Raw genomic sequence first — 43,808 nt, 5'->3', positions numbered from 1 at the left:
GAGGTGATTAAATGGGCGCGCACATATCCATACCCATGTACCAGAGGGCGGTTCCCCAGCGCTACAGGCTGGCGGGGCAGAAATGCAAAAGCTGCGGCAAAGTGAATTTCCCGCCCAAGGCCGTCTGCAAATACTGTCAAAGCGGGGCTGAATTTGAAAATATACAGCTGAGCGGCAGGGGTACGGTTTATTCCCATACCGTAATAGCCGGCGGCGGCGCCCCGCCGGAATTTTCCGAAGAGGCCCGCTGCAAGGGCAGCTATCCCGTGGCGGTGGTGGAACTGGAGGAAGGCCCCAGGATCATAGCCCAGCTGATAAATCCCCCGGAAGAGGGAATCACCGTGGGAATGAAGGTGGAGGCCGTCTTCAGAAGGATTTACCAGGAAGAGGGCGTGGTCCGCTACGGGTTTAAATTCAGGCCGGTTTAAGGATTGAGATTATATTTATGATATTTATGTTTATCTGCCATCCATTTATTTGCTCCTTTTAAGGGGCGATATTTTTTATGAAGCCAATGCGGGCAGCCGGCTCCACCGTATCATTATTTGAAAACCGGGGTATCCGGGCTGAGGAATTTGGTGTAGAGTATATATTATTCGGTTGCACCAGCGCTAATGGGGGTGGATATCTATGGTTCGCATCAATGATCTGGCCGGCGGGGCCTTCTGGCGCCTGCTGGGAATGGAAGCGGAACAGGATGATAATGGGGAAACAGTGCTAAAAATACCGGTGGAGGATAAACTGCTTCAGTTTTATGGCAAAGTGCATGGCGGGGTTATTGCCAGCCTGATTGATGCCGCTTCAGCGGTGGCCATTAATCTGAAGCTGGGTCCTGACCGGGGGGCCAATACGGTGGAGATGAAAATCAATTACCTGCGCCCTGTGGAAAAAGGTATTCTCTATGCCAGGGGTGAGGTTATTCATTTGGGGCGGACACTGGCGGTGGGCAAGGCTGATGTCTGGGACGATCAGGGCCGTCAAATCGCCCACGGCACGGGGACATTTTATCTGATTTCACTTTCCGGCGAGCATTCCGGCCGGGATTAGTTTCAGGTAAAAATGCCGGCCGGGGAAAAGGGGGTCGAGGATTAAATAAATTAAATTTGAGAAAATGGACTCAAAACAGCTGTTTGTTGTCCACAAAAAACGACAAAATGTGCATAACTCTGTGGATAACTCTCAATTTTCCTTGCCGTAGTATCCCGGCAGCAAATGGGGATGAAAGACAACCTTATAACATAACGGCAATTATACTGTATTTATGAAAAGGGCTGGGAGCAATTAACAAAAAAACCGCTCACGTTGAACGGTTTTTCGTTATCGCGCATATAATATACAAAGCAGGTCTGGCGACACATCCACCGGAATTGCCGGGGGAGGGAAACGGGGGCCTGCTGAATTTTTATTGTATCAGCTTTTCTGCCAATTCATTTAAATCTTTAGACATTACTGTAATTTCATTAATAGATGCGGCAATTTCCTCAACAGAGGCGGATTGTTCCTCGGAAACTGATGCTATTTGATATATTTGCTCACTCAGATCATTTATAGCGCCGGTTATTAACATTAAGGTATCGGTTATTTCCTTGGTGGAACCGGCTGTCTTTGCCGCCAGCTTTCGTATTTCCCCGGCCACCACATTAAAGCCCCTTCCTTGATCCCCCGCCCTGGCAGCTTCAATCGCGGCATTTAATCCCAATAAGTGAGTCTGGCCCGCAATATCTTTAATCAGATTTAAAACCGTGTCAGTTCTCAGTACGTTGTTTTTAATAGTGTCGGCCTGGGTGGATAGATTGCCGGCAGTAGCGGCCAGTTGCTGGGAACCGGCGGACAGGTTGGAGGTTGTCTGATTAATTATTTCAATTGACTTTTCCAGCCTGGTGGCGCTTTCAACAAGGGCGTCCTGATTTTCGGTGGGCTGAAAAATTCCCAATGTCCCTATCAGCTCTTCTTTAGAATTGTAAAGAGGTGAGCACATGGACAGATAGGCAACACCATATATGGAGAGGTCTGTTATTTTTGTGACAACCCTGTTATGGGTAGTTAAAACCTGATAAGTTGTTGATCCCTTTTTGATCGGATCACCTTTATTAACGTTGTGATTTATATTACTTCCCGGTTCGTAATAATGAAATTTTTCAAGGTCGGTTAAAGACACTGCCACGCCGGAGCCTATTAAACTTTTTACGCATTTTGCCATGCCTACAAGTTCATCCCATATGCTTCCGGAAATTGTGAGCACCCCCAATAAATTTTTGTCTACTAATATTTACATGTTGTTTTATCGAATCCTTCAATTAAAAAAAATTTAAAAATCGGGTTGCGGGTAAAATTTTTTAAAACTACATTAAAAACCAATTGCCATCATATTATTCCAATATATGATGGCAATTCAACCGGCGGCTATTTGTATAACGGGATTTATAACGGGGTTACCGGTATATATCCTAATTTATGTATTTAAGGCTGCTTATTTTTATAATTCCAGAAGCTCCAGTTCCATTTCCTCCAGCGGTGTGTCTTTTTTGCCCTTGTCTTTAAAGCTATTCACCGTAATAATTTCTGTTTCTTTAACTTCTTTAAACCTGCCCTGGAAATCTTCTAAATTGATTTTATGCTCCGAGTTAATAAAAGAGTTGTTGGCCACGCCGTTTTGGTTGATGTTTTTGCACCATACTCCTGATTTTGAGGCTGTGGCAGCCAGGGCGGCGGAGAAGGCCGCCATAAGCCCGGCGGTGAGTGCCGGTTTATCCGGTATTTCCTGCGGACCGCAGCCTGACGTATTAAAAAGGTCATTGATCTGGATTACCAGTTTTGTTAACTCTTCGAGAAAATCGCTGTTTTTAAGATCCTCAGCCATCACACCGACCTCCGGTAAAGAATATTGCAACCCCGCAGAGGCCGGGGTTGCTCCTTCCTATTATTGACCCGCTTCAACGCTGACATTATTCTGATTGCTGGAACCGTTCTGATTTACGCATTTGCATTTGGCCCTTGATTTTGAAGCCGCGACGGCTATCGCCGCCACCAGGGCCAGCTCCAGTCCGATGGGCGCGTCGCCGGTTTTGCCGTAGTCCCTGAGCAACTGGAGCAGTTCGGATAATTCGCCGGTCTTTTCCGTCATTTAGTGAGGCCTCCTTTTTGTCTTTATGCCCGGTAAGTTCATACCTGCCACATACTATGCTGGAAAATATGTTTTCTGATACAATATATTGCTATATTTTATGGCAGCTGTGAATTGTCGGTTTTGGGGAGACCGTCATCGCAGGACACTTTTGCCGTGTTGTTTACACCGTTCTGGTTGCAGTTATAAATGAGCAGTATGAGGCGTATATTCATGTCGGGCAGGGTAATTTCCTTGGCCGTGGAAATGCTCTCCAGGAATTCCGACAACTTATCCCGGGACATATCCTTGATCAGCGTATTACCGTTCCGCCCCGGGGTAAAATACCGGCTCATATCCTCGCAAAAGGTGTTGGCGGCTCCATTCTGGTTGATGTTATAAATCCACAACACAATGGTTTTCATATCGTCGGTTAGTGTGTTTAGGAGAGTCTTTTCCACAGGATTTTGCTCTTTTACAGGAGCCGTGACGGAGTTATGGTTTTGCACTATTAAATTCGCACCTCCATTAACCGATAATGAGGTAGATTATGTATTATATGAAATGATAGTAATATTGTGCCGGCAGCCGCCGGAATTAGGACCGGGTATGTAATGTGTTTAAATTATAAAAAATATTTTTTATTGACATAATAAAAATAAAAACATAAACTAATTAAAGAGACTGGTACGTACGTCATTATCTCGCTTACAGCCTGTTTATCCCCGTCCCCGAAGGCCGGGGATAAACAGGCAATTAAGGAAAGGGGACACACCTCTATTAAAAGCTTGACCTTGGGGTGAGGAATGTCCCCAACTTATTCGAACTAAGTTCGCTCTAGGGGTTCGTAAGGGGAATAGCCCCTTACGAACCCAAGGCTCACTTATATATGATAATTTTACTACTACTGTAAAAACGTGATAATGAAATGCGTTGGGGACATTCCTTCGGAGAAGGTGTGTCCCCTGACATTAAAAGGAGGTATTGTATATCGCTTTAGACATTTACAGTCCCATTCCGTTGCACGTTCAGTTGAAAGAAGTATTAAGGGAAGAGATAGAGAAGGGGAATTATAACGAGAAGATTCCCAGCGAAAGAGAACTGATGGATCGGTTCTCCGTTAGCCGGACCACAGTGCGGGAAGCGGTATCCGCTCTGGTTCGGGATGGATTTTTAGAGAAAATCCACGGCAAGGGCACTTTTATTACCTCCCATCCGGTTAATGAATGGCTGAGTAATTTAAGAAGCTTTACCGAGACAATTGAAGGTATGGGTATGAAGCCGGGCATTCGTCTGCTGTCTCAAAAAGTTAAGAACAACCCGAAAATTGCGGAAACCCTGGGTGTTAAGGAATATTACGCCATTAAGAGACTCCGTTTTGCCAATGATGAGCCCATTGCCATAGAGAGAACTTATTACCCGGTGAAGATTGGCCTCAAATTGGCGGAATATGACCTGAATAAGGTAACTTTATACACCTTGCTGGAATCCATCGGTATAATACTTTATGAGGCCGAGCAAAAGATTACAGGAACAATGCCCGGCGAAGAAGATGCCAAATTGCTGGGAATTTCTCCTGCCACAAATGTACTGGCGGCTGAGCGATTGACATCGGATCCCCGGGGAAACCCACTGGAGTATTATTACAGCGTCTTCCGGGCCGACAAATATGCCTTTTGCATTAAGATGTTCAGAAAGAACAGACAGATTTTGCTCAGGTAGATTATTCCCTGCTCTGTAGACTTTAAGGCCCGCTAAATATTTTGTCGACTGGCTGATAAAATTAATGTCAGCTAGTTGACAAGATAAGGACAGAAGCATAGAATAAGTTTAAACCAACTGGTACGGACGTCGTTATGTTACAATGTGTTTTATTGTTAGAGTCTTTGATTTTAAACGGGTCAATGGCGTGATATTTATAAATGGTTTAAATAAGGCGAAAAAAATTGAAGGAACGACACATTGAATTTTTTGTTTTTTATGCCTGCTAATGTGAAAAATACCACAAATTTTTAAGTAAACCTTTAACATCAGGCCTTAACCGGAGTCCGGACTACTGGGTTATGCGACTTATTATGCCGGGAGGTGGTAATTGAAATTTATTAAAAGCATGATCAAAAAAGTACGAGCAAATTAAAAAGCATGCGAAGGAGGATGGCTATGGCCGAGATTTCTGATAAATATCATGAAGAGGCGAATCTGCTGTCAAGGCTTGACCGGATGCCGATAACCAGGTCTAGTATCGGAATTATGTTGTTATTAGCTTTAGTATGGATCATTGAAGCTTTTGATATTGGTGTTGTGGGTCAAGTGGTGCTGGTATTGAAAAAAATATGGAACCTGAGCCCTGGTGATGTCGGTCTCCTGGGAATATCTTCAACTATAGGAATAGTTATTGGAGTTTGTTGCGCCGGCCGGTTGATTGATAAATTTGGCCGTAAGAAAATTCTAATCTGTGGGGTTGTCTGGTTCACTTTTTTTACCTTAATAGGTGCCGTTTTTCCTAACCTGTATTGGATAGTTACCATGCGATTCGTGGCAGGACTGGGAGAAGGAGCGGTATTCCCGCTTCCTTACCTGCTGATTTCGGAATTTGTCGGGGCAAAGCGGCGGGGAGCTTTGGCAAGCACCGCAAATGCCATATTATGCGCGGCATATGTGCTGCCCAGTATTATAGGCGCCTGGGCACTGGCCAAGTTTCCTCTGGAAGTTGCCTGGCGTATTCCTTTTATCGCCGGCGGCATCCCTATTATAGTGGCATTTGCAATCGCCAAATGGCTGCCGGAGTCTCCGCGCTGGCTTCTTCAGCAAGGCCGTACGGAAGAAGTGCATAAGCTGGTGAATAGGCTGGAAGACGAAGCAGGGATAGAACACGACCTTAACTTTACAAATATCAGTATTCTTAAATCGTTAAAAGCACAGGAACAGGAAAAGAAGCATGTGGGTATAGCTACGCTGTTTAAAAGCCCTTATTTGTCCCGCAGTCTGATCGCCTGGGGGTTATATACGGGCACAATGATTTTCTGGTACGCGATGCTGGTTTATGCCCCTACCATTTTTGCGAACAAGGGATTTAATTTAGGGAGTGCGGTTCTGTTTACGGGAGCGATGATGGTCATCGGCGGTATCGGAGAAGTTGGTATCGGTTACCTGTCGGATACCTATGGGAGGAAACCCGTCTACTTAATTTATAGCGTCCTTGCTGCTGTTGGATGTATTCTGCTGGCTCAGGTAACGGCTTTGCCAGGCCTGATTATTGGAGGGATCATAGCTGCTTTCTTTGGTTTTGGCACCCTGCCTTGTGCAAAAGTTTACATTGCCGAGCAATATCCAACCTCTCTACGCGGAGCCGGCAGTGGTGTCGGAGAAGCTGTGGCAAGATTGCTGGGAGGAGTTTTGGCAACTTATTATATCTCCTTCATCCTTGCCGCAGGCGGTGTGAAGGCTGTCTTCTGGTTTGTGGCGGCTGCCTTTATCTTCTTTGTAATACCGTTTATGCTCTGGGGGCAGGAAACCGCAGGGCTGAGCGTTGAGGAGACCGGTTCCTCATCGGAAAATGAACCAGTGCAGACAGAACCCCAGTTAAAGGGGATTAACTCTTAGAAAAAAATTTTCGGAGAGGAGATTAAGTGATGAAACTTAAAGACAGGGTTGCTCTGGTTACCGGGGGAAGTGCCGGACTGGGCAGAGGAATTGCACTGGCATTTGCCCGGGAAGGAGCCGGGGTGGCTGTTTGCGGAAGAAATGAGGAAAGATTGGATGAGGTTGTGCGGGAAATTGAAAAGGCCGGAGCCCCGGGGCTGGCAGTCCGTGCGGATGTTTCCTCCAGCCGGGAAGTAAAAAGAATGTTCTCCCAGGTCCTGGCAAGGTTTGGGACGTTGGACATTCTTGTTAACAACGCAGGAATCTTCAGGTCGGACGAAGCAGGCGTGAAGGACAGGATGAAACATCTGGATCTGCTAACCACCCCGGTACCCAGGCATTCCTTACAGATAACAAGGAATATGAGTGACGATATTTGGCAAAGGATGTTTGAAGTAAATGTAAACGGGGTTTTCTACTGCACCCGGGAGGCGCTCAACATTATGGAGGACAAGGGATACGGCAAAATCATCAACATCGCGTCCATCTCCGGAATATCGGCTATCAGTTCCCACAGCCCCAATTATTCGGCAGCAAAGGGGGCCGTGGTTGCCTTTACCAGATCCGTGGCGCAGGAGGTGGCCGGCGCCGGGGTGTGCGTTAATTGCATCGCCCCCGGTTATATAGATACGCCTGAATTTATGAGGGGTATAGAGCAAATGAGTCCGGAAAGAAAGGCGCGGCTTATGCAGCTGATCCCTTTGGGGAGGATTGGGAAAATTGACGAGTACGCTTCCCTGGCCGTTCATCTTGCTTCCGAAGACGCAAATTACATGGTGGGTCAAATCATAAGTCCCAACGGAGGCCTTGTTATTTAGGCCGGGGTAACGCAGATATACTTTATTTTATTATCCAAAGGGGGTAGAATAATGGGTTGCTGCACGGTATTAACACCGCAGGAACAGAGAATTTTAAATGAGGAAGCGGGACAGCTGAATTCCCGGTACAGCCAAAAGGGCAGGGAAAGAGTTAATAACATATTGAACAGTTTTAAAAGAACCGCTCCCCGGATCAGTTTGGACAGGGCCCGCTTTATGACGGATTCTTTTAAGGAAACCCAGGGCCAGCCCCTGGTATTAAGATGGGCTAAAGCTTTAAAACATATCGTCGAAAACATACCTGTCCATATAGGGGAATATGATCTCGTGGTGGGGCGGGCGGACGGTCACCCGGGAAGGCACGGCTTGATTTATCCTGAACTGGACGGCGGCTTTTTGGACCAGGCCCTGGAGCGGCTTACCCAGGGCAAGACCCCTTATATTATAACGGATGAGGATATCAGGGCGGCGAAGGAAGAAATCGTGCCCTATTGGAAGGGCAAGACCTTTCACGAAATACTGGCCGCGGCCTTACCTGAAGATACCAGAAAATTGATCTTTGACCCTGATGATATGTTCTACCAAAGATATGTGGTTACCCAGACAGCCAGCATCCGCAGTTCATTGCAGTGGGTTCATGATTATGAGAAGGTATTAAAAAGAGGTTTCGGGGATTTAAAAAGAGAAGCGGAAGAAAAACTGGCCGCCCTTGATCCCCTTAACCCGAAGGACATTGTGGAAAAGAGGCCCTTTCTGGAGGCCGCCGTTCTGGCCTGTGAGTCGGTTATTATTTTTGCTAAAAGATATGCCCGGCTGGCAGCCGAAATGGCCGCCCAGGAAAGTGACGGGCGGAGAAGAAAGGAACTTTTGGAAATCGCCGGAATCTGCCAATGGGTACCGGAAAATCCGGCCCGGACTTTCCAGGAAGCCGTACAATCCGTATGGCTAACCCAGGTGGTCTCCAGGCTGGAACAAAATATCGGCGCCGTGGTGGGCAACGGCCGGATGGATCAATATTTTTACCCGTATTACAAAAAAGATATTGAAGAAGGCAGGATCACGGAGGAATCCGCGCTGGAACTGCTGGAGTCCCTGTGGATAAATATGGCCCAGTTCGTCAATTTAAAGGTTTCCCCGGCCGGGGCTGATTTTACGGAGGGTTATTCCCACTGGGAAGCTTTGACCATTGGCGGAAAAACCCGTGACGGGAAAGATGCCACAAACGGGTTGTCGTACTTGATTCTAAGGTCCAAAAGGGAGTTTCCGTTAAATTACCCCGACCTTGCGGCAAGGATACATGTCCAAAGTCCTGAACAATTCATCCACCAGGTGAGTGAAACAATCAAAGAAGGCTCCGGTTTTCCCAAGCTCCTAAATGACGAGGAAATCATTCCCCTGCTGCTGGCCAAGGGAGCGGCCATAGAAGAGGCGAATGATTATTGCGCCTCGGGTTGCAGTGAAGTTCGAATGGTTAACAGGGAAACCTATACCAGTCCGTGCGCCTGGCTAAACCTGGGCTCCGCGCTGGAGATGGCCTTGAATGACGGTAAAATAAAAGCGTTCAATAATGAGCGGGTGGGTGCCGGAACAGGAGATCCCAGGAATTTTGCCACCTTTGACCATTTTTGGAAAGCGTATCTCGCTCAACAGGAGTTTATCCTAAAACATGCTTTTATTCAGCAGTATGTGGTGGATATTTTAAGACCCAAAAATTTTGCCGCGCCCATGGCCTCGGTGCTTCACGATCTTTGCATGAAGGAATGCAAAGACCTGCACGCAGGTGATATTCCAGACAGCATCAATTTAGGTTTTTATGATCTGCTTGGTTTTGGAACAGTGGTAGATTCCCTGGCGGCCATCAAAAAACTGGTCTATGATGATAAAAGAATAACCATGGATGAACTGCTGGAGGCTTTGGATAGCAATTTTGAAGGCAGGGAGGTAATCAGGCAGCTATGCCTGAACGCCCCAAAATACGGGAACAACGATATGTATGCCGACTCCATCGGACGGGATATTGAAGCTCATGCCATCAGTTTCTCCAAGAGGTATCCCACCGCATCCGGTGGGGAGCTGGACGTAAGGTATGTTCCCGTCACCTCTCATATTCCCCTGGGGAAAATCGTTGGCGCCACCCCAAATGGCAGAAAAGCCGGAATGCCACTGTCCGACGGGGGCGGACCGTCGCACGGCGCTGATACAAGGGGGCCCAGCGCAAACTTAAACTCCATCGCCAATACAAAATGCATGGGGGCAAAGGAACGCGCCGCCAGGCTGGTCAACCTGAAGCTCAGTCCCTCCGCAGTTGCCGGAAACGAGGGAACCGGAAAGTTAATGTCTATAATCCGGACCTTTTGTGATTTAAAGCTGTGGCATCTCCAGTTTAATGTAATTAACCGTGAAACACTGCTTGCCGCCCAGGAGGATCCTGAAAAATACCGGAATTTGCTGGTGCGGGTTGCCGGTTACAGCGCTTACTTCGTGGACCTTTCAACGGAACTTCAAAATGAAATTATCGCCAGAACCGAACATGTCTTTTGAAGCTGTCCGGACGCGACAAAAGCCGCTGCGGATAATTGATTGGAATTCCAAAGTCCTGCTCCATGTGGGGGCAGGACTTACTTTGCAAATTTTTAATCAATTGGGGACTTTCCTGCGGGAATTTGGTTTACAGGCAAGCGGCAGTCAACCAGTAAAGGTGTGTGTCTGCTTGCCTTACAAGGGGGAAGTAACTTGAATAATTTTGGCCTTGTTTTCAACATTCAACAATTCTCGCTTCACGACGGGCCCGGAATAAGAACCATTGTCTTTTTTAAAGGATGTCCTTTAAGGTGCCGATGGTGTGCCAACCCTGAATCACAGTACGATCAGCCTGAACTGGTGTACAATAAAAATAAATGCATCGGAACCCATGAGTGCCGGGAATGTTTGCAGGCCTGCGGGGCCGGCGCCATTGAACAGGAAGAGAGACACAATAAAGTAGTATTGAACAGGAAGCTGTGCCTGAATTGCGGTGAATGCGCCAAAGTATGTCCTTCAAAAGCTTTGGAGATCCTGGGGAAGACCATGAGTGTGAATGAGGTATTGAAAATTGCCCAGGAAGACGGCGTTTTTTACTCCAGGTCCGGCGGCGGATTGACTCTAAGCGGGGGAGAGCCTTTACTCCAGGCTGAATTTGCCTGCGGGCTTCTCAGGGAAGCGAAGAACAAGGGCATGGATACCGCTATTGAAACCTGTGGTTACACCCGGTGGCAAAATATTGAGAAGGCCTGCCAATATGTGAATACTGTTTTTTATGATATCAAATGCATTAATTCAGATAAGCATAAAAGATTCACCAATGTTTCAAACAAAAGAATACTGCAGAATTTTAAAGATTTATGCGGATGTTTTCCCCAAACACCGGTCATAGTCAGAACACCGGTGGTTCCGGGGTTTAATGACAGGGAGGAGGATATACTGGAGATTATCAATTTTATCAAAGGGAATCCAAATGTTAAATATGAGCTATTGCCCTACCATCGATTTGGTGAATCCAAATATGCTTACCTGGGAAAAAATTATTTGTTAAGAGGGGTTCCAACGCTAACAGAGGAGCATATAAAATTCTTGCGAAATATTGTGAACAGGTATATGGGGGAGCGATAAAGCTGAACGTTTAAATAATTTCCCATAAACAACCGGGTTAACCACCCGGTTTTATTTATTGCAAATCCGGGCAGGATTATGCGGGAATTAAACGTCAATTTGCTGCTTTTAGACAAAAGTTATAGACAAGGGTCTTTAATATTGTTAATTTAATATCTGCCCCATCTTTTCTTATTTTCTTTTTTAAAGGGGTTGGATTTTTTTTGAGGATAGAAGTAAAAAATGAGTTTACATTCGTACTACTTTTTTCTGTTATTCTGGCGGCATTAATTGTTTGGGATGTGAGCGGCACCGTGCGGGTTGCCCTGGGATTGCCCTTTGTCCTGTTTTTTTCCGGATATGCCTTAATAGCAGCTCTGTTTCCAGCCAGGGACGCTCTTGACGGTATTGAAAGGGTTGCCTTGAGCTTTGGTCTGAGTGTAGCCGTGGGACCGCTTCCGGGTCTCATCCTGAACTACACCCCGTGGGGAATAAGGCTTTACCCCATACTGTTGACGCTTTTGGTTTTCACTATGCTGCTGTCCGTTATCGCAATCCACAGAAGAAATAAACTCTCTTTTGAAAAACGATTTGTGGTCTCTTTAAATTTAGAAGCAATTGAATGGGGCAAACTTTCGAGGCTGGACAAAATTCTTTCGGTGGCGCTGGTGGTAAGCATTGTTTTTGCGGCGGGAAGCCTTTATTATGTGGCAACCACACCAAAAACCGGTGAGGAGTTCACGGAGTTTTACATTTTGGGCCCGGGCGGGAAGGCGGAGGGTTATCCCGGGGATATGGGAACTGGTGAAGAAAAGAAAGTTATACTGGGAATCGTTAACCACGAATACCGTCCGGTTTACTATACCGCCGAGGTGAGAATGAACGGATATGTGAAGAGTCGGCTGGGTCCTTTTAAATTAAACCATGAAGAAAAGAAGGAAGAGCCCGTTGGCTTCAGCGCTTACGAGCCACATGACAATATGAAGGTGGAGTTTTTGCTGTTTAAAAACGGGGGGAGCAATCCCTATCGCTCTTTGCATTTATGGGTGAACGTCCATGAGTAGAATACAAATATATAATGAAAAATCGGATGCTGTTACCGATGGTATTGTGTCAAGCAAAGATTACTTATTTATCTGGTTGTATGCGGCCGCAATCACCATGGCGGAAATTTTTACAGCTTATTACAACCCTCTGTTCGGGATCATTTGCCACGTGGTTTTGCTGGCGGCCCTGCTGGCACATGCTTCCCTGGCTTATAAGCAATCAATAAACCTGGTCTATCTGTCTTTGTCCCTGGCCCCGCTGATCCGAATCATGAGCCTTTCCATGCCGCTGGTTGACGTTCCATTCATGTATTGGTACCTGATCATCAGTCTTCCGCTTTTTGCCGCCTCATTTTCGGTGATGCGGTTTGCCGGCTTTAAACCCAGGGAGGTTGGGCTGACTGTGGGTAACCTGCCCCTTCAGTTGCTGGTGGCCTTGCTTGGGGTGCCGCTGGGCCTGGTGGAGTACCTGATTTTAAAACCAACGCCCCTGGTGCCGGAACTTACCTTCCAGCAGGTGTGGCTTCCGGCGCTAATCCTGCTTGTCAGCACCGGTTTCCTGGAAGAATTTATCTTCCGCGGGGTTATGTATCGTGCGGCCGTGGAGACATTAGGCAGCCGGCACAGTATTATCTATATCAGTTTCATATTCGGGGTGCTGCACATCACCCACCGTTCACCAGTGGACCTGATTTTCGTTTTTGCCGTTGCGCTGCTATTTTCCATGGCCGTCGGCTTTCTTAGATCTCTTTTGGGTGTCTCATTAGCGCACGGATTAACAAATATCGGCTTATATATCATATGGCCGTATCTTTTGAAGTAAAAAAAATGCTTCCTTCTACCAGGACTTTCTTCTCAATTTTTTTGCAGCAGGTTTCAGCCCTGCCCGAGAGCAGCCTTACCTTGTGTGCCCATTCAATTTCATCCCTTCCCCTGGCAATGAAAATAAGTCTTTCATTTAGCAGCTTGTCTGCTCACCGACGTGACCTGCCTGGCAGAGCTATCTTTAAAACCGGCCGACATACTATGTTTTAAAGGACAGATGAATAAGCGCCACTTGGAAATATGTAAAATTTTTTGGAAGGTAAAAAAAATTTTTCCCGCGGCCCCCTAAAACCGAAGGATATTAGCGTATTATATTATAGGCTTTTGATCCAAATTGCGAGAAAGCTTAAATATAGTTTTCTAGATATAATAGCTGATTGGGGAAACGTGTTAAATAGTTTATAAGCAAAGAATTAAAAGTTTGAAATATTCTTTAGCTGAAAAAGGCAAACTTACCGAAAGGTAAGGGCGCAAAGCTACGGATCTAAAGCCGGCCGCTTATTTGAAAGTGGCGGGTCATGACCGCCGGGCCGCCGAAGGGAAGGGACGCTTATTTTTTTATGTTAGCAAAGTTCCGCTGCCGGTGATCTGGGAGCGGCTTTTTATTGCTTAATGTTCCATGCAATTTCAGGCAAGAAAATGTAACATTTAGGCAAGAAAATGTAACATTTAAACATGGCTGGCAGGAACCCGGCTTTTTTAAAATAAGAAATGTAATGTAAGGAAGGTTACCTTTTGAATACGATGACTCTTTTATCACTGTTAATGGTTTCGTTCCCTGAAGCGATTATGGTGGCTACCCTGGGTTTTTTGCTGGTAGGACTTAAACCCTGGTGGCGCGACTTGCTTATCATCGGCTCTTTACAGGCGGTTTTTGCTTATATCATCCGGCTCCTGCCGGTACCTTTCGGGCTGCACTCAATCTTTGAAATATTTTTATTCATTTTAAATATTCGACTGGTTACCCGGCTGCCATACAGGATAGTCATACTGGCATCTTTATTTGGCCTGATCTTTTACGGCTCGGTAGAAACGGTGGCAATACAGTTCATGTTGCACATCAAGGGCTTTTCACTGACTGATATTTGGAATTATACCTTTTTAAGAATTTTTTACTTCCTCCCTCAGGCCCTGGTGATGCTGATATTTATAGCAGCCTGTAAAATTTTTAATATTTCTTTAATCGGTTATTCCCAAGAATATAGTCGTTCAGGAAACCTATCAAGAAAAGAAATTCAAGATAATTTGAAGGCGGACATTGTTAACAATCACAATCTTGTTATCTTTGTGGTGGTTCTGCTGCCCGTACTTTTACTTGCGATATTAAACATGGCTTTTGAGGCTGCCAGGTTGAATATTTTTCCGGGAGAGCATTTCAATATCTTTAACGGGCTCATCGGCATTCTAATTATTGTTTTAACGGTACTGTCCACTATCGCCTTTAAAAAAATAGGACAGTACGTAGAGAAGGAATACGAGGCTAAAAGAGCGGAGGAAAACTTAAAACAGATCAAACAATTGATTGATTCTTCCAGAAAGCAGAGACATGATTTCCACCACCAGCTGCAGACCATTTACGGGCTGCTGGAGTGCGGTTCCTATGAGAGAGCCCGGGATTATATTGGCAGAGCGTTCGGCGACATTTCCAAAACCGGGGAATTGATAAGAACTGACAATTTTAGCATTAGCGCCCTTCTTTACACCAAAATAGGACTGGCTGAAGCAAGAAACATAGAAATGGAGATTGCTGTTGAATGCAGTCTCAGAGATATGCCTTTAACTCCTCATGAAGCAAGTTCTTTGCTTGGAAATATGATTGATAACGCCCTTGAAGCCGTGGAGGACAAAAACGGTGAATACAGGCTGGTAAAAGTAAAAATAGCCCGTGAGCATGGGACATACGTAATTATGATAAGCAATTTCGGGGACACCATCGTCCCCGAAATCAGAGAAAATATATTCAAAACCGATTTTACCACAAAAAAAGACCACTCCGGTTTGGGCCTGTCAATTGTTAAAGATATAGTAACAAAACACCGGGGCAGCATCGAAATCAGCAGCGACACTGAAGAAACGACTTTTACCGTTACAATACCTTTTAAAAAATGAGGTGAAATTGAATGAATATAAACCAGCTGGCTGTGGGAACTGCAAATTATCTGTCCAAGGAACTGGCGCTGGATACCAGTAAAATCGATACCCTGCGCTTTGGCCTGGAAATTATCTTTGCCGCTCTCATCAAAGGGATTACCCTTGTCACTTTGGCCCACCTCCTCGGAATACTTCCCGAGGTGATGTTTGCAATGGCCTGCGGAGCTGTTTACCGGCTCTTAAGCGGCGGAGCCCACTGCAATGGGTACTGGAGATGTCTTACCCTGGGAGTTGTGATGTATCTTGGAGCCGGAGAGTTGGGAGTGTTCCTGAAGCGTTATTTGTCAACGGATTTCCTGGTATATTCATTGCTGGCCGGATATTTTCTTTCCTTACTCTGTGTCATGGCCTGGGTGCCGGGGGAAGTGCCTTTTAAAAAGATTACAAATATCTCCGAAAGAATTAAGTTTAAAATTCTTTCACTGATCTATCTCAGTTTATGGTTGGGGGTGAGTATAATTGTTGTCCACTATGCCAGTCCATCCCTTGCCATTGCCGGTCTTGCCGCTGTCATTAACCAAACAATTAGTTTTTCTCCACCAGGTTACAAAACAATTCACCAAATAGACAGACTTTTAGCAGGATTGTTTAAGGAAAGGAGGTGCCCAGCCAATGGAGCTGACTGTTAAAAAGATAGTGTTTACACCCGCCGTTATGTTGGCCCTTTTTGTAGCCGCTATCGGTATCAGGCCCGTTTGTTTCTTCTGGTTTTACCAACCCGCTCCCCCCGTGAAATCTGAATAAGGACGGGGAAATATCACAGGAAAATAACTGTATTGATTGTTTAAGACGACCCGGACATGTGTTAAATGAGCAGAAAAGTAGTTTAACGGCTTGAAGGTGCAAAGAGGCATTGACGAAGCCGGAGGATGGGCTGTGGCGGCGTTTGCCACAGTTCTCCCCCCGCAAAATATGAGTATGGACGGGGAAATATCGCATGAAAATAACTGTCTTGATTGCAGAAGACGATTCGGATATGCGTCATGTGATCAAAAAAGTGGTTGAAGAGGTTGAAGGTGTCAGGGTCATCGGTGAGGCCGGGAACGGGCTGGAGGCAATAAAGTTGATTAAAGAATTATCGCCTCAGGTGGCTTTTTTAGATATCGATCTTCCGGGGAAAAATGGTGTGGAACTGGCCCGGGAAATATTCGATATCAACCCCTGGACCTTTATTGTATTTGCCACAGCTTTCAGCGAGTTCAGGGGTGAAGCCTTTGATGTCTATGCTTTTGACTATATCGTCAAACCCTTTAAAATGAACCGGGTCCGGCAGACAATTGATAGGATCAAAATGGTTTTGTCCGGAAAGGTTACTGATAAGACAAAGTCATATATAAAAAATACTAATAAAAAAGTAAGCAGGAAACAATTTTTTAAAAACGATAACAAACTTGTTTATTTGAATCTTGATGACATCATCTACGTCACCAAAGAAGGTCGCAAATCCACTATCTATTTTATCGGCGGCCAAATTAGAACAAATGAAAAACTCTCCATTCTTGAAGAACAATTGGCAGGGTATCCATTCTTCAGAAGCCATAGCGGTTTCATTGTAAATTTAAAGATGGTCAAGGAACTTATCCCGGCGGGTAGGAGCAGCTATGAACTGGTTATGGAAAACACAAAGAACAGACCTTTAATAACAGTTGAAAAATTTAAGGAACTTGAAGAGTTGTCAAATTATAGAGCTTCAAAGAGCAGTTGAAGGGTTCCAAGCGAACCCTTTTTTATTGGTGTAAATCCAGACAAAATTACGTAAGAATTAAGCGCGATATTGTTACATTTATACAGTAGATATAGACAACCGGTTTTAATATTGCTAACTTTAAAGTGAGCTAATTTGAAAAAATATTTCTGGGGGTGAAACCAAAATTATTAACAAAAGGATTAATAGAATTAAAAGGGGGTTAGAAAGATTAGAATGATAATGTGCAGGCGGATAACTACTCTAATATTATGCACGCTAATGGTTTTCTGCGTAACGTTTATCCCGGCGCCTCTCCAGGCCCGGGCCGATACCGTTAAAGATGTGGTAAAACAATTAGATAAGGTTTACGATCAACTGGTGCTTGACCCTGAAGGCCTGAACGATGTGGCCGCGGCCAAAGCAAAGCTTGCCAGTCTGAGCAGGGACCCTGATAGCGCTCCATGGCCGGATGTTTTTGCTGTATTATTGACTGACCAGGTAATTACCAAGCTGGGCGGAGAGGATGCGGCAAAGGGCAAAATAATCGATTTTGTTTGCGATCTGGCGGCTATTCAGTATTCCACCCATGCAGGCGAGCTAAGGGATAATATGGAGTCTTTTAGGGAAAAACATGCCTCCACAATCACGGCGCTGTTTGGAAGCGATTTCAACATTGACGACCTGTATGATTATTTGCTGGCGGCCAAAGGGGAGGTTCCCAACGTTATTACCGGTAACGTGTCAGATTTGATTGCCCTTGCCTCCGGGGACTACGGGCAGATACGCACCACCATGGAAAGATGGGCCGGCGATGCCTTTAATAGAGCCGCCACAGGCCAGTACAGCCTTTTCCTGAACAAACTCGGCACTATAGGATGGAGTATCGACAAACTGATTTATGCCAAGGACATTATCAGCGCCAAAGTGGATCCGGGCTATGCCGGTGAGATTGCCATGTTGAAAGCGACAGTCCGGTCAGAAACCCATTTCCTGAAAAACGGGAAAGAGTGGGATCAAAACATTAATCTGAAAGCCGGCGACACCTTGCCATTAAAACTGTCGGTTCTGGACTTCTCCATGGCGGGATACATTTTACACTGGAAAGTAGATGATGCCAGTATTGCAACAGTGGATGATTCAACAAAAACTTTGACAGGTGCGGCAAAGGGCAAAACAATCCTCCGGGCATATATTAATAACCCCGAGACTGATTGGGTTTATCAGGGAACTGTCCATGTAACCGGAGGCGGCGGTCATAAGGAATAACCTCATTTTTCAGAGATGCGCCTGCGTTTGTCGATTGCAGTAAGAGGGCCATGGTTTTAATAAATCAACCATTCTATTTGTCAATGTAAATACAGACAAGATTATGTATAAATTAAACACGATATTGTAGGTTTTAGACAAAAACATAGCAATGGGACTAGATGTTGTCAGCTATGACTATATGTTGGCAAATGTCGAAGTTTAGGGGATAATTGAAGGGTTTTGGATGAACCCTTCTTTATTTTTGTTTGGCACAAATCCAGACAGGGTTTTGCAGGAATTAGACAAGATATTGTTACATTCGCACAATAAATATAGACAATTTGCTTTAATGCTGCTAATTTTATATTGTCCAATATGTAGAAATTCTGGAAGGGAGGATTAAATGGTTTTAGTTGGTTGATTAACAATTGAGGGGCAGTAAATTCTTGTGTGAAGTAATTTAAAAAAGTATTACCAATAATTAAAAATTCACAACTGGTATTCGCTGTAATTATGCATGTTTAAATGTTTTTGTAATTAACTAAACTTATTTGTGGTCATTGCATATTTAACTTGCTAAGTAATGACTGAATGACATAAGCGTTTATAGGTAAGGATGCCATTATCATGCAAGGAAAAGTAATTGTAACAATAATGTTCTAATGTGCCAAATGAATCATGTTGAACGATGTGCAGTATAAGGGGGGAGAAAGTCATGATTTCCACAGTAACCGCCGTAACCGCGGCTGCCGTGAGCACGGTTACCACAGCCACATCCTTAGTAGCCGGGTTCGGCCTGATTGCCACGATAACCTTGATAACGCTGCTTATCGCAAAGGAGCTGGCGGGGGCGGCCTCGGAGAATTCATCTGCTCCTGAGTTTACCCTGCCTGGTGCGCTGGATAGGGCCTTGAATGTCGGTATTATCCCGCTGTCGATGGTTTTTGTGTCCGTCGTGTTCGTCAAAATCGTAAATATCCTTTAAAAAGCCTGCTTAAAAAAGCCGGTGTAGAAAGGAAACTGGTCCTGTATGAATTATGACGTCCTAGTGGTTGGTGGAGGCCCGGCGGGCTGTGAGACAGCCCGGCTTATTGCTGAAAAAGGTTATAAGGTACTGGTAGCCGAGGAGCATCGGAAAATAGGCGAGCCCATGCAGTGTGCAGGGCTCGTCAGTCCCAGAACCTTGAAAACTGCAGCCATGCCGGACGCCATAATAATCAACCAAATCCACGGCGCTTTTGTCCACTCCCCCGGTGGGGAAGTGCTTTTAATCAGGGACCAAAAGGCATACGCCCTTGTGATTGACCGCTCGGAATTTGACCGTAATTTATCGGAAAGAGCTCAATGCGCCGGCGCGGAGATACTGACCGGGGTAAGGGCCAGTATAGGCGAATTTTTTCCCGATGAGACCAGCGTAAAGTTAAAGTCTAACAGCGGAGAGTATACAGCCAGAACACGTTTGCTGATCGGGGCAGACGGGTCCAATTCCAGTGTGGCCCGCCGGATCAATGCTTCCAAAGCCGAGGAAGTGATCCGCATGTGCGCAGCCGAAGTAGAGCTGGAGTGCCCGGAAAAAGATATGGTTCACATCTTCCTAGGCAGGGAAATCGCGCCGGGCTGGTTCGGATGGGTTATCCCGGTGGACGAAAAGCGCGCAAGGGTAGGAATTGGCGTAAGCCGGAGGGACAAGCACCCCAGATATTATTTTAATAGGATGGTGGAGGCCAATCCGGGGATTTTTAAGGGTATGAAAATTATCCGCGGCACCGGTGGCGTTGTTCCCGTCGGTATGTTATCCAGAATTTACGGAGAGAGAACATTGCTGGTTGGGGATGCTGCCTGCCAGACCAAACCCATTTCAGGGGGAGGGCTGTATCTTGGGTTGTTGGGTGCGGAGCTTTGCGCCAGAGTGGCGGCTAAAGCGCTTTCCAAAGGAAATCTATCCCCGGAGTTCCTTTCAGAATATCAATGGTTATGGGAGGAGGCGATGGCAGAGGAAATACAGACAGCCCTCGGTCACAGGAATATTTTCCTTACAATGTCCGACAAGGAAATGGACACATTGATCCGTTTTTTCAGACGTCCCTTATGGCGAAGTATCATATCCAGATACGGCGATATCGATTACCCATCGTGGTTGGCGGGAAGATTGACTTTTGCCAGGCCCTGGGCGCAGAGATTTTTCATGGCCGGTTTCAAAAGGATACTGAACTACTGCTAGGCTGCTCAGGTTAGGAATATTACCTGATCCCCCGGGAATGAAGACTGCTTGATTTAATTCCGAGGTCCGTCGGTGGCGATTGATATTTTGAGGGAGAGTGAGTTTGCGTGAATAACGAAAAAGCAAAAAATTTTCCCGGAGAAATAAAATATAGCTTGATTATACCCGCCTACAACGAAGAGGAAGGATTGCCTGTAGTTCTAAATGATGTCTTTAGGTTGATTAACGATAGTTTTGAAATAATTGTTGTGGATGACGGCTCTAAAGACAGAACCAGAGAGGTGGCTAAAAGGTTTCCCTGCCGGGTCATTTCCCATGAGCACAACTCTGGTAAAGGCGCTGCCATGAAAACCGGCATCAAAGAAGCCAGGGGTGAAAACATTATATTCATTGATGCCGACAACACCTACCCTCCAGATGGGATATTAAAAGTTGCAAAAGCTTTGGAAAGCTTTGACATGGCGCTGGCTTCGCGGAAGACAGGCCAGATGAATATTCCCGCCTTTAATAGAATTGGCAATGCCATTTTTAGAAACAGCATTCGATACATATATGGTTTTAAAGGATATGACCCGCTGACAGGTTTATATGGCCTTAAGAAAGCCTATATTGAGAGTATGAAGCTGGAATCCAAAGGTTTTGGAATAGAGTCGGAAATATGCATCAAGGCTGCCAGAATGGGTTTGAGAGTCAAAGACATCCATATCATGTATAGAGACAGGATTGGCAAAGCAAAGCTCAATGGGTTAAAAGACGGCTATAGGATTTTCATGACCATATTGAGGCATTTCCCGCTGGTTTTTCAACGCATCGAAAAACCAGCCCTGCCGGGCTAGGCACAATTTATTTTTCCCTGAAGTTAAATTATCTTTATTGGTGATGATGAGTTGATGAGAATAGCATACGTTTATGATAATGCTTATCCTTACTATGTTGGCGGAGTTGAAAAAAGAATATGGGAAATTAGTAGACGCCTTAGTCAAAAGGGTCATGAAGTTCATATGTATTGTATGAAATATTGGACAGGTAATGACATTATAAATCAAGATGGCATATATCTACACGGTGTGTGCAAACCAATGTCATTATTCTCCAATAACCGTCGCTCTATACGTGAGGCTATTTATTTTGCATGTAAAGTGCTATCACCATTGTTAAAAGAGAAGTACGATATCATTGATGTGCAAAATTTTCCATACTTCTCCACATTTCCCTCAAAATATTGTGTGGTTTACCGCCGAAGCAAAATAGTTATTACCTGGCATGAAGTTTGGGGTAAATACTGGTTTGAGTATCTTGGCATTATTGGAAGTATGGGGTTGCTTGTTGAAAGACTTGTAGCGTTAATGTCAAATGAAATGATTGCAGTTTCAGAGTCAACTGCAAGTAGTTTAAAAATGATAAATCAGAAAGCCAATATTTCCATTGTTCCTAATGGAATAGATTTTAAACAAATTCATAAAGTTAAGCCAAATGGGCACTATTACGATATAGTGTTTGCTGGTAGATTAATTAAGGAAAAAGGATTAGAGCTTTTGTTGGATTCGGTAAATTTGATAAAAAATAGCAGGCCCAATATAAAGTGTTTAATTATTGGTAATGGGCCTATGAAAGAGGAACTAGAAAAATTAATTACAAATTATAAATTACAAAATAATGTCTTTTTAAAAGGTTTTATAGGTGAATATGAAGATTTGATAGCGCAAATAAAAAATTCAAGTACATTTGTTTTGCCCTCCACCCGGGAAGGCTTTGGTATTGTTGTATTAGAAGCAAATGCTGCCGGTGTTCCGGTAGTTACAATTGAACATGCTAGAAATGCTGCAAAAGAGTTGGTTACCGATGGGAAGAATGGGTATGTAAGTAAACCCAATCCCAACTACTTGGCTAGTGCAATAATGATGGCGATTGATAATAGTAAGGATTTAGAACAGGAATGCACTAATTTTGCTGAAAAGTATGATTGGGACAATATTGTTAATTATTTGGAGAATTATTATAAGAACTTAGCATAGATTGTTATGGTAACATATTTTTCTTAAATAGGTGTTTAATTATGCTTAATTTAGCTATAATTACATGTGTCTCCTCTCTGAATAGATGTAGGGGAGGCAACGAGGAGTCCATAAGACTTCTAATAGGGGAGTTAATAAAAAGAAATGTAACTATTGCTTTGTATTCCTATCCAAATAATCTTGTTAATATGGAAGGTTTGAATAATATTAAAAAAAATAACCAAGTTAACTTAAAACCGTTGGAATTATTTGCTCCTCCACTTACCCTGCTTCCTAGATTGTTATTTGAATTAAAGAAAGCCGAAAAAAATATTGATATGTTTCATATTTATAATGTATTCCCCATGGCAGCAGCTGGTTTGTACAAAGTATTGGGTGGCAAAAAAACAGTCGTTGCTACCTTAAATAATTACGCAGGTGTTTGCCCCACTGGAGGTTATTTGTGTAACGGGCGAGAGATATGCAGTTGGTACAAACGCACAAAATGTCTGGCAAGGGGTAGAGGCTTTTTTAGTAAAATACTAGCGCCTTTTTATTCTTTGGTATATCCTGCCCTAATTTGTTTAATGAAGAAAATTGATGGATACATTGCTATTAGTAATTCTGTTAAAACTATTTATTCTCAACATGGATATAACAGTGAAATAATTCAAATTATACCAAACTTTATGGAAGACAATATAAAGCCAATAAATTGTGGCATTAAACTATTAGAAAAACATGAATATCAAAGTGAAAAGAACTTTAAAATTTTATTTGTAGGTGGTCTGAGTGAGCATAAAGGGGTAGATGTACTTATACGGGCTTTTGCACTCTTTATAAAGGAAAGACCTAATAGTGAGTTAATAATTGTTGGGAATGGACCACAAAAAACAATGTTAATGGAATTAAGCTCCAATCTTGGGATAACAAAGAATGTTATCTTTCCAGGTGGAGTTAAACATAAAGATATATGGTCTTTTTATCAGGCATCTGATATCTTTGTTCATCCAGGAGTTTGGCCAGAACCATTTGGGAGGACAATATTAGAGGCAATGACTTATGGTTTGCCTTGCATAGTTTCGGATCTAGGTGCTCCTCCGGATATCGTAGAGAATGCAGGGCTGGTTTTCCCAGCCGGCAATGTTAAATCATTGTTTAAATGCTTGATCGAACTACATGATAATGAGGATACAAGGAATGAAATGGCGAGTAATATAAAACTAATTTTGAATAAGTATAAATCTGAAAAGGTTTTAAAAAATATACTGCAATTTTATGAGAAACATGTTTGCTGAAAACATATTTTGTAAAATTGCTTTAATTTTATTTTAATAAACAATTTAATGATGCAGAAAGCAGGTGACATTTTTGAGAATAATGGTAATTGGTTTAGGGTATGTTGGTTTGGTTGCAGTTGCCGGATTGGCAAAGGCTGGTTATCAAATTACAGGTGTTGATATAAATATAAAAAAAATTAATTCCCTGAATAATGGTAAGATAGATATCTATGAGCCCGGTCTAAAAGAAGTAATTGACGAAGCAAGACTAAATCAAAGAATTTCCTTCAAAAATATTGCAGAAATAAAGAATATTGATTGCGGTATTGTGATAATTTGTGTGGGTACCCCCTCCAGGCCCGATGGAGCTGCTGATCTTTCACAAGTTGAATACACAATTGAATGGATTAAAGAGAGAACAATTAATTCACTAACAATAATAATGAAAAGTACAGTTCCGCCTGGTACCGGAGAACTATTGTATAAAAAGTACCTAGCTGGTTTTTCATATAAAATAAATTATATTTCCAATCCTGAGTTCCTACGTGAGGGACAAGCATTAAAAGATTGGTTCTATCCGGACAGAATAGTTATTGGAGGGAACAATAACAAAGCAATTGAAGAGGTTAGTGCTTTATATGATTCCTTAAACGCAAGAATTGTTAAACTTGATATTACCAGCGCGGAGTTAATAAAATACGCTGCTAATGCATTTTTAGCAACAAAAATAAGTTTTATAAATGAGATAGCTTGCTTGTGCGACTGCCTGGGGGCCGACATAAACTCAGTAGCAACCGGGATTGGTCTTGATAATAGAATTGGTGAGGGGTTTTTAAAAGCAGGTATTGGCTATGGGGGATCATGTTTTCCCAAAGATGTACGTGCATTAAATTTTCTATCAACTATAAATGGACATAATTTTGAACTACTGAGAGCAACAATCATTGTTAATAGTCGGCAAAGGTTATTACCGGTTCAGAAATTGCGATCGTATCTTGGTAATTTAGTTAATAAAAATATTGCTGTGCTCGGGCTGACCTTCAAACCAGGTACAGACGATATTAGAGAATCACCTTCTCTGGATATAATACGTTTATTGCTGGATGAAGGCGCTAATGTTAGTATATATGACCCTATACGTAAGAATTTGAATATCAATTTGTTCCGGAAAGATCAGATACGATTTGGTAAAAATATATTAGATACAGTTAAAGGCACAGAAGCAGTTGTAGTTGCAACTGAATGGGACCAATTTATAGATACAAATTGGTCAGAAATAAAGATAGTCATGAATGAACCGTTTTTAATTGTTGATGGGCGAAACTGCCTTGATCCTTGCATAATAAATAATTGCGGCTTTATTTATTCGGGGATAGGAAGGGCGAAAGCACATGAAAGGTAGTTGATTTAAATGGCATTTCCACCGGAAGTATATTTAATTGGGGCACAAAAAGCTGGAACAACTTCATTAAGTTATATATTAGATCAACATCCTAAAATAAATGTATCAACACCAAAAGAATCGCATTATTTTACGCACAACTACGATAAAGGATTAAATTGGTATTTGTCTTGTTTTAATAATTATGAAGATGGCTTTTGTCTGGATGCCTCCACAAGCTATGCAATGGCTCCATTAAGTGGATTAGATGTTAATCTTTCACAGCATAAATTTAATGAAGTTCCAAATCGAATATATTCTTTAAATCCTAATGCAAAAATTATTTATATTTTAAGAAATCCAATTGAAAGAACATATTCAGGTTATTGGCACAATGTTAGAACTGGAAGAGAAAAAAGAACTTTTGAAGAAGCAATAAAAAATACTACTTTTTATTTAGATGTAAGTAATTATATAGGACAAATAAAGATATGGCTAAAATATTACTCTTTTGATCATTTTTTATTTGTTATTTTTGAGGATTTAAAAAAGAATCCTCAATGGGTGGCAGATGAATGTTTTAAATTTTTAGGAATTAATAGCGTTTTGGTGGAGCTAGACAGTCCTAAAAATAAGTCGTACGAATTATCATGGATGGGTAAAAGAATAAACAATATTGTTAGTAAAATATGTATTTATCAACCCAAAGTTGTTAAATTTAAAAAATATTCAGTGTTACTAAATAAAATAATTAAAGTTAATAAAGAAAAAACTATGCCTCAAATGGACCCCAAGGAGAAATTGTTTTTACAAAATTATTTTTATGAAAAAAATATTGAGCTGGAAAAATTGATTGGAAAAAAATTAAGATGGCAATAAATTAAGGGGATTATTAATGTTTGAATTTAATAAAAGTAATTTTAATCCAATTAATTGGAACAAAAAGAACTTCTTGGCCTTTGTATTTATATTGCAAATAGCGGCATTAATAGAGATTTTTCTCAACTCGACAATTTTTGGTATTAATTACCTTGTTGTATTTATATATCTTTTATTTTTACCTGGAATAATTTTTCTAAGAGCTATCAATGCAAAAATACGTGATTTAATATGTGTTATAGCAGTATCTCTGGCAATAAGTATATCTATTTTAATGTTTTTGGGTTTCTTGGTTAATTTATTTTTGCCATACTTTGGTGTAAAAGACCCCATCAGTAAAATTCCTTTAACTGTCTCAATTGAATTAATGTTAATAGTTTTAAGTTTGATGGTTTTCAAGTTTGAGAAAGAGGAGCCGAATAAAAATTCTAATCCGGAGAATAAGGATTGCTATGAAATAAAACACATTTTAATTGGCCTGTTTCTAATATGTTTACCGGTTTTAAGTGTTACCGGAAGTTATTGCGTTAATTATTTTAGTAATAATATGATTTTGTTAATATTGATAACGCTCATAGTATTTACATTTATAATGGCAGCAGTAGGATTTATAAATAAAGAACTATATCCTTTTGTGGTGTTTAATATTTCACTCGCTTTACTTTTGCATACGTCATTAATATCTCCCGGTCTTATGGGGTGGGATATTCATAAGGAATTTTTCTTGCAAAATCAAGTGCTGCTGAATGGTGTATGGGATTATCAACAATATTATAATTATGCCTCGATGCTGAGTGTAATGATGTTGCCCCCAATACTCAGTATAATGATAAATATTGATTCATTATGGGTGCTAAAAATAATATACCCTATAATTTATTCTTTTGTGCCTTTAATATTGTTTAAAATTTATCAGTCACAAACAAATAAAGATTATGCCGTAGTGTCAGTTTTTATATTTACTTCTTTATGGGTCTTTTTCATGGAAATGATTCAATTGGCCAGGCAGCAGATTGCTGAATTGTTTTTGGTATGTTTGGTCTTTATGATTTTTTTTAAGGAAATAAAAAGTTTACAGAAGAAAGTTATTATGTTAATATTAGTCTTTTCTCTGGTTGTATCTCATTATGGTTTGTCATATTTGATGTTAATAGTCCTTGTGGCTTCATATTTTTTCTACAATATTTTATGTAGGGTAAATAATAAAAAGAAAGAGAAAGAATTTATAAACTTAACATATATAATAACATTTATTGTGTTTTGTTTGTCCTGGTATATTTATATTGGCTCATCCTCCTCATTTACTTCAATTATTAATTTAGCAAATCATATGCTGATAAATATTAACGAATTGTTTTCGTCAGAATCAAGGGACTATGGTACTCTTATGGCTGTTGGATTGGCGGCTCCCAAAAATATATCAATCCAGCGTTATTGTTTGTTATTGTTGCAGTATTTTATACAGTTTATGATTGTCGTAGGATTTGTAAAATGTTTAAAGGAAGTAAAAAACAATAAATTAAGTATTGAATATATTGCTTTATCTATTGGTGCGTTTATAATTCTATTTTTAAGTGTTTTTATGCCTTATTTTTCTAGTTCGCTTAATGCAACAAGGATATATCATTTTTCGTTAATTTTTTTGGCTATTTACTTTGTGATAGGTATTGAAGCTTTAGTGGAATATAGTAAAAAGTTTTTGATTGTAAAAAAATACCAAACCTCAAAAGTAGCAGCAATAATTGCCAGGTTGATTCTGATGCCATATCTTCTGTTTAGTTCTGGTTTTATTTATGAGATAACTAATGATGTTCCAACATCGTATTCTTTATCCTATGGTAAATTTGACTATCCAATTTTAACAAGTTCAGAGATCGCTTCTTTTAAATTGGCAAAAAATATTATTCCAAAAAGTTGTAGCATAGCTACAGATAAATATGGAAAGATATTACTGGATGAATATTTATATGATTATAAAATTAATGATAACTTAATAAATAATCGCAATAAAAATTCCTTTGTGCTTTTTAGAAAGTGGAATTTGGCAAAGGAAGAACTAAAGTTGTATAAAAAAAATGGTGCGCAAAAAAAATCCTATACTGTGAGTTTGAAAGAAGAAGACGATAATCAATACAAGTTTAGTGAGATAGTTAAAAATAGAAATAAATTATTTGATGTTGGTAATAGTCAGTTGTGGTCAGGTGTTAATATAAAATAATTAATCCTCATTAAAAGCATTATTTGTTAAATATTTATAGAATTAATATTAATTATAAAAGTGGTATTAATATATTGTTTGTTGTGAAATAAGATAGAAAGGTGGTTTGCAATGAGAGTTCTTGCATGGCCAGCTTTTAAAAATAAAAATGAGAATCCTTACAACTGGCTATTGTCAACTCATTTAGTAAATATCGGAGTTATGGTGGAAGAGTTTTCAATCAACAGATTGGTGCAAGGAAAATTTGATATTCTGCATATTAATTGGCCGGATGCTGTTTTAAATAATAAAAATAGGATAATTGTTTATATTAAATCATTGATATTGCTTATTATTTTAATAAGCATAAAAATGCGTGGAACTAAAATATTGTGGACAGTGCATAATTTGCATTCTCATGAAAATTATTATCCTAGATTTGAGAAATGGTATATGTCAAAGTTTATTAGTTTAATTGATGGTCATATAAGCTTGAGTGAGGAAGGAAAGAAAGCTTTATTAAATATATACCCAATATTAAAAAGAATGCCAGGTTTTGTTGTACCGCATGGTAATTATAGGGAAATATATCCTAATAAAGTAGATAGAGATGAATCAAGAATATTTCTTGATATACCTTTGAAAGCAAAAGTTGTTTCATTTGTAGGTCAAATAAGGCCATACAAAAATTTAGAGAAATTAATAAAAGTATTCAAAGAAATATCTGATGAAAATGTGTATCTACTTGTTGCTGGAAAGCCTAGTGATGTTCAATTGGGTGAGATAATAAAATATGAGGCAAGTAAGTTCGATAAAATAATATTATTTCTCGATTTCATTCCTGATAACATGTTACAAATATATGTTAATGCTTCTGATTTAATGATATTTCCTTATGGTGAAATATTGAATTCTGGAAGTGCTTTTATGGCTCTGACTTTTAATTGTCCCATTATGGTTCCTTCTGTTGGAGCTTTTAAAGAATTGAAGGATATATTAGGTGGTAATTATGTAATAACTTATGATGGAGAGTTAACTGCAGAAAAGCTGGTGATGGCAATAAAAGAGATTACCAAAGAAAAAGTGCTTGAAAAACATGTATTAGAAGAATTTGAATGGAATAAAATTGCTCCAAAAGTATTAAATGTATATAAATATTTATTGAAAAGCAGCTATTAATAAATAACTATAATATAATAATATTTAACCAAAAAATGGGCAATTGCTGTACAATAGTGATTGAGGTGAAAAAATGGTGAAAAATGAAATAGCAAATATATTATGGCATGTATCTACTCTTAATAAAGAGCAAAGAAGAAAATTAAAAAAACATAAAAGTTGCATTTTATGGATTACCGGATTATCGGCTTCAGGTAAATCTACCCTTGCAAATGCATTGGAATGCCGGCTGAATGAGATGGAGGTACACACGTATATTCTTGATGGTGACAATATAAGACACGGTTTAAATAAGGATTTAGGCTTCAATCCGGAAGACCGCAGGGAAAATATTCGCCGCATAGCAGAAGTGGCAAAGCTTTTTGTGGATGCCAATATTTTAGTGATAACTGCATTTATTTCACCGTACCGTGAGGATAGAAAGGCGGCCCGCCAATTGGTTGAGCGTGGAGAATTTATTGAAATATATACTAAGTGCCCCTTGAATGTATGTGAAAAAAGAGATCCAAAAGGTTTATATAAGAAAGCGCGTATAGGTAAGATATATGGATTTACTGGCATAACTGCACCATATGAAGAGCCTGAAAATCCGGAAATCATTATAGAAACAGATAAAGATTCGACTGAAGAGTCAGTTAACAAGATAATCAGGTATTTATTAAGAAAAGAAATTATTGAAATTCGTTCTATATAAAAGAGAAAAATGAGTTTGTGGAGATACTGAATTACTTAATGTTCAGTTTTATGAGAATGTGCTTAGAGAAGAAATGATAATTGAAAGCAAAATAAATATAAGTTTATGAAATAAAGGGTTGATTTGTTTTGGAAAACCACGTTCATGAGGTCCGCTTGACTGGTTCACGTTTTTTCCTGGATTTATATTTAAAGTCAAAGAATTCATCTTTATACAGTAACGCATTTTATTTAATGCTGAGCAATGTATCAACTAGCTTCTTTGGATTTGTTTATTGGAACATTATGGCGCGTTTTTTTGAGCCTGCCCAGGTGGGTATCGGCTCTGCTCTGGTCTCAGCTTCAAGCTTGGTGGCTATATTAGCCGGTTTGGGCCTCAGAATCGGCCTCATTCGTTTTGTATCGGAATCGAGAGAAAGAGCGGTACTATTGATTAATGCCGCCTTTACCCTGGTTGGTGTGGTGTCTCTTAGCGGGGCAATCATATACCTTTCAGGAATAAAATACTGGTCACCGGCCCTGGGATTTGTCAGGGAAAATATTGTGTTTCTATTGTTATTCATGTTTTTTACTGCGACTACCGCTTTATCCGGGCTAACCGACGGTTCTTTAATAGCCGGAAGGATGTCCAAATATGTGTTTTGGAAAAACACCATCATTAGTGTTTTCAAGATTCCCTTGCCGATTCTAATATTTGCCCACTGGGGGAGCTTCGGTATTTTTGCCGGGATGGGAACAGGATTTGCTGTCGGTGTTTTGATAACCTGGCTGTTTTTTTTGCCAAAAGTATATGAGGGATATTTCCCGCGGCCTGCAATTGCAAAAGACATCATGCAAAAAGTCCTTCCATATTCCTTTGCCAACTACGCGGCAAATCTACTGAACATGGCTCCTCAATATATTTACCCGCTCATGGTTTTAAATATCGTGGGTCCTGAAAACAGTGCTTACTTTTACGTGTCCTGGATGATGACAATGGTACTGTCGGTCATCCCCAATGGTATTTCCCAGTCCCTATTGGCTGAAGGCTCCCACGACCCGAAGAAATTGGGTCGGGATGGGCGCAAGGTTTTGCTGTTGTCCCTTGGCATATCAATTCCGGCGGTTGGCGCCATGGTGCTTTTAGGTGGCTGGTTGCTGCATTTCTTCGGTCCCGGCTATTCGGAGAAGGGAACAACGGTTTTGATTTATTTAGCAATTGCAGTAATACCTCAATGTATTAACACACTCTACATCACGGTTAACCAGGTGAAAAAACAAATATACTTGATTATTGCTCAAACCAGCTTCCTGTCAATCGTTGCCCTGGGTGTAGGTTATTTCTGGCTGGGCCGTGTGGGACTGCCTGGGATAGGTATGGCTTATTTAACCGCTCACCTGGTTTTATCAATATTGGTATTCAGGCCTCTCTGGATTGCGCTAAAAGAGAGTTATGTCACTTCAGCTCAAGTGCAATAATAAGATTTATTTCGGTTCAAGTAATGGTTTTTTGAGGTTAAAAAATGCTGCTGTTAGCTCATATTGGCATTACGCTGGGGATGGCCAGAGGCATCAAGAAAGTGATGGAATACCGGGGAACAAAGGGAATCTCTGAATTTATCGACTACAGGCTTGTAATCCTGGGGTCCATACTTCCCGATATTATTGACAAGCCCTTGGGCGGGATTGTTTTCAGGGAAACAATTGGAAACGGACGCATATACAGCCACACCTTGCTATTTTTGCTATTTCTTTCAGCTTTGGGAGCTTTGGTTTGGTGTAAATACAGGAAGACTAGTATGTTGGTGGTGGCCGGGGGCTGTATCATACATCATATTTTGGATGGCATGTGGCTTTACCCCCACACTTTCCTGTGGCCTGCCTACGGCTGTACATTTCCAAAGGGACACCCGGAGAATTGGTTTCAGCTGTGGCTAAATCTATTAACCGAACCGCGTTATTTTTTACCGGAGGTGATTGGCGGCATCATCATACTATGTTTTGTAAAAAATATGGTTTCACGGCAGCGGTTAGTTAAATTCATTGTAAACGGACGTTGAGAAAAGAAGAGGTGTATTCCATTGGCAGGATTTGCCGACTTGCACATTCACTCCACCGCCTCGGACGGTAAGCTGACTCCCGGTGAGGTGGTAGTCCTTGCGAAAAAGATGGGTTTCCGCTGCATAGCCATTGCCGACCACGACAGTGTGGGCGGCATTGAAGAGGCCCTGGCCGCTGGCAGCGAGCAGGGCGTTGAGGTGCTGCCTTGCGTGGAACTTTCCACACTGTATAAAGGCGGCGAGGTCCACATATTGGGATACTTTATAGACTGGCGCTCTACCGTATTTCTGGACATGTTAAAACATATTATGGCCTGCAGAATCGAACGGGCCAGGCAGATGGTGGACAAACTGGGGAGGCTGGGACTGGATGTCACCTGGCAAGAAGTGGTAAGCCGGGCTGGTTCCGGTTTTGTGGGCAGGCCTCATATAGCGCAGGCCCTTATGGATAAAAAATACGTCAGTGAAATAAAGGAGGCTTTCACCGAAAATTTTATAGGAAAAAACGGCAGGGCTTACGTGGAGAGGTATGAGATAAACCCCGGTGAAGCCGTAGAGGCTATCAGAAACGCCGGTGGAGTCGCCGTTCTGGCCCATCCCGGGTTCTTTAAAAAGCAGGTGAAACTGGACCGCGCTGATATCGAATATCTGGTGAGCAGGGGACTGCAGGGCGTAGAGGTTTATCATACCAAACACAGCGAAGAGGACGTGCAAAAATACAAAGGCATTGCTGAAAGCCTCGGCCTGGCCGTAACCGGAGGGTCTGACTGCCACGGCGGCAACACCGGTGAAATTTTAATGGGGAGAATTAGAGTGCCTTATATTTATGTGGAAAAGTTGAAAGCTCTGAATTACATGTAGTTCTTATGATGCATCCTGCATTATTTCAGCCTGTGGCAACATGATTAAGGGGGATGAAAAGATATGCCTTTTGCGGTGATTATGGCTGGCGGACGGGGTGAGAGGTTTTGGCCCCGCAGCCGTATGGCGGCGCCAAAGCAGTTTTTGAATCTGGTAGGCGACAAGACCATGCTCCAGCTTACTGTGGAGCGGGTGGAGAATCTGGTTGGAATATCCGGTACATACATAGTGGCAGGTGCGGATTTTAAAGATATCATCATGGAGCAAGTGCCGCACCTGCCGCAGGAAAACATTCTCATCGAGCCTTTCGGCCGGGATACAGCGGCTGCCATTGGACTTGCCGCATTGATTTTGGAGCGTAAAGACCCCCGGGAGGTAATGATTGTGCTGCCGGCGGACCATTATATAAGTGACGTGCCCTGCTTCCAGGAAGTGCTTAAGAGCGCGGTGGTGGCGGCCTGGCGGGGGCAGGAAATCGTTACCATCGGCATTACCCCCCACAGGCCAGAGACAGGATACGGCTACATTTGTCAGGATGAGATGCTGGATACCTTTGCCGGAGTGCCCGCATACCGGGTTTTTCAGTTTTTGGAGAAGCCCGACTACGCCAAGGCTGTCAGGTTGCTTGCTTGCGGAAATTACCTGTGGAACAGCGGCATGTTTATCTGGCGGCTGGATTTGATTCGTCAGTTGATTGAAAAACACACCCCGCAGCTCGCCCGGGGTTTAAATAAAATTGGACAGGCCATGGGGACGGAACAATACCCGGCCGTACTGGAAGAGGTTTACGCGGAGCTGCCCAGGATTTCGGTGGACTACGGTATTTTGGAAAAGGCGGACTGTGTTCTGGTGATGCGGGGAGATTTCGGCTGGGATGACATCGGTTCCTGGACCGCCCTGGAGCGCTATGCTGAAAAGGATGAACGGGGAAATATCATTGAGGGCCGGGGGGTTTTGCTGGACACAAGGGATACCTTTATTTATTCTCCTGGCAAGACGGTTGGTGTCATAGGAGTAGAGGGTTTAATAGTGGTAAACGACCGCGACAGCATGCTGGTATGCAGCAAGGAACGGGCCCAGGAGATAAAGAAGGTCGTGCAGGCTTTTAAGGACAGAGGTCTGGATGAAGTATTGTAATGTCTAACATATGCAGTTTAAAGGAGGAATTTCAATATGGTAACTGTTAATGAACATATTTTTCGCCAATATGACATCCGGGGCGTGGCTGAGCGGGATTTGACCGATGAGGTTGTAACACTTCTGGGTAAAGCTTTTGGAACTATGGCCGTACAAAAGGGGTTATATAAGGTTGCGGTGGGGAGGGACAACCGCCTCAGTTCCGAACGGCTGCGGGACGCCCTGGTAAAGGGGCTTATGTATGTGGGCTGCGACGTGATGGATATAGGTCTGGTGGTTACGCCGGTACTTTATTACGCCAGGGTCCACTTTTGTGTCGACGCTGCGGTGATGATCACCGGCAGCCACAATCCACCGGAAGAAAACGGATTTAAGATGACCTTGCGGGACGGAGCCATCTACGGGGATGATATACAGAAGCTTAAAGAATTAATGCTGGGCGGGAAGTTTCCGGCTGCTTCCGGAAGCCTTGAAAAGGGAGACGCCATAGCCCCATACCTGAATATGCTGATGGAAAAAATACAGCTTGGCCCGCGCAAGCTAAAGGTGGCTGTGGACTGCGGCAACGGCACGGCCGCCTTGTTTGCTGAAAAAATATTGGAGAACTGGGGCTGCCGGGTGATACCGCTGTACTGTGAATCTGACGGCTCCTTCCCGAATCACCAACCGGACCCGGTGAAGACGGCCAATCTGGTGGAGTTGAAAAGAACGGTGCTGGAAGGGCGGGCGGATCTTGGCGTAGCCTTTGACGGCGATGCGGACCGCATCGGGGTAGTGGACGAGGCCGGGAATATTATTTGGGGAGATAAGCTGATGTGCCTTTACTGGTGGGAAATTATGCCGAAACATCCCGGAGCCCAGGCCATCATCGAAGTGAAGTGCTCCCAGGCCCTGGTGGACGAGGTGGAACGCCTTGGTGGAATCTCTTTCTTCTACAAGACGGGTCACTCCTTGATCAAAGCAAAGATGAAGGAAATAGGGGCGGTCTTCACCGGGGAGATGTCCGGGCACATTTTTTTTGCAGACGAGTTTTACGGTTTTGACGACGCCTTTTATGCTGCCGGCCGGCTTTTCAGGATACTATCCAATTCCGATGTGCCGCTCTCAAAGATGCTCTCGGGCATACCGAAGTATTACTCCACGGCTGAAACCAGGGTTCCTTGCCCGGACCAGGATAAATTCAAGGTGGTCTGCCAGTTGGGTGAGCGTTTTAAGCGGGAATATCCCGTGGTTGATGTGGACGGGGCAAGGGTGCTCTTTGGCGACGGCTGGGGCCTGGTGCGGGCTTCCAACACCCAGCCCATGCTGGTGGCCCGCTGCGAGGCAAAAACTGAGGAAGGGGTCCAGCGCATTTGCTCCCTTATGAAGGAAGCCTTGAAAGAGTTCCCGGAAGTTGAAGACTTTGAGTGGGAATATTGAGTTTCATTTAAAGTTATATGGTAAGGGGTTGTATATTATGAAACCATATCCTTTACTGTTTAAACCAATTTTTAAAGAAAAAGTTTGGGGCGGAACAAAACTGAAAAAAATGTTTAATTCTGCCGTTTTAGATGAAAATATAGGTGAAGCCTGGGTAATCTCGGACCATCCCAATGGTAAAAGTGTTATAGAAAATGGGGAATTCACAGGAAGAACATTAAACGATTTGCTGCGGATTTGTCCCGAATGGTTTTGCAATTCACACATGGTAGGATTTCCGTTATTAGTTAAACTATTGGATTCTAATGAAGATTTATCGGTACAAGTACACCCGGATGATGAATTCGCAGTTATAAATGAAGATGTTAAATCCGGTAAAACTGAATGCTGGTATATTATAGAGTCGGAGCCCGGCGCTGAAATTGTATTTGGACATAAAGCAAAAAACAAAAAAGAATTTATTGAACTTGCCAATGAAGATAAATGGGACGATTTATTAGTGCGAATTTCCGTACAGCCCGGAGACTTTTTTCTTATTCCCAGCGGTACTGTGCATGCCATAGGAAAAGGAATAGTGCTCCTTGAAGTTCAGCAGAATTCTGATATTACATATAGGTTATATGATTATAACAGAATAGGGCTGGATGGCAAGAAAAGGGATTTGCATATGGAAAAAGCCCTTAATGTAATCAGGTTTGAACAAGATAGTTATAATGAAAGACAGGGTGTATCCGGTGAGAATTAAAACAATATTAACATCTTGTAAGTATTTTACTGTGGAAAGATGGTTAATAAAAGAGTCGTGTGATTTGAATTCATTGGATGTATTTTTGCTGATTTGTATAATTAATGGAAAGGGAAAGCTTATTTATGAAAATGGTGTGATTGTATTGATAAGTGGCTCCAATATTATGATACCAGCCAATATGGGCAATTATCAAATTAAAGGTGATATAGAAGTAATAGCATGCTATGTTAACTAGCTAAGGTATAAAAATGGGGATGAGGCTTTGTCCTTACTTATCTTTTCAATTCAAAACGCCTTTCGTAAAAAAGCGGTTATGATTCTGGCCATTCTGGGCGTAGCCTTTGGAATTGCCCTGGTAACTTTCCTTTTATCCCTGGTTGCGGGAATGGAAAACCGGGCAGAGCGTACCCTTGGCGACCTTTCAAATAGAATCATGGTTTCCGGCAGGGATGCTCTCTTCGGCGGATTGTTCCTGGGTATGGGTACAACCCCTATACCGTTATCTTATGTGGAAACCATAAAAAGCATACCGCACGTGGAAAAGGCCTATCCACAGGTTTCAGCGATTATGCGCCCTTTTCAAGTGGAATACAACATGCCTCTTTATGGTTACGGGGATCAATATATTTCAACTGTTGCCGGCCTGCCTCACAACAAAATTATAGAGGGGACCGCACCTGAAAATGATAAAGAGATTATTATCGGGGCCAGTCTTCAGAAGTATATGAAGTTTATTAATACTCCTTATGAGATAGGTAATGTTTACCAGTTTATCGTCCCGGAAAAAGGGCAGGAGAAGGTGCTGGAGTTGAAGGTTGTGGGTGTTTACCAGACCGGCAACGAAGTATTGGACAGTGCTTTCAGCGGATCTGAACATCTGGCCAGGGATATTGGCAAGATACCGGATGAAAAAGTATCTTCCATTAATGTAACTGTGGATAAAATTGATAATTTGGAATCCGTCGCACAATCCATCCGGAATGATCTGTCCGGCAAAAAGCCTGAAGTTCAGGTGGTGTTGCCCAATGAAGTGCTGAATCCTGTTAAAGACGTGCTGGACATCTTCGGCAGGTTTCTCATCGCGGTCTCCGTGGTGGCCGTGGTGGTCGGGGCGCTTACCATCATGGTGGTGATGCTTTTATCCGTCATTAACCGGATGCGTGAGTTCGGCATCCTGAAGGCATTGGGCTGGACACCGGCCAACATCATCTTTCTGGTGCTGGTGGAGTCTCTTGTTTTGAGCATGCTTGGAGCCGCCTTGGGGGTGGCCCTGGGCTACGCCGGCCTGGTTTTGGCCAGGGAGCTGATAGCTTTGGACTTTGCCAGAATCACCTGGCAGACGGCGCAATATGTGTGCCTGGCCGGTATCCTCATCGGTGTGGTGGGGGGGATTTACCCGGCCTTGCGCGCCGGGAGCGCGGTGCCGGCGCGGATACTTCGGGGAGCATAGCTTACGGAGGTGCCTTTATTGGAGCCGGATGTGTTGATTTCTGTGAAAAACCTGACAAGGCTTTACGGGAAGAATAAGCTTGCGGTTAAAGTGTTGGACGTGAAAGACCTGGAGATCCGGAGAGGCGAATTTATCGCGCTGACCGGTCCTTCCGGGTGCGGTAAAACCACCCTGCTGAACCTTCTGGGCGCCCTGGACAGGCCCAGCGGCGGAGATATTACTTTTGAAGGAAAAAAAATTTTCGGACGGGGTGAGGTATCCCTTTGCAGATTTCGCAGGGAGAAGATTGGTTTTATTTTTCAAGCCTATCATTTGATTCCTACTCTGAGCGCTTTGAAGAATGTAATGGCACCCGCTTTCCCCTTGGGAAGCGGCTACAAGAGACGCGCAATGGAACTGCTCAGGCAGGTAGGCCTGGCGGGAAAGGAAGGACGCAGGCCGGATGACCTTTCCGGTGGCGAGCAGCAGCGGGTGGCTATTGCCCGGGCGCTCCTGCTGGAACCGGACCTGATCCTGGCGGACGAGCCCACGGGCAATCTGGACTCGGTTAACGGCAGGGGGATTATGGATTTGCTGAAGAAGTTGAACCAACGGGGGAAAACAGTGCTGGTGGCTACCCACGACCAGCGGCTTGCGGAAGATTGCGGCAGGGTGATCAGGCTGGCAGACGGCAGTATTGAGGAACATTGAATATTTTATGACGTTTTATTGTCAGCCGGCAGGTTTAGCCGGCCCGGGCGTTTTTCCGCAGCAAGCGGTTATAGAGTAGCATAAAGATAATTTCTATTAGCAAATAGGAGGGGTACGGGAAATGTTTTTCTAAAAGCAAAGAAGTTGTGGATATCGGAAAATAAAGGGACTAGGTAAAGCAGCCAGTTTAAATGGACTGTAAAACCGGGATTCCGGCAACAAAATAAAGGGGGAAAAATAATGATAAGAGTGATGAAATGGAAAATTGCGGCATTAATGATGTGCATAACGATGGTATTCGGTTTTGTTTTTACGTTAGATCCCATTCAAGCCGGCGCCGAAACATCTGATAGCTATGAGCAGTTATCCCAGCAATTTCCCGATTATATTGACAAACTGATTGACAAAGGAGCCGACGAATCACAAATCCGCAGCTTAGTTCAGGACCTGGAGCAAGCCCTACAGGGACAGCAGCTGACGGAAGAGAATTTTAACGATGCCGTAATGGAAGCGGCTCTTCAATTGGTCAGCCAGGATAAACACAAGGATGTTGTCGACGCGATCCTTGCCGCCTACCCCCAGGACGTACAAGATTTGATGCAGGGTAAAATTTCTGCCGGGTTAATGCCTGTATACAACGTATTGAAACAAAATCTCCTGAGTGAGAACAATAATGCCTCGGACAGTGAGAACAACAATGCCTCCGATAGTGAGAGCAACAATACCTCGGACAGTGAGAACAACAATGCCTCCGATAGTGAGAGCAACAATACCTCGGACAGTGAGAACAACAATGCTTCCGACAGCGAGAGCAATAATACTTCCGGCAGTGAGAGCAACAATGCCTCAGACAGTGCAAACGATGGTACTCCCGGCGCCGAAACCAGTGAGCCTGTTGTCACTACGCCGGTTTTCTCCGACATAGCCGGGCACTGGGCCAGGGAATACGTTGAGAGGATGGCTGGGATGAAGGCTGTTAGAGGCTATACAGACGGCACTTTTAAGCCTGACAACTACATCACCAGGGCAGAGTTTGCGACTATCCTGGCCCGGGCTGAAGGGTGGCCGGCCGAAGAGAGCGCGCTCAAATTCACCGATGCGGCGGCCATACCCGACTGGGCCAAAGAATCTGTAAGCGCGGTGGTGTACAGTGGGGTCATCACCGGTTACGAAGACAATACCTTCCAGGCTGGCCGCTTGATCAGCAGGGCGGAAATTGCCGTAATGCTGACCAGAGCGCTGGGCAAAGAAGCTTCGGAGCAGCCCCTTGCTTTTGTCGATGCCGCCAGTATCCCGTCTTCGGCTGCCGGCTACGTATCTACTGTCGTAAATGAGGGTATTATGAAAGGCCTGCCCGGCAACCTTTTTAAGCCTGCTCAATATGTCACCCGGGCCGAAGCTGCCGCTATGGCTGTCCACCTGCTTTCCGGGGCCGCGAAATAATCGCGGTTTCCGGTTGCCGGAACCAATGTCCGTAGGGCAAATGATGACATTTTAAAATAAGGATGATGGATGGGTAGATAATCTAGCGCGGCATAAATCAGATCCTAACGTGTACTTAAGTGATTGGGAGGAAATATTATGAAAGTTCGTAAAGCCGTCATACCGGCGGCAGGTCTGGGCACAAGATTTTTACCGGTAACAAAAGCTTTGCCCAAAGAAATGCTGCCTATAGTGGACAAGCCTACAATTCAATATATAATTGAAGAGGCTGTGAATTCCGGTATAGAGGACATTTTAATAATCACCGGCAGGGGAAAGTGGCCAATAGTAGATTATTTTGACCGCTCCCCGGAGCTTGAAGCCGCGCTGGGCGGGAAGGGAAAATCCACGCAACTGGAAACCATTGTTCAATTAACTAAAATGGCAAACATTCACTACATAAGACAAAATGAGCCGCTTGGTCTGGGGCATGCCGTTTATTGCGCCAAATCCTTTGTTGGAAAAGAACCATTCGCCGTTTTGCTGGGTGATGATATTGTTAAAGCCCGTATACCGGCATTGAGACAGTTGATAAAAGTTGCAGAGAAGCATAATTCCAGTGTAATAGGTGTAAGAGAGGTTCCGGACAGTGATGTTGGCAAGTATGGGATCATCAAGCCGGGGGAATGCACAGGGTCCATATACAAGGTAAAAGACCTGGTAGAAAAACCGTCTTCCCGGAATGCCCCTTCTAAATTAGCCATCATGGGACGATATGTTCTAAATGCGTCAATTTTCAGTTGCTTGGAGGATCTGCCTGCCGGCGCCGGAGGGGAAATTCAGCTGACTGACGCGTTGAGGGTTCAAGCCGGTGTTGAAGCCGTTTACGCCTGTAGGTTCGAGGGTATACGTTATGATGCCGGGGACAAACTTGGATATTTAAAAGCTACTGTGGAATATGCCCTTGAGTCTCCCGAACTGGGGGAACAATTTTCAAGGTATCTCAAATATTTATACGAATTAAGGATGGCGCGGGAGGCATAGCCGTATACCCGCCTCCCGCGGGTTTTTTTTCTCCAGGGCTATTCTCAGTGCAACTTTTTGTCTATGGTTTCCTTGCCCTTTACCTGGGGGGGCTCTTCAAGCCATCCGTGCCCGATGACAATTTCAATGCCGTCCTTGGCATATTTCATTGTCTCGGCCATTAGCCTCATAAAATCTATTCCCAGTTCAGGCAATCCCACAATTGACAGGCTTTTCCCGTATGTTGAGAATAGTTCCACATTGGTTGTACCTATTGCCCCCATCATAAGCCTGTCTGAGAATGGTGGAACCTTTGATTCCACAATACCTGAATCCCAGCTCATCGATACGGGAAGATCATTTTTAATTAGTATTGAACTAAAGATTTCTATGTGTTTCGCGGAAATCTCCAATCCCCTCTCCATGTATTTCCGGACATCTTCTAATGTGGCAACATTCGCAAACCCGGTGAATAAGGACTTTCTGATTGCATTCCTTTCAAGCCCGGAAAATACGTGGGACACCTCTATGGAGGTTAAAGGTCTTCGCTTTCCGAGATAGCCTCTAAAAAAGCTTTGGCTGGTCACGAAATCAACTTTCTCGGGCAACGGAATATATGGGGGCCTTGAGTAAATCCCCTTAGACTTCATAACACTTACAATCCTGTTGTAAAGATCCACCTCTTCAGTTAGGGATTCGGACAGGAACGCAGACACGTCGTGCCGGGAGGCCATTACCACAGCGGTGCTGTATCCATCAATTCTGATTTTAACCATATCCTGCAAATGACTTAAGATCAATAAATCCGTAAAGAGGCGGGGGGCATCCGGGTTTACTTCCTCATCTTCTTTAAAACCATGGGGTATGGGGTGGTCTTCCCCGGCATAAAGCTCCGAAAGCCACTTTAACCGCTCCCGGCCTGCCCTCTGGCTGTGCTCCAGCAGTTGCCGAATTTCCATGTCTTCAACCTTTTTCAGGTAATATTCCACTATGCAGCTTCTCAGGGTAATTGCCAAGTATAACGACCAAAGGTTGGCCAATTCAGAGGAGCTAAGCCTTTCATCGGGCCCGGTTTTATCGGCGGCAGGCATTGCCTGTTGACTGGATTCGGTTATTATGTCGACCATTTGAATCCCTCCCGGATATATTCTCTTGTAAATAAGAAAGAATTATTCGTGCTGCATTTATTTTTTACAAAAAAGGCCAAATGAAGTTTATGTCGTACTTTTTCAGGATATTAGGCCTCATATCCCGGGATACTTTTTTTGCCCGGGTATTAAAATAAGATTTAGGGCAGAATAAATTTGACGTAGTTAGCAATGATTTGCAATTTAAACAAAGGAGAGAAAGAAATGGCCGTTCAAGTATATATCAATTTTAAGGGAAACTGCCGTGAAGCTGTGGAGTATTATAGTGAGGTTTTTGGAACGGAAAAACCAAAAATTATGTTGTTTGGAGATATGCCGCCGGATCCGGGATTTCCACTTACTGAACATACTAAAAATCTGGTAATGCACACTTTTCTTAACATAAAAGGAAGCATGGTCATGTTTTCTGATGTTCCTCCCGATATGACTTTTGTTGCCGGAAACAACATCAGCCTTGTGGTGAGCAGTAAGGATATGGATGAAATAAAATCGATATTCGACAAATTGAAAGCCGGCGGCACTGTGGGCATGGAGCTTCAAGAAACATTCTGGAGCAAATGCTACGGATTTGTAACGGATAAGTTCGGAATCGGATGGCAGCTCAGCTATGACAGCGGAGAAATGGGAGTGTAAAGTTACCGACGCCTGGCGCTCCCGCGCATTCCCGACGTGTCCCAGCCACATCCATTATCCTGTAAATGTCGGCAATATGCTGTTGGCTGATGCCGGATCCGGAATTCGGCAACGGCCATGGATGGCTGAGCCTCAAAAAAGAAAAACCAAACTCAGGATAATCCATAGCCGTTTTCAACAAATTTAGTTAGTTTAGAGAGAGCTCTCACCGCAGGAGCACCATCAACAACATCATGGTCAACTAAAACCGTAATATAGAGGTATTCTCTTATTTCTATTTTATCATTCACAATGCCGGGTTTCTTGACTATTGAACCTATTGCAAAACATAGCGGATGAACGCTTACCGGTATCACCCATCCATTTATCTTGCCCACCATGCCCACCGAGGTTATCATAACAGTTCCCATATTTTGTTTTGTTAATAACGGGTTTTTTATTATGGATTTCCATATAAAGCTTCTTAGGAAACCTGGTAAATAATAATATATTTTCATGAGAACCTTATTCTTTTTTTCCTGACCCAGTACATAATCTTCTTCATCATTAATTGACTGTTTCTGCCCGTTCTTTATTTCGTCACTGATTTCAGAAATGCTTTTTTCGTTTGTCCTCCGGATAACATAAGGTAACGGCACTTTCTTTCCGTCAACTTCTCTTTCTATAACAATTGATATGTCTATATCATCAAAGATGACTACTTTTCTCTTGCCTTTTCTTATTCCGTGAATCTCTTTAAATTCTTCAACTGCATGACTTATGCATTTGATTAACCATGAGTTGAAAGTAATCTTTTCTGATAGCTTCTTTTTGTCCCGGAGCAATCTTCGAGGTTCCGTTACATCTAATTCGATTAATGCCTTAATATGGTGTTTCTTTAGGCCGGCCGCACCGATATCAATAGTCGCTATCCTGCTTGTTGGAAATTCCTCTATCCGATATTCACCAACATTTTTCATGGTAAATCCTCATTTATTCATATCTTGAAAAGCATTTTGGCTTAATCCAATCCTGGCGGGACGCGCGTCCTTGCGCATAATTTCAGCGAACCTCTTATTTCTATATATTTTGCCAGATATCCTGCCAATTTAGACCGAAGCATAATGGGGTCAGGCTATTAACTTATTAACTTATTAATTCAATTTTCGGCCTGCGAAAGTTGAATTAATTGACTCAACTTTCGCAGGTCGAAAGTTGAAGCCGGCCCTTTAAAAATGCGGGCAGACAGGAAATAAAATCGTTGACGAGTCCTTGTAAAGCACAGTCT

42 protein-coding genes and 1 riboswitch are annotated in these 43,808 nt (G+C 43.0%); of the genes, 36 read left to right on the top strand and 6 right to left on the bottom strand.

Annotation, left to right across the window (positions count from 1 at the left end):
* Positions 1-11 precede the first annotated feature (11 nt).
* Both DCCM_RS10035 and DCCM_RS10030 read left to right on the top strand, forming a co-directional pair.
* A complete protein-coding gene (locus DCCM_RS10035) occupies positions 12-428 on the top strand; it encodes a Zn-ribbon domain-containing OB-fold protein (RefSeq protein WP_104372264.1) in 417 nt (138 codons plus the stop codon).
* Positions 429-630: 202 nt separating this feature from the next.
* Positions 631-1,047: a PaaI family thioesterase gene (locus DCCM_RS10030; protein ID WP_104372263.1), complete on the top strand. Its 417-nt coding sequence runs from the start codon at positions 631-633 to the stop codon at positions 1,045-1,047.
* A 355-nt stretch (positions 1,048-1,402) separates the two neighbouring features.
* Here the strand turns inward: DCCM_RS10030 and DCCM_RS10025 are convergent, their stop codons facing one another.
* The 4 genes from DCCM_RS10025 to DCCM_RS10010 form a co-directional block, all read right to left on the bottom strand.
* Positions 1,403-2,200: a methyl-accepting chemotaxis protein gene (locus tag DCCM_RS10025; RefSeq protein WP_104372266.1), complete on the bottom strand. Its 798-nt coding sequence runs from the start codon at positions 2,198-2,200 to the stop codon at positions 1,403-1,405.
* A 276-nt stretch (positions 2,201-2,476) separates the two neighbouring features.
* A complete protein-coding gene (locus DCCM_RS10020) occupies positions 2,477-2,860 on the bottom strand; it encodes a hypothetical protein (protein ID WP_104372262.1) in 384 nt (127 codons plus the stop codon).
* Positions 2,861-2,920: 60 nt separating this feature from the next.
* Positions 2,921-3,124 carry a hypothetical protein gene (locus tag DCCM_RS10015; protein WP_104372261.1) on the bottom strand — a complete coding sequence of 68 codons (204 nt, stop codon included), beginning with the start codon at positions 3,122-3,124 and terminating at the stop codon, positions 2,921-2,923.
* Positions 3,125-3,222: 98 nt separating this feature from the next.
* Positions 3,223-3,612 carry a hypothetical protein gene (locus DCCM_RS10010; RefSeq protein ID WP_104372260.1) on the bottom strand — a complete coding sequence of 130 codons (390 nt, stop codon included), beginning with the start codon at positions 3,610-3,612 and terminating at the stop codon, positions 3,223-3,225.
* 481 nt (positions 3,613-4,093) lie between these two features.
* On the opposite strand from DCCM_RS10010, the gene DCCM_RS10005 reads away from it, so the two are divergent.
* The 33 genes from DCCM_RS10005 to galU all read left to right on the top strand — a co-directional run bounded on the left by DCCM_RS10005 (position 4,094) and on the right by galU (position 40,781).
* Positions 4,094-4,825, top strand: coding sequence for a GntR family transcriptional regulator (locus DCCM_RS10005; RefSeq protein ID WP_104372265.1), 732 nt, complete (start codon positions 4,094-4,096; stop codon positions 4,823-4,825).
* A gap of 438 nt (positions 4,826-5,263) precedes the next feature.
* Entirely contained in the window at positions 5,264-6,706 is a 1,443-nt protein-coding gene (locus DCCM_RS10000) for an MFS transporter (RefSeq protein WP_104372259.1), read from the top strand.
* A 29-nt stretch (positions 6,707-6,735) separates the two neighbouring features.
* A complete protein-coding gene (locus DCCM_RS09995) occupies positions 6,736-7,563 on the top strand; it encodes an SDR family NAD(P)-dependent oxidoreductase (RefSeq protein ID WP_104372258.1) in 828 nt (275 codons plus the stop codon).
* A 51-nt stretch (positions 7,564-7,614) separates the two neighbouring features.
* On the top strand, positions 7,615-10,104 hold the full coding sequence (gene hpsG / locus DCCM_RS09990) for a (2S)-3-sulfopropanediol dehydratase (RefSeq protein ID WP_104372257.1): 2,490 nt from the start codon (positions 7,615-7,617) through the stop codon (positions 10,102-10,104).
* A 192-nt stretch (positions 10,105-10,296) separates the two neighbouring features.
* Complete coding sequence (gene hpsH, locus DCCM_RS09985) at positions 10,297-11,211, top strand: (2S)-3-sulfopropanediol dehydratase activating enzyme (protein WP_104372256.1); 915 nt, start codon at positions 10,297-10,299, stop codon at positions 11,209-11,211.
* A 203-nt stretch (positions 11,212-11,414) separates the two neighbouring features.
* Complete coding sequence (locus DCCM_RS09980) at positions 11,415-12,254, top strand: DUF1616 domain-containing protein (RefSeq protein ID WP_104372255.1); 840 nt, start codon at positions 11,415-11,417, stop codon at positions 12,252-12,254.
* Complete coding sequence (locus DCCM_RS09975; RefSeq protein WP_104372254.1) at positions 12,247-13,059, top strand: CPBP family intramembrane glutamic endopeptidase; 813 nt, start codon at positions 12,247-12,249, stop codon at positions 13,057-13,059. Before DCCM_RS09980 ends, DCCM_RS09975 begins: the two co-directional genes overlap by 8 nt.
* Positions 13,060-13,496: 437 nt before the next feature.
* Positions 13,497-13,599: riboswitch (cyclic di-GMP riboswitch) on the top strand.
* A 206-nt stretch (positions 13,600-13,805) separates the two neighbouring features.
* Positions 13,806-15,170: an ATP-binding protein gene (locus DCCM_RS09970; RefSeq protein WP_231702729.1), complete on the top strand. Its 1,365-nt coding sequence runs from the start codon at positions 13,806-13,808 to the stop codon at positions 15,168-15,170.
* Between the two features lie 11 nt (positions 15,171-15,181).
* A complete protein-coding gene (locus DCCM_RS09965) occupies positions 15,182-15,841 on the top strand; it encodes an accessory gene regulator ArgB-like protein (RefSeq protein WP_104372252.1) in 660 nt (219 codons plus the stop codon).
* The gene (locus DCCM_RS19480) at positions 15,825-15,956 is read left to right on the top strand and encodes a cyclic lactone autoinducer peptide (protein ID WP_104372251.1); all 132 of its coding nucleotides are present in this window, start codon (positions 15,825-15,827) and stop codon (positions 15,954-15,956) included. Before DCCM_RS09965 ends, DCCM_RS19480 begins: the two co-directional genes overlap by 17 nt.
* A 193-nt stretch (positions 15,957-16,149) precedes the next feature.
* Complete coding sequence (locus DCCM_RS09955; protein ID WP_104372250.1) at positions 16,150-16,917, top strand: LytR/AlgR family response regulator transcription factor; 768 nt, start codon at positions 16,150-16,152, stop codon at positions 16,915-16,917.
* A 216-nt stretch (positions 16,918-17,133) separates the two neighbouring features.
* Positions 17,134-18,165 carry a hypothetical protein gene (locus DCCM_RS09950; protein ID WP_128739128.1) on the top strand — a complete coding sequence of 344 codons (1,032 nt, stop codon included), beginning with the start codon at positions 17,134-17,136 and terminating at the stop codon, positions 18,163-18,165.
* A 697-nt stretch (positions 18,166-18,862) separates the two neighbouring features.
* Positions 18,863-19,132, top strand: coding sequence for a hypothetical protein (locus DCCM_RS09945; protein ID WP_104372248.1), 270 nt, complete (start codon positions 18,863-18,865; stop codon positions 19,130-19,132).
* 45 nt (positions 19,133-19,177) lie between these two features.
* Positions 19,178-20,368: a geranylgeranyl reductase family protein gene (locus tag DCCM_RS09940; protein WP_104372247.1), complete on the top strand. Its 1,191-nt coding sequence runs from the start codon at positions 19,178-19,180 to the stop codon at positions 20,366-20,368.
* A gap of 107 nt (positions 20,369-20,475) precedes the next feature.
* Positions 20,476-21,204, top strand: a complete 729-nt coding sequence (locus tag DCCM_RS09935; RefSeq protein WP_104372246.1) for a glycosyltransferase family 2 protein — start codon at positions 20,476-20,478, stop codon at positions 21,202-21,204.
* A gap of 54 nt (positions 21,205-21,258) precedes the next feature.
* A complete protein-coding gene (locus tag DCCM_RS09930; RefSeq protein WP_128739127.1) occupies positions 21,259-22,383 on the top strand; it encodes a glycosyltransferase family 4 protein in 1,125 nt (374 codons plus the stop codon).
* Positions 22,384-22,424: 41 nt separating this feature from the next.
* A complete protein-coding gene (locus tag DCCM_RS09925) occupies positions 22,425-23,660 on the top strand; it encodes a glycosyltransferase family 4 protein (RefSeq protein WP_104372244.1) in 1,236 nt (411 codons plus the stop codon).
* 82 nt (positions 23,661-23,742) lie between these two features.
* Positions 23,743-25,044, top strand: coding sequence for a UDP-glucose dehydrogenase family protein (locus DCCM_RS09920; RefSeq protein ID WP_231702728.1), 1,302 nt, complete (start codon positions 23,743-23,745; stop codon positions 25,042-25,044).
* A 9-nt stretch (positions 25,045-25,053) separates the two neighbouring features.
* Entirely contained in the window at positions 25,054-25,902 is an 849-nt protein-coding gene (locus DCCM_RS09915) for a sulfotransferase domain-containing protein (protein ID WP_104372242.1), read from the top strand.
* A 16-nt stretch (positions 25,903-25,918) separates the two neighbouring features.
* Positions 25,919-28,120 (top strand): DUF2206 domain-containing protein, encoded by a 2,202-nt coding sequence (locus tag DCCM_RS09910; protein ID WP_104372241.1) that lies wholly within the window; start codon positions 25,919-25,921, stop codon positions 28,118-28,120.
* A gap of 111 nt (positions 28,121-28,231) precedes the next feature.
* Positions 28,232-29,278, top strand: a complete 1,047-nt coding sequence (locus DCCM_RS09905; protein ID WP_104372240.1) for a glycosyltransferase family 4 protein — start codon at positions 28,232-28,234, stop codon at positions 29,276-29,278.
* 73 nt (positions 29,279-29,351) lie between these two features.
* On the top strand, positions 29,352-29,972 hold the full coding sequence (gene cysC, locus DCCM_RS09900) for an adenylyl-sulfate kinase (protein WP_104372239.1): 621 nt from the start codon (positions 29,352-29,354) through the stop codon (positions 29,970-29,972).
* 233 nt (positions 29,973-30,205) lie between these two features.
* Entirely contained in the window at positions 30,206-31,429 is a 1,224-nt protein-coding gene (locus tag DCCM_RS09895) for a lipopolysaccharide biosynthesis protein (protein ID WP_128739126.1), read from the top strand.
* Positions 31,430-31,473: 44 nt separating this feature from the next.
* On the top strand, positions 31,474-32,010 hold the full coding sequence (locus tag DCCM_RS09890) for a metal-dependent hydrolase (protein WP_104372237.1): 537 nt from the start codon (positions 31,474-31,476) through the stop codon (positions 32,008-32,010).
* A 21-nt stretch (positions 32,011-32,031) separates the two neighbouring features.
* Positions 32,032-32,871 (top strand): PHP domain-containing protein, encoded by an 840-nt coding sequence (locus DCCM_RS09885; RefSeq protein WP_165792098.1) that lies wholly within the window; start codon positions 32,032-32,034, stop codon positions 32,869-32,871.
* Positions 32,872-32,934: 63 nt separating this feature from the next.
* Positions 32,935-34,008, top strand: coding sequence for a mannose-1-phosphate guanylyltransferase (locus DCCM_RS09880; protein WP_104372235.1), 1,074 nt, complete (start codon positions 32,935-32,937; stop codon positions 34,006-34,008).
* A gap of 36 nt (positions 34,009-34,044) precedes the next feature.
* Positions 34,045-35,427, top strand: a complete 1,383-nt coding sequence (locus tag DCCM_RS09875; protein ID WP_104372234.1) for a phosphomannomutase/phosphoglucomutase — start codon at positions 34,045-34,047, stop codon at positions 35,425-35,427.
* 37 nt (positions 35,428-35,464) lie between these two features.
* Complete coding sequence (locus DCCM_RS09870; RefSeq protein WP_104372233.1) at positions 35,465-36,172, top strand: type I phosphomannose isomerase catalytic subunit; 708 nt, start codon at positions 35,465-35,467, stop codon at positions 36,170-36,172.
* Positions 36,141-36,410, top strand: a complete 270-nt coding sequence (locus DCCM_RS19735) for a hypothetical protein (RefSeq protein ID WP_373855437.1) — start codon at positions 36,141-36,143, stop codon at positions 36,408-36,410. Before DCCM_RS09870 ends, DCCM_RS19735 begins: the two co-directional genes overlap by 32 nt.
* A gap of 27 nt (positions 36,411-36,437) precedes the next feature.
* A complete protein-coding gene (locus DCCM_RS09865) occupies positions 36,438-37,625 on the top strand; it encodes an ABC transporter permease (protein WP_104372232.1) in 1,188 nt (395 codons plus the stop codon).
* Positions 37,626-37,643: 18 nt separating this feature from the next.
* The gene (locus DCCM_RS09860; RefSeq protein ID WP_104372231.1) at positions 37,644-38,315 is read left to right on the top strand and encodes an ABC transporter ATP-binding protein; all 672 of its coding nucleotides are present in this window, start codon (positions 37,644-37,646) and stop codon (positions 38,313-38,315) included.
* A 240-nt stretch (positions 38,316-38,555) separates the two neighbouring features.
* Entirely contained in the window at positions 38,556-39,758 is a 1,203-nt protein-coding gene (locus DCCM_RS09855; protein ID WP_104372230.1) for an S-layer homology domain-containing protein, read from the top strand.
* A 138-nt stretch (positions 39,759-39,896) separates the two neighbouring features.
* The gene (gene galU, locus DCCM_RS09850) at positions 39,897-40,781 is read left to right on the top strand and encodes a UTP--glucose-1-phosphate uridylyltransferase GalU (protein ID WP_104372229.1); all 885 of its coding nucleotides are present in this window, start codon (positions 39,897-39,899) and stop codon (positions 40,779-40,781) included.
* Between the two features lie 44 nt (positions 40,782-40,825).
* Here galU and DCCM_RS09845 read toward each other — a convergent pair whose 3' ends face one another.
* Positions 40,826-41,887 (bottom strand): DUF3231 family protein, encoded by a 1,062-nt coding sequence (locus DCCM_RS09845; protein WP_104372228.1) that lies wholly within the window; start codon positions 41,885-41,887, stop codon positions 40,826-40,828.
* A 225-nt stretch (positions 41,888-42,112) separates the two neighbouring features.
* Between DCCM_RS09845 and DCCM_RS09840 the strand changes: the two genes are divergently transcribed.
* Positions 42,113-42,541 carry a VOC family protein gene (locus tag DCCM_RS09840; RefSeq protein ID WP_104372227.1) on the top strand — a complete coding sequence of 143 codons (429 nt, stop codon included), beginning with the start codon at positions 42,113-42,115 and terminating at the stop codon, positions 42,539-42,541.
* 152 nt (positions 42,542-42,693) lie between these two features.
* Here the strand turns inward: DCCM_RS09840 and DCCM_RS09835 are convergent, their stop codons facing one another.
* Entirely contained in the window at positions 42,694-43,500 is an 807-nt protein-coding gene (locus DCCM_RS09835) for a 2-oxo acid dehydrogenase subunit E2 (RefSeq protein WP_104372226.1), read from the bottom strand.
* Positions 43,501-43,808: the final 308 nt, after the last annotated feature.

This window comes from Desulfocucumis palustris, assembly GCF_002933875.1.
GTDB lineage: Bacteria > Bacillota > Desulfotomaculia > Desulfotomaculales > Desulfocucumaceae > Desulfocucumis > Desulfocucumis palustris.
This window is presented reverse-complemented; position numbering and strand designations above follow the sequence as displayed.

Bases quoted from the DNA above. Each gene is read 5' to 3' on its own strand.
- DCCM_RS10035 (WP_104372264.1), top strand. From the start codon at position 12: ATGGGCGCGCACATATCCATACCCATGTACCAGAGGGCGGTTCCCCAG.
- DCCM_RS10030 (WP_104372263.1), top strand. From the start codon at position 631: ATGGTTCGCATCAATGATCTGGCCGGCGGGGCCTTCTGGCGCCTGCTG.
- DCCM_RS10025 (WP_104372266.1), bottom strand. From the start codon at position 2,200: ATGGCAAAATGCGTAAAAAGTTTAATAGGCTCCGGCGTGGCAGTGTCT.
- DCCM_RS10020 (WP_104372262.1), bottom strand. From the start codon at position 2,860: ATGGCTGAGGATCTTAAAAACAGCGATTTTCTCGAAGAGTTAACAAAA.
- DCCM_RS10015 (WP_104372261.1), bottom strand. From the start codon at position 3,124: ATGACGGAAAAGACCGGCGAATTATCCGAACTGCTCCAGTTGCTCAGG.
- DCCM_RS10000 (WP_104372259.1), top strand. From the start codon at position 5,264: ATGGCCGAGATTTCTGATAAATATCATGAAGAGGCGAATCTGCTGTCA.
- DCCM_RS09995 (WP_104372258.1), top strand. From the start codon at position 6,736: ATGAAACTTAAAGACAGGGTTGCTCTGGTTACCGGGGGAAGTGCCGGA.
- hpsG (WP_104372257.1), top strand. From the start codon at position 7,615: ATGGGTTGCTGCACGGTATTAACACCGCAGGAACAGAGAATTTTAAAT.
- DCCM_RS09975 (WP_104372254.1), top strand. From the start codon at position 12,247: ATGAGTAGAATACAAATATATAATGAAAAATCGGATGCTGTTACCGAT.
- DCCM_RS09970 (WP_231702729.1), top strand. From the start codon at position 13,806: ATGACTCTTTTATCACTGTTAATGGTTTCGTTCCCTGAAGCGATTATG.
- DCCM_RS09965 (WP_104372252.1), top strand. From the start codon at position 15,182: ATGAATATAAACCAGCTGGCTGTGGGAACTGCAAATTATCTGTCCAAG.
- DCCM_RS19480 (WP_104372251.1), top strand. From the start codon at position 15,825: ATGGAGCTGACTGTTAAAAAGATAGTGTTTACACCCGCCGTTATGTTG.
- DCCM_RS09955 (WP_104372250.1), top strand. From the start codon at position 16,150: ATGAAAATAACTGTCTTGATTGCAGAAGACGATTCGGATATGCGTCAT.
- DCCM_RS09950 (WP_128739128.1), top strand. From the start codon at position 17,134: ATGATAATGTGCAGGCGGATAACTACTCTAATATTATGCACGCTAATG.
- DCCM_RS09945 (WP_104372248.1), top strand. From the start codon at position 18,863: ATGATTTCCACAGTAACCGCCGTAACCGCGGCTGCCGTGAGCACGGTT.
- DCCM_RS09940 (WP_104372247.1), top strand. From the start codon at position 19,178: ATGAATTATGACGTCCTAGTGGTTGGTGGAGGCCCGGCGGGCTGTGAG.
- DCCM_RS09930 (WP_128739127.1), top strand. From the start codon at position 21,259: ATGAGAATAGCATACGTTTATGATAATGCTTATCCTTACTATGTTGGC.
- DCCM_RS09925 (WP_104372244.1), top strand. From the start codon at position 22,425: ATGCTTAATTTAGCTATAATTACATGTGTCTCCTCTCTGAATAGATGT.
- DCCM_RS09920 (WP_231702728.1), top strand. From the start codon at position 23,743: ATGGTAATTGGTTTAGGGTATGTTGGTTTGGTTGCAGTTGCCGGATTG.
- DCCM_RS09915 (WP_104372242.1), top strand. From the start codon at position 25,054: ATGGCATTTCCACCGGAAGTATATTTAATTGGGGCACAAAAAGCTGGA.
- DCCM_RS09910 (WP_104372241.1), top strand. From the start codon at position 25,919: ATGTTTGAATTTAATAAAAGTAATTTTAATCCAATTAATTGGAACAAA.
- DCCM_RS09905 (WP_104372240.1), top strand. From the start codon at position 28,232: ATGAGAGTTCTTGCATGGCCAGCTTTTAAAAATAAAAATGAGAATCCT.
- cysC (WP_104372239.1), top strand. From the start codon at position 29,352: ATGGTGAAAAATGAAATAGCAAATATATTATGGCATGTATCTACTCTT.
- DCCM_RS09895 (WP_128739126.1), top strand. From the start codon at position 30,206: ATGCTGAGCAATGTATCAACTAGCTTCTTTGGATTTGTTTATTGGAAC.
- DCCM_RS09890 (WP_104372237.1), top strand. From the start codon at position 31,474: ATGCTGCTGTTAGCTCATATTGGCATTACGCTGGGGATGGCCAGAGGC.
- DCCM_RS09880 (WP_104372235.1), top strand. From the start codon at position 32,935: ATGCCTTTTGCGGTGATTATGGCTGGCGGACGGGGTGAGAGGTTTTGG.
- DCCM_RS09875 (WP_104372234.1), top strand. From the start codon at position 34,045: ATGGTAACTGTTAATGAACATATTTTTCGCCAATATGACATCCGGGGC.
- DCCM_RS09870 (WP_104372233.1), top strand. From the start codon at position 35,465: ATGAAACCATATCCTTTACTGTTTAAACCAATTTTTAAAGAAAAAGTT.
- DCCM_RS19735 (WP_373855437.1), top strand. From the start codon at position 36,141: ATGAAAGACAGGGTGTATCCGGTGAGAATTAAAACAATATTAACATCT.
- DCCM_RS09855 (WP_104372230.1), top strand. From the start codon at position 38,556: ATGATAAGAGTGATGAAATGGAAAATTGCGGCATTAATGATGTGCATA.
- galU (WP_104372229.1), top strand. From the start codon at position 39,897: ATGAAAGTTCGTAAAGCCGTCATACCGGCGGCAGGTCTGGGCACAAGA.
- DCCM_RS09845 (WP_104372228.1), bottom strand. From the start codon at position 41,887: ATGGTCGACATAATAACCGAATCCAGTCAACAGGCAATGCCTGCCGCC.
- DCCM_RS09840 (WP_104372227.1), top strand. From the start codon at position 42,113: ATGGCCGTTCAAGTATATATCAATTTTAAGGGAAACTGCCGTGAAGCT.
- DCCM_RS09835 (WP_104372226.1), bottom strand. From the start codon at position 43,500: ATGAAAAATGTTGGTGAATATCGGATAGAGGAATTTCCAACAAGCAGG.